This is a genomic window from Oscillibacter sp. GMB15532, assembly GCF_041020825.1.
GTDB lineage: Bacteria > Bacillota > Clostridia > Oscillospirales > Oscillospiraceae > Oscillibacter.
In genome coordinates this window covers 225,239-265,717 of sequence record NZ_JBEVTO010000005.1, presented here as the reverse complement: position 1 = coordinate 265,717, position 40,479 = coordinate 225,239, and the positions used below count along the sequence as shown (strand labels likewise).

31 protein-coding genes and 1 tRNA gene are annotated in these 40,479 nt (G+C 56.2%); 4 read left to right on the top strand and 28 right to left on the bottom strand.

All coding sequences use genetic code 11. From position 1 onward, the window contains the following. Positions 1-282: 282 nt before the first annotated feature. Positions 283-359: transfer RNA gene (locus ABVS15_RS08300), tRNA-Val, on the bottom strand. Between the two features lie 287 nt (positions 360-646). On the opposite strand from ABVS15_RS08300, the gene ABVS15_RS08295 reads away from it, so the two are divergent. From ABVS15_RS08295 to ABVS15_RS08285, 3 genes are all read left to right on the top strand, one after another. After that, positions 647-1,576 (top strand): GDSL-type esterase/lipase family protein, encoded by a 930-nt coding sequence (locus tag ABVS15_RS08295; RefSeq protein ID WP_369283262.1) that lies wholly within the window; start codon positions 647-649, stop codon positions 1,574-1,576. 268 nt (positions 1,577-1,844) lie between these two features. After that, complete coding sequence (locus tag ABVS15_RS08290; RefSeq protein ID WP_369283261.1) at positions 1,845-4,043, top strand: EAL domain-containing protein; 2,199 nt, start codon at positions 1,845-1,847, stop codon at positions 4,041-4,043. A gap of 47 nt (positions 4,044-4,090) precedes the next feature. Continuing rightward, entirely contained in the window at positions 4,091-7,684 is a 3,594-nt protein-coding gene (locus tag ABVS15_RS08285) for a response regulator (RefSeq protein WP_369283260.1), read from the top strand. A 100-nt stretch (positions 7,685-7,784) separates the two neighbouring features. On the opposite strand, the gene ABVS15_RS08280 is transcribed toward ABVS15_RS08285, so the two are convergent. The 21 genes from ABVS15_RS08280 to dgoD all read right to left on the bottom strand — a co-directional run bounded on the left by ABVS15_RS08280 (position 7,785) and on the right by dgoD (position 32,534). Next, positions 7,785-9,056 carry a TRAP transporter large permease gene (locus ABVS15_RS08280; RefSeq protein ID WP_369283259.1) on the bottom strand — a complete coding sequence of 424 codons (1,272 nt, stop codon included), beginning with the start codon at positions 9,054-9,056 and terminating at the stop codon, positions 7,785-7,787. Next, positions 9,053-9,556, bottom strand: coding sequence for a TRAP transporter small permease (locus ABVS15_RS08275; RefSeq protein WP_369283258.1), 504 nt, complete (start codon positions 9,554-9,556; stop codon positions 9,053-9,055). Before ABVS15_RS08275 ends, ABVS15_RS08280 begins: the two co-directional genes overlap by 4 nt. Before the next feature lie 88 nt (positions 9,557-9,644). Continuing rightward, positions 9,645-10,730, bottom strand: coding sequence for a TRAP transporter substrate-binding protein (locus tag ABVS15_RS08270; RefSeq protein WP_369283257.1), 1,086 nt, complete (start codon positions 10,728-10,730; stop codon positions 9,645-9,647). A 68-nt stretch (positions 10,731-10,798) separates the two neighbouring features. Next, positions 10,799-12,391 carry an amidohydrolase gene (locus ABVS15_RS08265; RefSeq protein ID WP_369283256.1) on the bottom strand — a complete coding sequence of 531 codons (1,593 nt, stop codon included), beginning with the start codon at positions 12,389-12,391 and terminating at the stop codon, positions 10,799-10,801. A gap of 184 nt (positions 12,392-12,575) precedes the next feature. After that, positions 12,576-13,697, bottom strand: a complete 1,122-nt coding sequence (locus ABVS15_RS08260; RefSeq protein ID WP_369283255.1) for an ATP-NAD kinase family protein — start codon at positions 13,695-13,697, stop codon at positions 12,576-12,578. Beyond that, complete coding sequence (gene gcvPB, locus ABVS15_RS08255; protein WP_369283254.1) at positions 13,684-15,237, bottom strand: aminomethyl-transferring glycine dehydrogenase subunit GcvPB; 1,554 nt, start codon at positions 15,235-15,237, stop codon at positions 13,684-13,686. Before gcvPB ends, ABVS15_RS08260 begins: the two co-directional genes overlap by 14 nt. 12 nt (positions 15,238-15,249) lie before the next feature. Next, positions 15,250-16,620 carry an aminomethyl-transferring glycine dehydrogenase subunit GcvPA gene (gcvPA, locus tag ABVS15_RS08250; RefSeq protein ID WP_369283253.1) on the bottom strand — a complete coding sequence of 457 codons (1,371 nt, stop codon included), beginning with the start codon at positions 16,618-16,620 and terminating at the stop codon, positions 15,250-15,252. 87 nt (positions 16,621-16,707) lie between these two features. Then, on the bottom strand, positions 16,708-17,502 hold the full coding sequence (locus ABVS15_RS08245; protein ID WP_369283252.1) for a glucose 1-dehydrogenase: 795 nt from the start codon (positions 17,500-17,502) through the stop codon (positions 16,708-16,710). A 248-nt stretch (positions 17,503-17,750) separates the two neighbouring features. After that, positions 17,751-19,229: a PLP-dependent aminotransferase family protein gene (locus tag ABVS15_RS08240; protein WP_369283251.1), complete on the bottom strand. Its 1,479-nt coding sequence runs from the start codon at positions 19,227-19,229 to the stop codon at positions 17,751-17,753. 271 nt (positions 19,230-19,500) lie between these two features. Continuing rightward, a complete protein-coding gene (locus ABVS15_RS08235; protein WP_369283250.1) occupies positions 19,501-20,520 on the bottom strand; it encodes a PfkB family carbohydrate kinase in 1,020 nt (339 codons plus the stop codon). 38 nt (positions 20,521-20,558) lie between these two features. Then, positions 20,559-21,215: a bifunctional 4-hydroxy-2-oxoglutarate aldolase/2-dehydro-3-deoxy-phosphogluconate aldolase gene (locus ABVS15_RS08230; protein WP_369283249.1), complete on the bottom strand. Its 657-nt coding sequence runs from the start codon at positions 21,213-21,215 to the stop codon at positions 20,559-20,561. A 249-nt stretch (positions 21,216-21,464) separates the two neighbouring features. Next, positions 21,465-23,159 carry a dihydroxy-acid dehydratase gene (gene ilvD, locus ABVS15_RS08225; protein WP_369283248.1) on the bottom strand — a complete coding sequence of 565 codons (1,695 nt, stop codon included), beginning with the start codon at positions 23,157-23,159 and terminating at the stop codon, positions 21,465-21,467. Positions 23,160-23,243: 84 nt separating this feature from the next. Then, positions 23,244-23,714, bottom strand: coding sequence for a PH domain-containing protein (locus tag ABVS15_RS08220; protein ID WP_369283247.1), 471 nt, complete (start codon positions 23,712-23,714; stop codon positions 23,244-23,246). Positions 23,715-23,813: 99 nt separating this feature from the next. Continuing rightward, on the bottom strand, positions 23,814-24,926 hold the full coding sequence (locus ABVS15_RS08215) for a DctP family TRAP transporter solute-binding subunit (protein WP_369283246.1): 1,113 nt from the start codon (positions 24,924-24,926) through the stop codon (positions 23,814-23,816). Positions 24,927-24,996: 70 nt separating this feature from the next. Further along, positions 24,997-26,286 carry a TRAP transporter large permease gene (locus ABVS15_RS08210; RefSeq protein WP_369283245.1) on the bottom strand — a complete coding sequence of 430 codons (1,290 nt, stop codon included), beginning with the start codon at positions 26,284-26,286 and terminating at the stop codon, positions 24,997-24,999. Positions 26,287-26,288: 2 nt separating this feature from the next. Next, positions 26,289-26,807, bottom strand: a complete 519-nt coding sequence (locus ABVS15_RS08205; protein ID WP_369283244.1) for a TRAP transporter small permease — start codon at positions 26,805-26,807, stop codon at positions 26,289-26,291. Between the two features lie 77 nt (positions 26,808-26,884). Then, positions 26,885-28,225, bottom strand: coding sequence for a DUF4340 domain-containing protein (locus ABVS15_RS08200; protein WP_369283243.1), 1,341 nt, complete (start codon positions 28,223-28,225; stop codon positions 26,885-26,887). Then, complete coding sequence (locus tag ABVS15_RS08195; RefSeq protein WP_369283242.1) at positions 28,222-29,685, bottom strand: Gldg family protein; 1,464 nt, start codon at positions 29,683-29,685, stop codon at positions 28,222-28,224. Before ABVS15_RS08195 ends, ABVS15_RS08200 begins: the two co-directional genes overlap by 4 nt. A gap of 5 nt (positions 29,686-29,690) precedes the next feature. Next, complete coding sequence (locus ABVS15_RS08190) at positions 29,691-30,392, bottom strand: ABC transporter permease (protein ID WP_369283241.1); 702 nt, start codon at positions 30,390-30,392, stop codon at positions 29,691-29,693. Continuing rightward, positions 30,389-31,336, bottom strand: coding sequence for an ABC transporter ATP-binding protein (locus ABVS15_RS08185; protein ID WP_369283240.1), 948 nt, complete (start codon positions 31,334-31,336; stop codon positions 30,389-30,391). The genes ABVS15_RS08190 and ABVS15_RS08185 overlap by 4 nt, the downstream gene beginning before the upstream one ends. Before the next feature lie 49 nt (positions 31,337-31,385). Then, entirely contained in the window at positions 31,386-32,534 is a 1,149-nt protein-coding gene (gene dgoD / locus ABVS15_RS08180) for a galactonate dehydratase (protein WP_369283239.1), read from the bottom strand. A 782-nt stretch (positions 32,535-33,316) separates the two neighbouring features. Between dgoD and ABVS15_RS08175 the strand changes: the two genes are divergently transcribed. Next, positions 33,317-34,045 carry a FadR/GntR family transcriptional regulator gene (locus tag ABVS15_RS08175; protein WP_369283238.1) on the top strand — a complete coding sequence of 243 codons (729 nt, stop codon included), beginning with the start codon at positions 33,317-33,319 and terminating at the stop codon, positions 34,043-34,045. A gap of 275 nt (positions 34,046-34,320) precedes the next feature. Here the strand turns inward: ABVS15_RS08175 and ABVS15_RS08170 are convergent, their stop codons facing one another. The 6 genes from ABVS15_RS08170 to ABVS15_RS08145 form a co-directional block, all read right to left on the bottom strand. After that, positions 34,321-35,421: a DUF3810 domain-containing protein gene (locus ABVS15_RS08170; RefSeq protein WP_369283237.1), complete on the bottom strand. Its 1,101-nt coding sequence runs from the start codon at positions 35,419-35,421 to the stop codon at positions 34,321-34,323. A gap of 5 nt (positions 35,422-35,426) precedes the next feature. Beyond that, on the bottom strand, positions 35,427-36,161 hold the full coding sequence (locus ABVS15_RS08165; RefSeq protein WP_369283236.1) for an ABC transporter ATP-binding protein: 735 nt from the start codon (positions 36,159-36,161) through the stop codon (positions 35,427-35,429). A gap of 65 nt (positions 36,162-36,226) precedes the next feature. Further along, the gene (locus ABVS15_RS08160) at positions 36,227-37,024 is read right to left on the bottom strand and encodes an ATP-binding cassette domain-containing protein (protein WP_369283235.1); all 798 of its coding nucleotides are present in this window, start codon (positions 37,022-37,024) and stop codon (positions 36,227-36,229) included. Further along, positions 37,017-37,850, bottom strand: coding sequence for an ABC transporter permease (locus ABVS15_RS08155; protein ID WP_369283234.1), 834 nt, complete (start codon positions 37,848-37,850; stop codon positions 37,017-37,019). Before ABVS15_RS08155 ends, ABVS15_RS08160 begins: the two co-directional genes overlap by 8 nt. Continuing rightward, positions 37,847-38,791: an ABC transporter permease gene (locus tag ABVS15_RS08150; protein WP_369283233.1), complete on the bottom strand. Its 945-nt coding sequence runs from the start codon at positions 38,789-38,791 to the stop codon at positions 37,847-37,849. Before ABVS15_RS08150 ends, ABVS15_RS08155 begins: the two co-directional genes overlap by 4 nt. Positions 38,792-38,837: 46 nt before the next feature. After that, complete coding sequence (locus tag ABVS15_RS08145; RefSeq protein WP_369283232.1) at positions 38,838-40,394, bottom strand: ABC transporter substrate-binding protein; 1,557 nt, start codon at positions 40,392-40,394, stop codon at positions 38,838-38,840. Positions 40,395-40,479: the final 85 nt, after the last annotated feature.

Below are 40,479 nucleotides of genomic sequence, written 5' to 3'. Positions count from 1 at the left end.
GAACTATTTAGTTTGAAATTATCACAAAATACTGGGTGATTTTGCAGAATTGAACTAAAAAACTAAAATGATCGTTTCTGTGCCGCAATTTCGATAAACAATTTAAACAAGCATTCAGGCGGCCCCTTGGGGCCGCCTGAATCGCAAGTGTTTGCGCCCATGCAATTGCCATACTCCGCAATGTCAAAGCATTTAAGGTCATTTGTATGGGGAAATGAAAGGGCAAACAGTTTGAAAATGAATACAAAAAAGCCCCAGAACCATTGCGGTTCTGGGGCTTTGTGGTGGACGATACAGGACTCGAACCTGTGACCCCCTGCACGTCAAGCAGGTGCTCTAGCCAGCTGAGCTAATCGTCCGAAGCGAACGAATGAATAATACACGAAAACGACAAGTTTGTCAACAGCTTTTAAAAAATTGACGCTGTAAAAATAAAAAAATACTGTTTCATGTTTAAAAAGGGCTGCTTCCTCGTCCGACAAAACAAAGCCCATGGAAAAGAGGAGCGTTTCCCACGGGTCGGCGCTGTAACTCTTTCGACGAAATTTGTCATTATTTTTAACCGGATTGTCTTCACTTTTTTCTTCTTTGGCGCGTCCTTTTTGTATACAATAGAATACATAAACCGGTTAAAGGAGAGAGCGGCGTGGCGGGAAGACGAAAAAAGCGGGAAAAGAAAAGAGTGCGGAAGGGTGTTTTGCTGGTGCTGTTTCTGACGGTGGGTCTTACGGTGACCACGCCCTTAACGCCCACGCTGGACGCTTCGCTGGCCTCCGTGGCTGCGGCGGCCTCTCCAGTTGTTCCTCAAACGGAGGCGCAGGCGCAGCCTAAGGCGTGGGCAGATTTTTTGGACGGCCCCCTCGGTCCTGCAGTTCCCAGCGGAGAAACAGAATCCGGGACAGGCTTTGAAGCGGATTTTGAAGAGGGATGGGAACCATCTGCCGAAGAGGGAGAAGAGACGGACTCTCTGCCCGAACCAGGAGCAGACGAGGAAAGCGTTTCCGTGGAGGACAGCTATTTTGCGGACGCGGCCTTCGTGGGGGACTCCCGGACCGAGGGCTTTCAGCTATACAGCGGTCTTGCCGAGGGTACATACTTTTGCGCCGTGGGCGCCACGGTCCAGACGGTGATGGACAAGGAGACGCAAGAGGGGTCCTCCGGGACCGAGACGATTTTAGACGCGCTCTCTCGGGAGAGCTTCGGGAAAATTTACATCATGTTGGGCATCAACGAGCTGGGCTGGTATCGCACGGAGGAGTTTACGGAGCAGTATGCAAAGGTGATCGCCCGCATTCGGGAGGACCACCCGGAAGCGGCGATTGCAATTCAGTCTCTGCCGCCTGTCAGCGCAAAGCAGGATGCCAAGCGAAGCTATGTAAAAAACGAGCGCATTGTCCTGTTTAACGGGCTTCTTAAAGAGCTGGCGGCAGAGGAGCGCTGCGTATTTTTGGACGTGGCCTCCGCCGTAACGGACGAGAATGGAACCCTCCCCACGGAGCTGACTACCGACGGAGTACATCTCAATACCGCCGGGTGCAAGAAATGGCTGGAATATCTGCGGGAACACCCCGTGTAATCCCGGAGACGGGCGAAAAAGCCGCCGCATTTTCGCAAAAGGCGGAAAATGCGGCGGTTTTTGCAATTTTTATTTTAAATTTATGAAAAAAACAGGCTGAAAATGAGATGAAGCGTTGTAATTTCCATATTATAATTATATAATAAAATAACCTATTATTATTTCATCCACTGTGCGCCAAAGCCTCGCCGCCTCTAGCGTCACTGTTTGCGGCGGGCTTGACGGGGGGCGGACACGCACGCTGGGAGAGAACGGGGGAAAAAGCGGGATGAATACGCGGCGCAAGATCCTGGTGGTGGACGACAGCATTACCAACCGCCTGATGCTCTGTAAAATTCTCTCCCGGGAATACGAGACGCTGGAGGCCGCCGACGGGCAGATGGCGCTGGAGATTCTGGGCCGGGAGTCGCTGGGAATTTCTCTGATCTTTCTGGACATCAGGATGCCCGTGATGGACGGCTACGCGTTCTTGAAAAGCGTGCAGACAGACAAGCTGCTCTCTGCCATCCCCGTGATTGTCGTCACCCAAAGCGACGGTGAGGAGGACGAGGTAGAGGCGCTGACCTGCGGGGCCATGGACTTTATCACAAAGCCGTACAAGCCCGGTGTGGTGCTGCATCGGGCTGCCAACATCATCTCCCTGCGGGAGACGGCGGCGCTGGTGAATCAAATGGAGCATGACCGGCTGACCGGGCTGCACAGTCAGGCGTTTTTCTATCAGCGGGTGCGCCAGACGCTGCGGCAGAATCCGGACGAGCCCTATGACCTGCTGTGCTCCAACGTGAAGAATTTCAAATTTATCAACGAGGTGTTCGGTCTTGCGGTGGGAGATCAGATTCTGCGCCTGATTGCCCGGGAGCTGCGGGACGGGCTTCCGGGCGAGCACTTTTGCGGCCGGCTGCAGGCGGACATTTTCGCGTGCATGATCCGGCGGGGCTCCATGGATTTGGAGGCCGCGCTGAACCGGGCCACGGAGCGCATCCGGGGAGAATCCGGCGTGAAGAGCTTTTCCATGAAGTGGGGGGTCTATTCCATCACGGACCTGCACATTCCCGTGGAGCAGATGTGCGACCGGGCGCTTCTGGCCTGCAACTCCATCCGGGGGGAATACGGCCGTCTGGTGGCCTTTTACAACGACGAGCTGCGCCAGACGCGGCTGTGGGAAAAAACGCTGGAGGACGGGATGGAGGCTGCTTTGGCCGCCCGTCAATTTGAAATTTTTTATCAGCCCAAATTCAGTCTGCGCAGCAACCGGGTCTGCGGCGCGGAGGCGCTTGTACGCTGGAACCACCCCACCCTGGGGTTTTTGCTGCCCGAAAGCTTCATGCCATTGTTTGAGCGCAACGGGTTTATTACCCGTCTGGACCAGTACATATGGGAGGAGGTCGCCTCCGCCCTGCGGGAGTGGGAGCTGCGGGGAATGCCGCTGGTGCCCGTCTCTGTCAACGTCTCAAGGGCCGACATTTATAACGCCAATCTGGAGTCCGTGCTGCTGGGGATTCGACAGCGGTACGGCATCAAGCCATCTCTCCTCCATCTGGAGATTACGGAGACGGCTTATACGGAGGACCACCGTCAGCTTTGCGACGAGGTGACAAAGCTTCGCAATGCCGGGTTTACCATTGAAATGGACGACTTTGGAAGCGGCTATTCCTCTTTAAACATGCTCAATGAGCTGCCTATTGATATTCTGAAGCTGGATATGAAGTTTTTAAAGGCAGATCAGGAGCGGAGCAAGCGACGCGGAATCCTCAGCTTTGTGGTGAGCCTTGCCCGCTGGCTGGACCTTCAGGTCACCGCCGAGGGCGTGGAATCCGCCGAGCAGGTGGAAAAGCTGCGGAGCATGGGCTGCAACTATGCCCAGGGCTATTATTACGCGCCCCCGCTTCCCCGGAAGGAATTTGAACAGTTTCTCGGGGATGTGGATGATTCTCAGGAGGAAAATTCTCTGAAAAACGCCGACATTTTAGAAAAGACCCATCTTCTGGAGATGGCCGCCTATCAGGACTATCTGACTGGCCTTTTAAACCGGCGGGGGCTGGACGACGCCATGGCGCGGATGGACCAGTCCCAGACCAGTGTGTCGGTCTTTGTGTTTGACATGGACAACCTGAAGGACTGCAACGACTCAAAGGGCCACGCGGGAGGCGATGAGATGCTCCGTCGGTTCAGCACCGTGCTCCGCTCTCATACCCGGGGTGGGGATATCCTCTCTCGCATTGGCGGGGACGAGTTTGTGGCGGTGATGCCCCGGATGCGCTCGGCGGAGGCTGCTATGAAAAAAGGGCAGGAGATTTGTCAGGCCTTTCGGGACAGCAGTCCCCATTTGCCGGACGGCTTTTGCCCCTCCTGCTCTGCGGGCATGGCCCTGATGGGAGAGGGTGAATCCTTTGCGTCGGCCTTTGCCCGGGCGGATCAGGCGCTTTACAGAGCAAAGCGCAATCAAAAGGGCGTGTGCTTCGCCTGAGACGCGGGCCGAGAGACAAAAACGGCTGTTAAAAAGAGGTGCTGCCAATGAAAGAGTGTGCCGAAGCCATGGGACAGGCGCAGGAATTTTTGCGGGTTTGGTTTTGCCGCCGGAACGCGGAAACCGCGTCGCGGTATCTGTCCGACGAAATCGGCTTTGTAGGCCCCGGCGGCGGAGAAGACGTTTTGGGCGCCGCCGCCATGAAAGACTATCTCACGCAGGACTGCCGGGAGGAGCCGGGCCAGTTTCACATCGTATTTCTCCACCCGTGGGAGCAGCAGGTCGCAGAGGGCTGCGCCTGCGTGAAGCTGGAGGTTCTCCTGCAAAATAAGGAGTATAGCTGGCGGCTGCGCTTTTCCTTCCTCCTTCGCACGGAGAAGGGACTTTGGCGCGTCTGCCATATCCATATTTCCGAGGCCACGGGCAATCAGCGCGGCGGGGAGCACTATCCCCACACGCTGGTGGTGGAAAGCCTGAACAGCCAGCGCAGTGACCTTTTGAACGAGGCCATTGCCGGAGGTATGATCGGCGGCTATCAGGAGCCGGGCTTTCCGTTTTATTTTGTGAATCAGCGGATGCTGGACTATCTGGGCTATGGCAGCGAGACGGAGTTTGTGGCCGATATTGCAGGGCTGATTTCAAACGGCATTCATCCGGAGGACCGGGCCGAGGTGGCACACCGGATCGCCGGGCAGATCGCCAAAAGCGGCGAATACACGGTGGAGTACCGGATGAGGAAGAAAACCGGTGAGTACATCTGGGTGCACGACATTGGCCGCGGCGTCACGGCGGAAAACGGAAAGCCCGCAATTATGTCCGTGTGCGTGGATATCACGGCCTTGCGCATCGCGCAGGAGGACCGGCGCCAGCTGCTTAACACCATTCCCGGCGCGGTGCTGCGCTGCCGCTATGCCGAGGGGCTGGAGGTGCTGGACACCAGCGACGTGCTGTACGGGATCACCGGCTACGGACCGGAGGAGCTGGCGCTGGCGGGGAACCGGCTGACTGCCCTGCTGGAGCCGGAGGATGCTGAAAAGGTCCTCCCGGCCTTTCATGCCCAGCTTGCGGCGGGGGCCGGAAGCGTGTATACCGAGTGCCGCATGAACCGGCGAAACGGCGAGTCCATCTGGATTGCCCTGCGGGGACATATCACGGTTGCAACCGACGGCGGAGAGCCTGTGCTCTTTTGTATGCTGACCGACGTGACCGAGCAGGTGGAGGAGCGGGCACGGGTCCGCAGGCGGTTTCAGCGGGAATCAGACCATGCCACGGAGCTGGCGGCTCCGAATCTGATTGCAAAGGCCCTGGCGGATTTGACGGAGGACGCGTTCGAGTCCTATTCCGGGCTGGGCGGCGCCGCCACGGCGGCCTATTTTATCGCGTCCACCGTGGACGAGGCCATGCGCTACATAGCCGACAGCGCCGCCTCCGGAGAGGATGCGGCCCGCTTTCTGGAGCGGTTTTCCCGCCACCGCCTGATGGAGGCCTATGCCGCAGGAGAGATGGATCACAGTGTGGAATACCGCCGCCGCCGCTCAGACGGAAAAATGATTTGGTGCCGCACGGTGGGCCGCACCTATCTCACCCCGGAAACCAGCCACCTGACGCTGTTTATTTACAGCTTCGACATTACGGAGGAGTGGCTTTCCCGCAGGCTTCTGGAGCAGGCGTCCATCATGGATTATGATTTTCTGATGGACGTGGACATTGAGAATAACCGATATCATGTCGCGGCCCGGGGCGAGGCGGGCGTGATGAATCTGCCCGACACGGGCGAATTTTATGTGGAGTTCCGCAGGGCCTCCGCCGCGGCGATTCCGGAGGCGTCCCGGGCGGAGTATTTCAGGCAGCTGGATTTCGACAACATCCGTGCCCGACTGGAGGCGAGTCCCTCCTATTCTTTCACGGTGCCAAGCCAGACGACCAGAGGTCTGCGGTATAAAAAATACAGCCTGTCATACATCGACAAAATTACCGGCCATGTCTGCCTCAACAGGGTGGACATCACCGACATCATCGAAAGCGAACAGCGCCAGCAGGAGGCGCTGCTTACCGCTCTTCAGGCGGCAAAGCAGGCCAATCTGGCCAAAAGCGACTTTCTTTCCCGCATGAGCCATGAAATTCGCACGCCGCTCAACGCGATCATCGGCATGGCGTCCATTGCTGCCTCCGCCGGAGATAACCGGCGGGAAGTTTCGGATTGCCTTGCCAAAATTGGCGTCTCCTCCCGGTTTTTGCTGTCGCTCATTAACGACATTCTGGACATGAGCCGCATCGAAAGCGGAAAGCTGCTGCTCAAAAGTCAATCCTTCTCCCTCAAGGACATGATCTGCAACACCGCCGATATCATTCGTGCCCAAGCGGGGCAGAAGGGCGTGGAGTTTGACTGCGTTCTGTATCCCGGGCTGGGCGAGGGCTACACCGGGGACGAGATGAAGCTCCAGCAGGTGCTGGTGAATATCCTGACCAACGCGGTGAAATTTACAGCCCGGGGCGGAAAGGTGACTTTCTCGGTGGAAGAGGTTAACCGGGGGAAGAGCGACGCCACGCTTCGCTTTGTCGTCCGGGACACCGGGATCGGTATTGATCCGGGCTTTTTACCCCGGGTGTTTGATGCGTTTGCCCAGGAGAGCGGCGGCTCCACCACCGCATACGGCGGTACGGGACTGGGTCTGGCTATTTCAAAAAACATTGTGGATATGATGAACGGACATATCACCGTCCGCTCCATTCCGGAGGTGGGGTCCGAATTCACTGTGGACGTGCGGCTGGGCGCAGGACCGGAGGAGGCCCCCCGAAGGGAGGCTTCCCTTCCGTACAAGGGAATGCGGTGCCTGGTGGTGGACGACGACGACGCTGTGTGCCAAAGCACGGTGCAGATGCTGCGGGAGATGGGCGCCGCCGCCGAGGGCGTGGACAGCGGCCCGCGGGCCATCGCCCGGACAAAAGCACTGCTGGAGTGCCGCGAATGCTTTTCTGCCATTTTTCTGGACTGGAAGATGCCAGAGATGGACGGGGTGGAGACAGCGCGGCGGCTGCGCGCTCTGACAGGGCGGGAAACCATGATTTTCTTGATGACTGCCTACGATTGGGGCAGCATTGAGGAGCAGGCCCGGGCGGCCGGTGTGGACGTGCTGCTGGAAAAGCCGATGTTTCGCTCCACGCTGGAGTCTGCCTTTGTGCGGGCTTCCTCGGGCAAGACGCAGCCCAAGCCCCTGCCCGCTGCCGAGGTCCACAATTTTGAGGGCCGCCGCATTCTGCTGGCGGAGGACCATCCTTTGAATGTTGAAATTGCCGTAAAGCTGCTGGAACGGGTGGGCTTTAAGGTGGATACCGCTGTGAACGGACTGAGAGCGCTGGAGTTGTTTAAAAAATCCCCGGTGGGATATTACGACGCGGTGCTGATGGATATTCGCATGCCGCTGATGGACGGGCTGACTGCCGCCGGTGCGATTCGCGGCATGAACCGGCCGGACGCTGCCCAAACGCCCATTCTGGCCATGACCGCCAACGCCTTTGAGGACGACGTGGAAAAGAGTCTGGCGGCGGGGATGAACGCCCATCTGGCCAAGCCGATCGAGCCGGAGGCGCTGTATCGTGCGCTGCATGGGTTTATCTTTTCGAAGAATGAGAATTTGTAAAGTAAGGTCCCGGCGTGCTGTAACACGCCGGGACCTTTTGCGCGGAACGAATAGAACGGCTTGCACCAGTGCGCCGAGGGGCCGATTGAAAAACGGCGGGTTATCCCAAGATGCCGATGCTCAGCGCGGGAATGAAGGTCAGCAGCATCAGAACGCCGATCATGACCAGTATCATCGGCAGAATTTTGGCTGCGATTTTCGTGACCGGCACATTGGAGATGGCGGAAGCGAAAAACAGATTGCAGCCGTAGGGCGGGGTGATGAAGCCGATGGCCAGGTTTACGGTCATCACAATGCCAAAGTGGATGGGGTCCATCCCGATGCCCGTGACAATGGGGAGCAAAATGGGCGTCAGAATGACACAGGAGGAGATATTGTCGATGAAACAGCCCACAATCAGCAGGAACACGTTGATTACAAGAAGAATCAAAACGGGGTTGCTGATGTTCAGAATGCTGCTGGCAATGCTGGTGGGGACCTGCGACATGGTCAAAAAACGGGCGAAGGCCATGGAGATACCCACCAGGAAGGTGGTCTGCCCGTTAATCAGAACCGTGTCCCGCAGGGCCTCGTAAATCGCCTTTTTATCCAGCTCCTTGTAGACAAACACGCCCACAAGCAGGGAATAGATAATTGCCACCACGGCGGATTCGGTGGGGGTGAAAATGCCGCCGTAAATTCCTCCCAGAATAATCACCGGCACCAGCAGTGCCCAGATGGAGGTGCGCAGGGTGATGAAAAGATTCTTTGCCTCAAACTTCTTTTTGGTGCCGTAATTGTGCTTTTTTGAGGTAAAGTAATTAACGCCCATCAGCACAATGCCGATCATAATGCCGGGAATGATGCCTGCCAAAAACAAATCGGAAATGGAGCACTGGGCAGCCACGCCGTAGATGACGAAGGGAATGCTGGGAGGAATGATTACGCCGATGGTCCCGGCCGCGGCGGCTAATGCGGTGGCATAGGCGGGGTCATAGCCTTCTTTCTTCATCTCGGGAATTGTAATGCCGCCGATGGCGGTCACGGTGGCGGGCGAGGACCCGGACAGGGCTGCGAAGAACATGGACGCAACCACTGTGACCATGCCGGTGCTGCCGGTAATGGAGCCTACCAACGCGTCCGCAAAATCCAGAATTCGTCGCGAGATGCCCCCTGATCGCATCAGGTTTCCGGCAAGAATGAAGAAGGGAATGGCCATCAGGGGGAAGGAGTCCAGCCCGCTGAAGCAGGCGGTGGCAATGGAGGTCAGCCCGATATTTGTAGTGGCGACCATTGTGGTGATGGTTGCGATGCCCAGAGAAACGGCAATCGGCGCGCCGATAATCATCAGGGCAAACATCACGCCAAACAGAATCAGAATCTTGAGAATCATGGATTTTCACCGCCTTCCAGATTCGCCTGCGTCCCGGCTCTGAAGTCGTGAACGCAGTTTTGAAGCAGGCGGAACAGCATGAGGGTCATGCCTGTGGGGATGGAAGCGTAGGGAATCCACATGGGGACGCCGCTGCCGATGGCAATCTGACCTCCGCTTGCCACGCTGAGGGTCAGCTTGAGGGAAAGATAGGCCATGATGCAGACAAACACAATCCAGATAAATGTGGAGAGGATTGTGCAGACTTTTTTTCCTGCCTGAGGAAGCAGCTGGTAGACAACGTCGATATTGACGTGCTTGCGCTCCTTTGTTGCAAAAGACGCGCCGACCCACGTCAGCCAGAGGAACATGTAGCGTGCGATTTCTTCGCTCCAGGGCAGAGGAATTTTCAAAACATACCGGGTAAAAACCTGTGCAAAGACCAGAATGGTTGCCGCGGCCATCAGGATTACCAGGAAAACTTCCTCCAGTTTTGTATTTAAGAATCTTAATACACTCATGAAAGCTTGGCGCTCCTCTCTCTGGGGGAATATCGGGACCAAAGGCCCCGATATCGCTCCCTCGCTGTTTGCTTTGGCAGTTGTGTTTTTACTTGTTGTGTGCTGCGGCCATCTCAATGAGCTCCTGACCGTAATCCGCTGCTGCGGTTTTGTAAACAGAGTCCTCCGCAACCTTCTTAAAGGCAGCCTTTTCCTCGTCGGTCAGAGTGGTGACCTGCACGCCCGCTGCGGCGATTTCGGAGGCAAGATCGGCATTTTCCTTTGTAATCAGCTCCCGCTGGTAGGAGATCGTGGCAGCCGCGGCTTCTTTAATAAGCTCCTGATAGTCGGCGGGCAGGCCGTTAAAGAAGTTGGCCGCGATGGTCAGCGGACAGCTGGTCCAGACGTGCTCGGAAATGGTCATGTACTTCTGCACTTCATAAATGGCGTTATTATAAACCAGCGCGGTGGGGTTTTCCTGCCCATCCACGGTCTTTTGCTGCAAGGCGGTGAACAGTTCGCTGAAGGACATGGGGGTGGGGATAGCGCCCAGCGCCGTGAAATACTCCACGTGCAGGGGGTTGGTCATGGTGCGAATTTTAAGACCCTTTAAATCGTTGGGCGTTTTAATCTCCTGCTTGCTGTTGGTGATGTTGCGGAAGCCCACGTCCGCATAGCCCAGATTGATAATGTTGCAGCCGTCCAGCAGCTTCTGATTCAGATATTCGCCGAAATCTCCGTCCAGCGCCTCGTGGGCCGCATCGATGGAGGTCCACAGATACGGCAGGCCCACCACGCTGAACTCGGGAACGGAGGCGGAAATGGTGCCGTCGTTCAGATAGGCCATCTCCAAATCGCCGATGCGCATGGATTCCATGTTCTCAGACAGGGAGCCCAGCTGGGAGTTGGGATACAGCTCCACGGTGATGTTGCCGCCCGAGCCCTGCTCCAGCATGGCCTTGAATTTTTCAACAGTGGCCGCATGAGAGGGGTGAGACTCCGCCACATCGTACGCAACGCGGATGGTAACCTTGTCGGTGGAGGTGACTTGCGTGTTTACCTCCACGGGAACGGCGGGGGGAGATGACGCACCGCCGCCCGCATCGGAGCCGCCGGAGCTGTTGGTGCCGCCGCAGCCGGAAAGGACGGCAGCGGACATCGCCAGGGAAAGAAGCAAACTAAATGCCTTTTTCATCATAATTCTCCTCACAAATTCCATTACTCATCATGATCGTCAGATACGCCAGCGTATCCGAGATACGGTTATTCACGGGAGTATACGAGCTTTCCGCCCAGATAAGTTTTCTCAACGCCGATATCCTTGATCTTCTCAGGCTCCGTGGCAAAAACGTCCCCATCCAGCAGTACAAAGTCCGCCAGCTTGCCGGGTTCGATGGTGCCTTTGCGGTCTTCCTCATAGGAGACAAAGGCAGCGTTGCGGGTGTACATGGAGACGGCCTCATAAACCGTGACCCGCTCTTCGGGGAACCAACCGTCCGCGGGCCAGCCGTCCATTCCCTTGCGGGTGGTAATTGCGTAAATTCCGTCCATGGGAGCAAAGGACTCACAAGGGGAGTCGGAGCCTGCGGTCAGAATTACGCCGCGGTCAAGCAGGGTTCTCCAGCAGTAGTGGTATTTGGCCCGCTCATGGCCCACCCGGGTTTCTGACCAGCGGACGTTGGTGGACACGAACATGGGCTGAATGTCCACCACCACCGGCAGCTTGGCAACGCGGTCCACCACATCCTGATTCAAAAGGGACATATGTATCATGCGGAAGCACCGGGGATCGTCGCTGGGCCGGTCTGCCCGGGCACGCTCAATCGCGGTGGTGAGCATTTCGGCGGCCTTGTCGCCAATGACATGGGCCCCCACCTGAATGTTCTGGTCGTAGGCCAGCTTTACCTGGCGGTCCAGCTCCTCCTGCGTGTAGTTTGGAACGCCGCAGGTGGAGGGATCATCTTCGTAGGGCTGGGTCAGCAGTGCCGTGCGCCCGCCCATGTTCCCGTCCACATAGAGTTTATAGAAGCCGAATTTCACCATGTCGTCTCCCAGCCCCGTGCGAATGGAGCAGCCCGGCAGCCGGTCAAAGCCCAGAAAGACGCGGGCGCTCAGGCGGCCTTCGTCCGCCAGGTCCTGATAGACACTGGTAAACTCCGGAAGATTGCAGTGGAGGCCCTGAATGGCGTGAACGCCGGTCAGGCCGTGGCGGTTCAGCTCCCGGCAGGCAGCCTCCACCGCGTCCTTGCGGCCATCTTGCGTGGAAAGAGCATCGGGAATCAGGGCGGCGAGATCCGCGCCCGCCGCATCCAGCAACGTGCCGGTAGGCTGGCCGTCGGGCCGGAACTCCACCGTGCCATCCACCTTGGGCTGGAAACCGGGGCCGATTCCGCCGGCCTTCAGCGCAAGAGAATTGGCTACGTTCACATGGAGACAGTAGCGTGTGATCAGCAGGGGATGGTCGGGACAGGCCCGGTCCAGCTCCTCCTTGGAGGGCAGGGCCTTGCGGTCGGTAAATTTCTCATGGTCAAAACCCACGCCGAGAATCCACTGTCCCGCAGGCGTTTCCTGTGCCCGCTGGTGAATCAGCTCCAAAAGCTGCTCAAAGGACTCCGCTTTCTTGAGATTCAGCTTCAGCCGATCCCGGGCATAGGCAAACAGGTGCTGGTGGGTGTCGATCATGCCGGGCAGCACGGTGGCTCCGGCCAAATCCACGACGTTTCCGCCGGATAGCCTCCGTGCCTCCGCCTCCGTGCCGCAGTATAAAAATTTGCCGTCATCCACCACAAAGGCATCGCAGCGGTCGCCCTCTGCCCGCATGGTGTAAATCGTTCCGTTGACATAGGCTGTGGCCATACTTCTCCTCCCTCTTCATCCGGGCGACACGAAAGCGGGTCGCCCGCGCCTGCGCAGTTGAGCGTGGTCACTTGTCTGGGAAATTCTGAAAATCCACGGTTGCAATTTAGCTGATTACATTATTACATTTTTTGGCGGATTGCACCACAACCAATTGGTAAGGTTTGACCCATCCAAATGTCGGTCAATCTTCACAAAGAAGCGAATGAAATCTGCCGTATCCACAGAGAACTTGATAATAGCCCCGCAGTTCCCGGCAAATTTCGGGCTTGTCGCAGTCTACGTGCAGTTGGTGGCGGGGCAGGGAGAGCAGCTTGGCTTCCCCGGAGACGACCAGCAGGTTTTCCTTACCCACAGCGCGGAGTACCCGGGCGCTGAACTGGTGGTTCCCACGCCCCAAAAGAAAACCCTGCCCGCCGATGGGCGAGACGATAATTTTCAGCCTGCCCGTCTGAGCGTAAGACCAAAGGCGCTCTTCCGTCAAGTCTTTTTCAACCAATGCTCCGTCTCGAATTATATCCACACCCAAAAGCTCATACTCCAATCCCAGCAGGCGGGAAATGCACTTGGCGGTGGAGCCGGAACCCACGGCATAAAAAGCGTCCGGGTCCATGTGGTCCCTGAGGTAAAGGGCCGCGCCCCGGAGCTGGTCCTCTTCGGAGGAAAAGCCCCCCTGCTTCATGGATTGCAGTGCGTCCGGCTGATCCGGCACCAGCATGGAGCCAAACAGAGCGGCCCGGACGCTGCCTGTGCGGTAGGCGTCCTCGTCCAGGTCCACCACCTCCCGGGAAAGCATGGACATGGGAAGGCCCTGTGCGATTTTGGCGGCAACGGCCCCGGCGAATTCCGGATGCAGCGCAAACACGGCGGATTGAATTTTCACGCCTGCGGGAATGCCAAGAACAGGGAAACTGTTTCCCACGGCCTCGCAGATGTTGCGGGCCGTTCCGTCGCCGCCTGCGAACAAAAGCAGGGCGGCGCCCTTTTCCCGAATTGCTGCCGCTGCGGCAATTGTGTCGGCCGGGGTGGTGGGCGCATCAGCCCGGTAAACCACCTCGTACCGAAGGCTCAGCTTTCGGCACAGGTCTTCGCCCATAGGGCCGGACGCCGTCCGAATCAACAACCTTTCGCGGTACGGGACCAAAAGCCGCATGGCCCGCTCTGCTTTTTCCGCAGACTCGGGCACCGCTCCTTTGGCCCGGGCGGCGGCGAGAACGCGCTCACCGTCGGTTCCTTTTAAGGCGACCTTGCCGCCCATGCCCGCAATGGGATTGACAATCAGACCCAGCGCCTTAGCGTCCGCCATGCTGCCTTTGGTATGCCCGCCACGTCACAGCCAACTGATCCACCGAGTCCACAGTGTCCTTCTCCAAAGGGGAAATAGGACCGTTGTGCGGGGCCGTGAGAACAATTTCAGGTGTGGTGTACGCCTCGTCGCTGATCTTTTTCAGCGCGGAAATATATTCGTCGATGTCATCCTTGGAATAGGATTCCGTGGGCTCCGGCGTGTAGGGCTCGGGCACTACAAGGGGATGATGGCTGGGGAAGAAGCGCTGGAAGCCAAAGTCCAGCATGTGGCGGTTCACATGCTCCGCGCCTACGCCGGTTTCCTCCAGCAGCTTTTCAAAGCTGTACCGCACCTGCTCCAGACGGTTGGGAGCCTCCTCCGCCCAAGGCATGGTGATGCCCCGCACCTCGCCCAACAGGCGCTTCATCATGTAGTTGTTGTTCAGGATCGCAGTCTCGCCCACGGCCTTCAGCCCATCGCGTCCCAGGCTCATTACCCAGGAATAGGCCCGGAGCACCGCAGCCAGAGAGCCTTGGAATTGGCGGACCTTCCCAATGGAGGAGGGGCCGTCATAATCCGTGTAATAGCGCTGTCCGTCAAAGCGGACGCGGGGACGGGGCAGGTATTTTTCAAGCTCTGCGCTCACGCACTGGGCGGCACAGCCGGGGCCCATGCAGCCGTGGGGAGAGGAAAAGGCCTTGTGGAGGTTGAAGTGGCACATATCCGCTCCCAGCTCCTTGGCCCGGACCAGACCGAACAGGCCGTTGTAGTCCGCCATGTCGCACACGCACAGTCCTCCTGCCTCGTGGACCACGTCCACAAACTGGCGAACAATGGGGTTAAATACGCCGGTGTCCTCGGGATTGGTGATAAAAATGCCCGCCGTCTTTTCAGAAACCACGGCCTTTAGGTTTTCAAGGCTGGGATAGCCGCTGTCGTCGGGATAAAGGCTGATGACCTCAAAGCCTTTGGTGGCAGGCGCGGCACCGTTCAGTGGGTGGGAAAGGATGGTGGTGATAATCTGGTTGCGCTGTGTCTCCTCGCCCCGGTCACGGAAATATTGCTTTAAAACCGCCGCGTTGGCAAAGATGCCCTGCCCACCGCCGCCGGCCTGAAAGGAGACAGCATCCAGCCCGGAAATTTCCTTCATGATCTGCTCAAACTCATAAATGATTTTTAAGATGCCCTGAACAGTATCGTCCTCCTGATAAGGGTGCAGTTCCGCAAACTTGGGTGAGCGGACGAACTGTTCATTGATTTTGGGACTGTATTTCATGGTACAGGTGCCAAGACCGATGTCGATGTTGATATCCTGACCAATCGTCTCCTGAGAAAGGCGCAGGTAGTGGCGAAGCACCTGGGGCTGCGCCATTTCCGGCAGGGCGGGCTTTTGCGTCCGCCGCAGTGTGGTGGGCAGCAGCCCTTTTCCGGAGGAAACCCCGGCCTCGCCGGATACGTCCGGCAGCAAAATGCCGCGGCTGCCGGGGACGCTCTGCTCGAAAATAATGGGCTCATCCCACTGTGCTTCGTGGAAATTCCGCAGTTTTGAATAAGACACGTCGGTTCCTCCTTACAGAATCTTTTTAAGCGCGTCCGCCAGCGCGTCGATGTCGGAAAGCTCGGTTTTCTCCGTGACGCACACCAGCATGGACTGCCCCAGCTCCGGCAGCTCCCGGCTCAGGTCATAGCCGCCGAAAATTCCCGCGCCCAGAAGCGCCCGGTTGATTTCGGATACGGTTTTTCCGCAGCCGTCGAAATTTACCACCAGCTCCATAAAGCTGCGGCTTTCGGCATAGGGGAACCGCACGCCCTTCAAAGAGGAAAGGGTTCTCTGGGCGTAATCGCTTTTACACAGAATGTTTTCCCCCAGCTCCCGCATCCCCTCCGGCCCCATCACGGCCAGATACACCGCGGCGGTTACAGCCCACAGGCCCACGCACGTGCCTAAGTACTCCACGGCCTTTTCCCGGACATAGTAGCTGGTGCGCTCGGGCAGGGCACGGGCATAGCCGAACTGGCCCTTGGAGTTTTGGAAGATGCTGTACAGGTGGTGGGGGTAGTTCATGACGTACTTTTCTTCCTGCCGTGTGGCCAGATAGCCGCCAAGTCCCCCGCCGTAGCTCATGTGGATGCCAAGGGGCTGAATGTCGCCGCAGGCGATGTCCGCGCCGTAATCCGCCGGGGGCAAGGCCACACCCAGCGTAGAGGGGTCGGCGTAGACAATGTACTCTGCGCCCACAGAGTGGGCCAGTTTGCCGATTTCCCCGCACTGTTCTTCAAAGAAGCCCAAGAAGGCCGGGTTCTGGATAAAAATGCAGGCCACGCCGTCGTGAAGCTTGCTCTTGAGGTCCTCCAAATCCAGCTGCCCGTCTGGGCGGGCGGCGACCTTCACCAGATTTATGCCCTCGCAGTAGCAGGAAAGCTGCGAATACAGGCCGGGGTTCATGGCCGCGGGAACCAGAACAGTGCTCCGGCCATTAATCCGGTGGGCCATCATGACGGCGGTGGAGGCTGCCTGCCCGCCGTCGTAGGTGGGAAAGCCCACCACGTCCATATTCAGCAGCTCGCCCATCATACTGGTAAACTCAAAAAAGGTCTGGAGCTTGCCGTGGTCGGCGTAGGTATCGCCGCTGTAAGCAGTGAGGAACTCCGATCGGCCGTTGATTTCGTCACACACGGCGGGAACGTGGTGGTTGTAGCAGCCCGCGCCCAAAAAGCTGATGTTTTCGTCGCAAGAGCTGCTTTTGTCGAGAATGCCGTTCACGTGCTTTTTTAGGGCCATCTCGGAGACGAAAGGCTCCGGCAGGTTCAAAGGCTGCTTCATCCGAACCTCGTCCGGAATAAAGGAATAGAGCGCTTCCACAGATTCTGCGCCGACGAAGTCCAGCATCTCCCTGCGCACAGCCTTGTTGCTGTTGGGGATGTATGGATACTGCATCATGTTGTCTGCCTCCTAATCGGTCTGCGGCCAATCGCCGCGTTTTAAGGGACGGAATTAAAACCGTGTACCTGAAATCCGCCGTCTGGCTCAGGCGTGAAGAATATCAAACGTCTCGGGCAGAGTGCTACCGCCGTCGATGACCATTTCCGTGCCGGTGATGTATTTGGCCTCGTCGGACGCGAGGAAAGCAACCAGATCGCCGATTTCCTCAATGTCGCACAGCCGCTTGAGCGGAATGAAGCCCGCCATATCCCGCAGCGCGCTCTCCGGGTCTTCGGGGCGGCTGTCGGCGGCCACCTGCTCCACCTTGGGCGTGCGGACCCAGCCGGGGAGCACGGCGTTGACGGTGATGCCATAGGGGCCGGCCTCATAGGCCAGCGCCTTGGTAAAGGACAGCACCGCGCCCTTCGTCATGGAGTAGGTGGTCTGGCCCTCGTCCACCACCTTCACGCCGGTGACGGAGGAGGTGTTGATAATGCGGCCGTACTTTGCCTTCAGCATATAGGGATATACCGCGCGGGCCATGTTCCACACGCCGATGATGTTCACGCCAAAAATAAAGTCGCGGGTCTTCGTGTCCAGTTCCTCGAACCGGACGCGGCGGTTCACACCCGCATTATTGAAAAGAATGTCAATCCTGCCGTATTCGGCGGCAACCTCGTCCACCGCCCGCTGCACGTCTTCTAGATTGCTGACGTCCACGCGTTTTGCCGCGGCCTGATACCCCATGCCGCGAATTTCCTCCGCGGCGGCTTCCACAGATTCTGCAAAATCCATGAGAATTACGGTAGCGCCGTGCTTGGCAAGCACCTTGGCGCTTCCGTTGCCAATTCCCTGCGCGGCGCCGGTGACAATGGCAATTCTGTTGTCCAGCTTTCCCATAGTTGTTCTCTCCTTAAAAAAGTCTGAGTTCCAAGCGCAATGTAATATTACGGTTTCGGAATTGCTCCCATTATATCGGGGCTTTCCCTGCTTGTATCCGACCAAGCGGCACAAACTAAAGCAACCAAACTTTTGAAAGAAACGAAAGCCCCGGGCCGTAAGCAAACGGCCCGGGACTTTTTTTTCGCAAAACCGCAGAAAAAGGTTCACAGGGAAATATTGTAGGCAGCCGCTCACGAGCCACGTTTTTACAAAAGGCCGCGCACAATCTGCGACAGGCGGCGTATGCCGTTTTCCATCTCGCTCATAGAGAGATATCCGTAGGTCAGCCGCAGATGGGAGGTATAGAGCGGGTCATAAATACTGCCGGGGGGTACCAACAACTTTTCCTTTAAAGCCAGATTGAAGACCCGTTCGGCGGAAAGCTGATGCTTCAGCTTTACCCACACAAAAAAACCACCGGTGGGCCGGTTCCACTCCGCCAGATCGCCGAAGAATTCTTCCAGCAGGCGCAGCATAAAGTCCCGTCGCTCCCGGAGCTGCGCTCTGGTGACGTTGATGCCCTCGTAATAAAGGCCACTGTTCAAAAGCTCCTCCGTCACCTGCTGCGTGAGAACGCTGACGCCGTAGTCCATCTGCATTTTGATGTCCGCAAGCCGGTCCACCACCGGCTCCGGCCCCACCAGCCAGCCCAGCCGCAGCCCGGGGGAGAAGCATTTGGACAGACTTCCGATATACACCACGCCGCCGCTTTTATCCAGCGCCTTTAGGGGCGGCGGAGGCGGGGCGTCCAGCCACAAATCGCAGAATACGTCGTCTTCAATAATGGGCATATGCTGCTCCGCGCAGTATTTCAGCACCTCCAGCCGCCGTTCCTCGGGCATGACGATTCCCGTGGGGTTTTGAAACGTGGGAATGGTATACAGGAGGGAGCACACCCCCTCCCGGGGCTGATTGTGTATCATCCACGGCAAAATCCCGTCTTTGTCCATGGGCACGCCCGTCAGCGTGGCCCCGGCTGACTGGAGAATATTCAGGGACTTGAGATAAGAGGGAGACTCCATATACACAGCGGAGCGGGGCTGAACAATCCCGCTGGCAATCAACTGAAGCGCCTGAAGCGCGCCGGAGACAATTAAAATACAGGAAATGGGGACGCTGATGCCGCTGCGCTTCAGGTGCTCCTGCACCGCAAGGCGCAGGCCCGGCATCCCCAGGGGGTCCGGATAATTCATAAAGAGCTTGCGCTCCGACAGGCTGGCCAGCGCCTTTTTTGCCAAATCCATCTGCACCAGTTCCGGGGAAAGCTCTCCCGTGCTCAGGCGGACGATACCTTCCTCAAATTCCAAATGGTTAATGGTCTGGACAGTGGGAATGTTGGAGCGAAAGCTCCCCGCCGTAATATATCGCTTCCAGTTGGGGGACTTGGCGTGCATCAGCGCGGCCCAACTGTCGCTGGCAATCCGGGTGCCGCCGCCATAGTGCCGCTCGATCAGGCCCATGGCGGCCAGCTCGTCCATGGCCTCCACAATGGTGCTGCGGTTTACGCCGAAACGCTCGGAAAGCCGCCGCTGAGAGGGAATGCTCTGACCACTTACCCACTCCCCGCGCGAAATTTTCCCGCTGAAATAGCTGACAATCTGGCTGTACAGCGGGACGCCGGAGGATCGGTCCGGCGTCCAGTTAATCAAAATGGGCTTGTCCTGATTTTCGTGTATGTCAGACATATGACACCGCTCCCTTTCTGCAAACGCGAGCCGGAACGCCCGGCGGCAGTTCTCCGGATCGGAGTTTTCCGCTTCGATATGTTTTGCTCATCTTAGCAGAGGAGTGCGGGAAAAGCAAGAAGTGCCTTTCTCCTTAAAGGAGAAAGGCACTTCTCGTCAATAATGACGTATTGTCGCACAGCCACGCTGTGACTGCGACAGTCATCTGCTGATTTCTCTCTATATCTATGTCAACAGAATTGCGTCAAAATTCTTACTGCAAGAAGCTGCTTTATCTCTGGACGCGACCGGAAACGTTCCCGCTGGCCAGATTTTCCACTTCGGAAATGGAAACAAGGTTGAAATCATGCTCGATGGTGTGCTTCAGGCAGGAAGCTGCAATGGCAAAGTCAATGGCCTTCTGGCTTTCATAGCCGTTCATCAGCGCATAGATCAGTCCGCCGCCAAAGCTGTCGCCGCCGCCCACGCGATCCACGATATCAATGCGATAGGTATGGGAAAAGACGGCTTTACCGTCGCTGTACAGCATGCCGGCCCAGTCGTTCACGGAAGCGGAGATGCTCCCCCGCAAAGTGATGGCGACCTTCTTGAAGCCAAACCGTTCGCTCAGTTGCTTGGCCACACTGATGTAGCCCTCGTGGCTGATCTTGCCGGTATTCAAATCGGTGTCCGCGGCGGCGATACCGAATATATCCTTGGCGTCCTCTTCGTTGGCAATGCAGACATCCACATAGGGCATCAGCCTGCCCATCGTCTCGCCGGCCTGCTCCCCGCTCCACAGTTTTTTACGGAAGTTCAGATCGCAGCTGACGGTGATGCCCAGCTTTTTCGCGGCCTTGCATGCTTCCATGCAGATTTCAGGCAGGTTGCCGCCCAGGGCCGGTGTAATCCCGGTAAAGTGGAACCAATCAACGCCCCGGAAAATACTGTTCCAATCAAAATCACAGGGCTGTGCCTGAGAAATAGCAGAGCTGGCGCGGTCATAGATGACCTTGGAGGGGCGCTGAGAAGCGCCCTTCTCCACGAAATAGATGCCCAGACGGTCGCCACCGCGCGTAATCATGCTGGTATCAACACCATAGCGGCGCAGTTCATTGATGGCGCACTGGCCGATCTCGTGGGCAGGGACCTTGGTTACGAATGCGGCATCAACGCCATAGTTGGCCAGAGACACAGCCACGTTGGCCTCACCGCCGGCATAGGTGGCCTCAAATTTTTCGGACTGGACAAAGCGCTGATACCCTTCCGGGTTCAGGCGCATCATAATCTCACCGAAGGTAACAATTTTCATAGCGATGCACTCCTTTTTCAAACAAGAAATTGGTGTCCTCAGGCGTTGTGTGCAATTTCCACCAGCTGCCGTGCCACCTCAGTAATCTTCTGATACTCACCCGCTTCAATCCAGGCCTTGTTGGCCAGATTCCCGCCGACACCGGCGCCGGATACGCCGACCTTTAGGAAATCAGCAAAATTCTTTTCACTGATACCGCCCACGGCCAGCAGCTTGATGTGGCTCAAAGGGGCGCGGATAGCCTTGATGTAATCCACGCCCAAATTTGAAGCGGGGAACAGTTTTACATACGCTGCGCCGCACTCGTGTGCATACTCGACCTCGGTGGGAGTCATGGCGCCGGGCATTGCCACCATTCCCAGCTCCACCGTGCGGCGGATGACATCGGCATTGGTGTTGGGGGCAATGGTATAGCTGCCGCCCGCCTGCGCGGTCAGCTCGACCTGCTTTACGGTTAAAACCGTGCCGGAGCCAACCAGCATTTTGCCTGCGTACTTTTTGGCGATGGCAGCAATGCAATTGGCGGTTTCCTCGTCGGAAGAGGGGTCCTTCGGATTGAAGGGGACTTCCATCAGACGGATGCCGCCCTCGTAGAGCGCATCTGCCACCTTCATGCACTGCTCTGCTTTGATGCCGCGGACAATGGCAATGACTTTTTCTTGATCGACCTGTTCTTTGATTTCTGCAATCGTCATAATAATCCTCCTGTATTGTTCGTCATAAAATATCCGTTGTTATAAAAAACGGAAGTAATATCTGTATGGGCCTTCTTCCGGAAAACTGAGAGTTAAGGCAAAAGGATGCGTGGAAGCGCTGCGGGAGCAGAAATTTGCGGCAAGAGAAAAGGCCGCTTTACAGCGGCCTTTCCCTCAGCAAAGGACTTAACGAGACACAGAATGTGCCTCCGCCGCAGCGCTTCTTAATGTAGGTGATTTAGAAAGAGATTACAGGTTCTCCAGCTTCTTCATATCCATGACAGCACCCTCTGCTCCGGAGCCTGCCAGCTTGCAGTACAGGCTCAGCCAGCCACGGGTGAACTTGGGCGCGGGGGCCTTCCACGCAGCCTTTCGAGCGGCCAGCTCCTCGTCGTTAACCAGAACGTTCAGAGAACGCTCCTCGACATCAATGGCAATGCGGTCGCCGTCACGGACCAGAGCAATGGTGCCGCCCTCAGAAGCCTCGGGAGAGATATGACCGACAAAGCAGCCGTTGTTGGTGCCGGAGAATCGACCGTCGGTGATTAGAGCAGTGGTTTTTGAAAGCCCTCGGCCATAGAGATACTTCATAGCCTTGTACATTTCGCGCATGCCGGGGCCGCCCTTGGGGCCCTCGTAACGAATCACCACGACATGTCCATCGCGAACCTTGCCGGCCAGAATCGCCTCCTCGGCGTCTTCCTCAGAATCGAAGCAAATGGCCTCGCCCTGGAAGTGATGCAGGCTCTTGTCAAAGGCGCCGGGCTTGGTAATGCCGGTGTTGGCAGCCAGGTTGCCTCGCAGAACTGCGACGCCGCCGGTGAAACCAAAGGGATTGTCAAGGGTGCGGATGGTGCGACCGGTATCGGGATAGAGATACTTGTGGGATGCGATATTTTCGCCAATTGTATGTGCGGTAACAGTCATCTGGTCGTAATCGAGATGCTCGCGGGTGAGATTTTGCATCATGCGCATCACGCCGCCGTCCTTGAAGAAATCAATGACATTGTAGTTGCAGGAGGGATTCATTTTCGCGATCTGCGGAGTGGTGCGGGAGAGGGCGTCGAACTCGGCCAGAACGTCGATATCCAGCTCGGCCTCATGAGCGACAGCGATCAGGTGCATAACGGCATTGGTAGAGCCGCTCATGGCCATGCAGGCCTTAATGGCGTTGCGGATGCTGCCGTTGGTAATGATCTTGCGGGAGGTAATCTCTTTTTCAACCAGCTCCATGATCCTGATGCCGGTTTCCTCTGCCAGAGCAAGGCGGCGGGCAGAGGTGGCGGGCGCTAAGCTGGCGTCAGGGAGGGTCATACCCAAAGCCTCAGACAGAGAGCACATGGTGTTGGCAGTGCCCAGATAGGAGCAGGAACCGCATCCGGGGCAGGCGGTGTCTTCCAGAGAGACGTATTCTTCCTCGGTGATCTTGCCGGCAGAAAGCATGCCGTAGGCCTCGGTGCTGGAGGTCTGATCGGATTCGCGGCCGTCAAACACCTTGCCGCCCTCCATGGGACCGCCGGGCAGCACGATGCAGGGGATATCCAGACGGGCGGCTGCCATCAGCATGCCGGGAACAATTTTATCGCAGGAGCCCAGCAGGACCAGTGCATCAAACTGATTGATCTGCGCCATGGACTCAATAGAGTTGGCAATGAGTTCGCGATGGGGAAGAATGTAATGCATACCGACATGGCCGTTTGCCATGCCGTCGCAGCCGCCGATTACGCCGAACTCCACAGGGGTGCCGCCGGCACGGTAAATGCCGTCACGGACGCGCTGAGCGACCTGGCGCAGGTTGAAATGGCCGGGGACGGACTCGCTCCACGAGTTTGCAATACCAATGACAGGACGGGCCAGATCGTCTGAGGTGAAGCCCATCGATTTGTAGGTGGCCCGGTAATATTGATTGCCAAGACCGGTTAAATATTTTTTGCTGCGTTCCATAAGAGTTCTCCTTATAAATGTGTCAATTTCAAAAGCGGGACGAAGCCCGGAATTTTCAAACTTAATTTAATCAAGATAAAAAAATCAATTTTCCATTGGGGGAAGCTGCTGCGCATACTGCTGAATGACGGGCAAAAGCTCGGTAAACCGTTTGCTGAGTGCGTCGACGCTTTCCTGCGACAGTCCGACACAGATTGCGTCGTTGGCCAGATGTATTTTGGCAATGCCGATAGAGGCGTTATTGTCAAAAGACAAATTCAAAACGGCGTTTAGGGGTACGCTTTCCATACGAGTGCGCGAGAATGAACGCATCTGGGCCATCATAATGCGTTTATTGGTAACTGCATAGGCGAAATTGCGCTGGTGAGCGGACATGCTGTGGAATCGATGCAGGCCAATGAAAGTCAGGAAGGCAAATTCATCTTCATCCATGGCCTGCTCCACCAGGCGAAAGCTGTTGGTGCCCCATGCCCGGTTCAGGCCCTTGCCGAAGCCATGGGTGCAACTGTATGCATACAGATCCTCCGCTTTTTTCAAATGAACCCCCTGTTCCATAGGAAATGCCTCCTTACCTTATCATTTTTTCATGACTGGCCCGGCATTTGCCGGGCCAGTCTGATTACGAAAGAACGGCTTCATACAAAGCCATGGGAATCAACCCTTAGCAGGGTTCAAAAGATCCATGATTTCGGAACCGGTATCCTGAGCAACCATATCCCGAATGTGGGCGGTCTTGGCAACAAACTCGGCCTTAGCCTCATCGGTCAGGTAAGTGACCTCGATGCCGTAATCGTCAATGCAGGACTGCAGGTTATCGGCAGCGGCCTGACGGTTGATGGACTTCTCCTCTTCGCCGAAGGCCTTTGCAGCCTCGGTCAGGATAGCCTGGGTGTCAGCATCGTAGGTGTCCCAGATCTTCTTGGACATGTCGAACAGGAAGGGGCTATAAATGTGGTTGGACATGGTAATGTACTTCTGGACTTCCTGGAACTGATAGCTGTAGAAGTTTGCAATGGGGTTCTCCTCGCCGTCAACAGTGCCCTGCTCCAAAGCGGTGTACAGCTCGGAAGAAGACATCGGAGTGGCAGCAGCGCCCAGGCTGTTCCACAGCTCCTGATGGAACTTGTTTTCCATGGTACGGATCTTCAGACCGGCAACGTCGGCAACAGAAGCAACAGCGTGCTTGCTGTTGGTCAGCTCACGGAAACCGTTTTCGTTCCATGCAAGATTGATGATGCCCTTGTCAGCCAGCTTGGCATTCAGGTAGTCACCAACTACGGAAGCCAGAATCTTGTCAGCCTCGGCTTCGTCATTGAACAGGAAGGGGATGTCGAAGATACCCAGCTCGGGAACATAGCCCACCAGGGGGGCGGTAGAGGTGTTGTTGATTTCCAACTGGCCTGCAACGACCATCTCCGTGGCGGTGGTATCGTCGCCCAGCTGCGCGCCGGAGTAAACCTCAACACCGATGTTGCCCTTGGAGTTGTTCTCAACCATGGGGGCGAACACAGACAACTGCGCCTTGACGCCGGGAGAGGTCTCGCCGGCACCGTTGGAAACCTTCACAACGATGGGGTTGCTTTTGCCCTGCGTCTCGGCGGAGGAGCCGTAGGGGCCAACCTCGGTGCTTTCACCAGTGGTGGGGGTGGTGCCGGAGGTGGAGGCGCCGGAGCTGCCGGCAGGGACCTTGGTTGCGGCCAGACCGCAACCGGCCAGAGATGCAGCCATGGACAGAGCCAGCAGCAGTGCAAGAACATTCTTTTTCATGGTATTTCCTCCTAAGTAAAATATTGATGAACGGGAGATTAGAAACCCCGCGCATTTCAAAAGGGAGAGATCAGCCTAGGTTATTGGGCACGAACAGGATCAGCTCGGGGAACATGGTAATGCCCAGCAGCACCAGATACATCACGCCGACGAAGGGCAGGCTGGCCTTAATCAGATCAGCCAGCTTGACCTTGGACAGGGACACGGCGCAGTACAGCACGTTGCCGACGGGGGGAGTGGCCAGACCAATGCACAGGTTGGCGACCATGACAACACCGAAGTAAACGGGGTCCAGGCCAAAGCCTTTGGCGATAGGCAGCAGAATTGGAGTCAGGATCATGATAGCGGGTCCGGAGTCCATGACGCAGCCGACCAGAATGAGCAGCAGGTTCACCAGCAGCATAAAGGTCACAGGACTGTTGGTCATGGAGAGAATGACTTTCGCCAGAAGTTGGGGAATCGCGCAGGTGGTGACCATGTAAGCGGCAACCTGAGCAGAACCGACAACAAACATCATGACGGCGGTGGACTTCATGGCGTTGATCATCAGGTTGGGCCATTCGTTAAACTTGAATTCACGATACACAAAGCCCGAGACGATCAGTGCGTACAGAACAGCCAGAGCGGCAGTTTCGGTAGCGGTAGCAATGCCGGTGGTAATGCACAGAATGATAAACGCGGGAAGGCAGATTGCAAAGAAAGCTTCTTTGGCTGCCTTGAAAATGCCGAACAGGCTGGTCTTGGGGCCAACAGGATAGTTGCGCTTACGGACATGGAAGAACCATGCGACCATGAGGCCGATGCCGATCAAGATGCCGGGGACGATGCCGCCTAGGAACAGAGCGGAAACGGAGACCTCGGCGCAGACACCGTAGAAGATCATCTGGGTGGACGGGGGAATGATGGGGCCAATGCAGCCGGCGGCGCAGATGATGCCGGCGGACTTGGGCTTATCATAGCCAGCGCCTTCCATGATCGGGAGCATCATGGAACCGACTGCGGTGGTATCAGCCACTGCGGAGCCGGACACGCCTGCGAAAATCATGGAAGCCAGAATGCCCACATAACCCAGACCACCTTTGAAGCGGCCCAGCACAGAGTAAGCGAAATCAACGATACGGCGGGAAATGCCGCCGCGGGTCATGATCTCACCGGCAATCATGAAGAAGGGAATGGCCAGCAGGGGGACGCTGTCAGTGCCGTTGACAAATTTTTGGGCCAGCGCGAAAAAGGACCATGAGGAGGGACGGCTCAGGGACTGGGTGAGCATCATGAAAAAGCCGGTGCCCACCAGAGAGAAAGCGATGGGAGCGCCAATGATAACCAGACCAAAAAGGGCGATCAAAAATACAGCTAACATTCTTATTCAGCCTCCGTATCTGCAGTTTCCAGCGCCTCGCCGCTGAGAGTGATGATTTTTGAAAGCTTTACCAGAGTCTGGATAAACATATAGCCAAAACCGATGGGGGCGCAGAGATAAACAGCACCCTTGGGAATGCGGAGCGCAGAAGTCAGCATGGGCCATGTCCCCTGCACCAGTTCAATGCCGCCCATAAACAGGATGGCAAGCATCGCCAGCACCAGCAGCAGGGCGATGATCTCCAGGATCTTACGAGGAATTCCGTGGAACATTTCAACAACGAAGTCCATTCGCATATGCTCGCCGTGGAGCGCGGTATCATTTGCCAGTATTGCGCCAAGGAAAGTGACCCAGATGAATAGGAAACGGCAGGCCTCCTCGGACCAGGAAAGACCGGAATTGAAGACATAACGCAGGATCACGTTCATGATTACCAAACCGGTCATCAAGGTACCGGCGCCAATCAAAACAACCTTGATAAATGCCATCAGCCCATTGTTGATTTTTTTTAAAACACTCATAATTTACTTGAAACCCTTTCTTTTTAGTTTATGACAGCCGCAAAAGCGGCGGATCACCGGGAAAAGTGCGGTTGCTTTTAGTCGGCGGCGTCGATTAGCTGCTGTACGGCTGACTGACTGCATAGAAATGCGGGCTGGCCATTTACCGCAACACCGCAGCGGTGTCCTTCCAGAGGGAAGAAAGCATAGGTCATTTTCAGAGACTCATCCATCTGCCCAGTTTGCATGACCATCTCAAGCAGCGGTTCGCCCTCCGTGGGACCGTTCCATTCACCCAGAAGGGAGATGCGATTCAGGGCGGCATAAACGCCGTTTTGAAATTCCTCAAGAGATTGCTTCGCATCATTCCGCGTTACATCCAGCGCGGGAGCGGTTCCGGAAATCCGATAAATATCATTTCCAATCTGCAAGGAGGAGAGATCTCCCATGGATACCTCCACCAGATTTTGTCCCACAACCTCCAGCGCGGTATCATAAAAGAAACAGAGGTTGGCGGTGGGCACCAGCAGCACAAGACCGCTGTCCTCACACAAAACGTAGGTCTCAGTGCCCACCTGCTTTCCCACCCGGATCACAGCGGAGGTGCCGTCCTGATAAGTCAGCGTGAAGCGGTTGCTACGATCTGACAGCGCATAGCTTGATAACTCGTCCGGTTGGGGAATGACATCCACGCCGGCCAATGCACCCAGCGGCATCAAAATCTCATTTCGTGCCTGATTCATTCCTAAAATCAGCGAATAAGGCGCCGTCATGGAGAGGATCACGGAGCTGCTGTCCTTGGAATCCGAGGATGCATGAACCTCATAGGCAAGAACTCCGTTCCGCTGTACAGAGAGACTGCGCAGGGCGCCGATGCGCTCTTCGTCCAGAGAGGGATACAAGCTCAGGTCAAAAAAGTGATCTACATTGTCCAGAAGCGCCTGCGCATATGTACGATCCATGACAAACACCCGCGCATCGCCGCTGAGACAGGCGTAATATCCTTCACCGTCCGGGGTGGCATTGCCCACACGGAAAAGAGCGCCGTCTTGCTCTGCATCCTGCAACAAAATTTCCGCCTGAGGCGCTGTCAGTCCATACTGGGGGTCAGAGGCATCTGCTCCGTCCAACAGGCGCTTCATCGGCAACTGGTACACGGTGTTGAAGAAGTCCAATATCGCTTCAGCATCGGCGTCCAGTTGAATGTCCCCTTGCGCATAGCAGGTTCCGTTGACAGAGGCGAGCACCACGCTGCCTGTGCTGTTTTCCAGATTGGCCAACACCACATTTTCCGGTGAAGCGTAGGAAGTAAAGTAGTACGTGGGGTCTTGGTCGGCTGCCGCCTCACCGCGACCTGCATAGGTCAGCAGAAGCGTGCCCGCAATACAGACCATCAGAGCCGAAATCAGCCCAAACAATGTTTTTTTGGTCGCTTTCATGAGTGCCTCCTTTTCAGGAACACCCAAAGACCTGTCAGCATCAAACTCAGGGGCAGCAGGACCACGAAGAATGCTCCAAACAGGATGATTGTGGTCCTTGAAAGGGATAAGCTGTCAGCTGTCAGGTTTTTTGTCGGGATATTCAGTGTTACCTTATTGTCCGTCATCTGGGAGAGGACTTGCAGCACAAGGTCCGCATTGCCGAGACTTTCGGTTTTGAGGTAGCTCTCCTGATAAAAGCCCGTGCAGGCTGCGGCGAATACATACTGCGTATCATTTTCGCCGTCACGATTGGTAAAGCTGCGCTCGCCGGTGGCAGCCACGGTAAAGGGACCCGATGCATCCTCCGCGCTTTGCGTCAGCGAACTCATGGATGAAAACTCCTTGGAATAGGAAGCGGAGGTGGAGCGCAGCACTGCGTTGGTAATGCTGGCGTTGGCGTTGCTCAGTTCCAATGCCCGGCACTCCGGCAGTACCAAATAGGTAGAATGCTCGGAGAAATAGACATTAATCATGCTGACCCCGAAATTTGGAATGATGTTCAGAGGGCTGTCCATTTGCTGCCGGGGCTCGAGCACGACTTGATCTGTGACAGCGATGCCCCAGTCAGCCAAATAGCCGTCCAGATTGGGCAGAGTGTTTATTTCCGGATCACGGAATACACACAGATTACCGCCCCGGTCCATGAACGCATCCAAAATTTCCAACTCTGCTTCAGAGAAATCACGCTTTGCGCCAGTAATGATGATTGCCTCAACAGTTTCGTCGAGTTCATCTACGCCCAACACCACCTGAGACACTTTGTAGTTGCTGTTTGCCACCAGGTTCCGCAGCGTCTCGCTGTCATCTTCGGAATGCCCTGCGGTAAAGGCGACGCCGGGGCAATCCTGCTGGCTGACAGCAACAATGGCGGAGGTCAGCATCGTTTCGGCTTTCAGACCGGTGATGGAGTAGCCTTGGCTCTCGTCCCCGGAGGAGGCGGTGCGAATTTCGTAAAGTTCGCTCCACGGAATAAAGCGGGATTGGATGCCGCAGGTCACCAGAATTCCGTCAGAACTAAGCTCGATGTCTTTTTGTCCATATTCCTCCACCATGGCGGGGGTGGCATCCAAATCCACGTAGCTCACATCGATCATGGGGGAAGCGGCGGCATAGCGGCTAAGCACTTCCTTCAGATTGGTGTCTGCGGCGGAGTGATCGTTACAATAGGTAAATGTCACGGTATCATTTAACCCGGAAAGAACGCTTTTGGTGGTATCGGTCAGACGAAATACCTGATCTTCCGTTAGATCCAATTTCCAGGAAAAGCGGTCTGTCGCCGCGCTGATCATGCTGTAAATACTCATGATTACGGCGATAGACAGAAGCAGGCAGGTAATCTGAAGCGTGTTTTCTTTCCGGGCCTTGCTCTGCACTTCTTCAGGAATCACGCCGCGGTTGGCTCTTCTTTCATGTTCCACAGCGCTCACCCCCTCCTTCCCCGCACGACTGCGGTGGTCAAAAGCAGGAAGATCGCCGTGATTGACAAATTCAGAGCAATGCCGGCAGGATTTAAAATCCCCAGAGCCAGTTCGTAATACATTTGCATCAGGGACAGCTTGTTGAAAAGCGCCAGCAGCAACGGGGTCTGGATAGCAGAACCAAGTCCGTAGGAATACCAGAGAACAAAAATCAGGACATAGGAAAAAATCGCGGATACAATCTGGTTTTCCGTCAATGCGGAGACGAAAATCCCGATGGCGATAAAGGTGCTCATCAGGAGGATGATGCCGATATAATTGCCGAGTGTGATCCAGACCTGCACGCTGCCGCACAGAGCCAGAATGATGGGAAACGCCAGCGTTGCCGCCAGACCCAGCAGCAGCATGCTTTCGGCGGCCAGAAATTTTGCCAGTACCACATGCCAGCAATCCACCGGCATGGTGTATAAGAGCAAGTCTGTTTTTTGCTTCTTTTCCTCTGAAAAGCTCCGCATCGTCAACATGGGCATCAGAAACATTTCCAACGTAATCGTGGCCTGAAAATAGTCTGTAATATCACCGCTGCGGGGCAAAAGATTTTGTAGCAAAAAATAGAAGGCGTTAATGAATAAGAAGATGGCGTGAAACACATATCCGATGACGGAATGAAAGTACTGACGCATCTCCTTGCGATATACAGCACTCATAATTCTGTCGTCTCCTGTTCGTTTTCGGTAATGCGGAGATATAGGCTCTCCAGTGAGATCTCTTCCGGCTTCATCATCAGCAGCTCGTACTCGGTGGTACGCAGTGAACGGTACAAAGCGCTGCGGATATCCGTGCTGACCCTATGGGATACCTGATAAATCCCCGACCCCTGCTCCTTTACCGTCAACACATCAGGGAGATTGCGAAGCAGTGAAACGACACCTTCGGCGTCACCTCGGATCTCCACTTCCAACACGCGGCAGTTGGATAGCTGCTCCTGCAATTGTTGGGGGTGTCCGTCTGCAATGAGCATTCCCTCATAAAAAACCAGAATACGGTCGCAAATGGAACTGATTTCCGAGAGAATATGAGAGGAGAGAATAATCGTGTGCTCCCGGCTCAGGTCGCTCAATAAATCCCGAAACTCTCGGATTTGGCGGGGATCAAGCCCCACGGTGGGCTCGTCCAAAATAAGAATTTCCGGATCGCCTACCAACAGCTGCGTGACAGCAACACGCTGCCGATAGCCCTTGGACAGGTTTCGGATCAGGCGATCCCGAGTGTCCGAAACCTGCGTGCGGGCACAGAGATTATCAATGTACGCACGCAGGAGAGACTTTTTTATCCGAAGCCCCCGTAGCTCACAGGCAAACTCCAACTGCTCTGCCACGGTCATGTCCATATACAGCGGCGGGACCTCCGGCAGATAGCCGATGTGCCGCTTGGCTTCCAGCGGGTTTTCTGCCATGTCTGCGCCGGCAATCCGAACCTGCCCCCATGAGGGGGTCAGATACCCGCAGAGCAAATTCATCGTGGTGGATTTCCCGGCTCCGTTAGGGCCGAGAAATCCCACAATTTCACCTTTTTCGATGGTAAAGTTCGCATCGAACAGTGCGTTGGCCGTACCATATCGTTTTGTCAGATGTGTGGCTTCGATCATCATGTGAATCCGCCTCTGTATGCTACGCAATGAGCAAATTATTGAAGAAAAGTTACCACTCAGCCACGGAGCCGTCCGCATGGCGCCAGACGGGATTCTTCCACTGATGGGGATGCTCGTTTTCTTCCAGAACCAATGCTTTGTTGACTTCAACACCCAGACCGGGTTTGGTGGGCATGTTCGTAAACCCGTTCTCAAACCGGAAGTCCTCACGATTGAGCGCATAATCCAGAACTTCCTTGCCGACGTTGTAATGAATGCCGATGGACTGCTCCTGAATGACAGCGTTGTAGCTTGTGGCATCGACCTGCAGGCATGCGCTCAGTGCAATGGGGCCCAAGGGGCAGTGGGGAGCCAGTGCAACGTCATAGGCCTCGGCCATGGAGGCGATCTTCTTGACCTCGGTAATGCCCCCGGCATGGCTCAGATCCGGCTGGATAATATCTACGCCGCCGGCTTGCAGGAGGCGCTTGAAATCATATTTGGTGAACAGGCGCTCGCCGGTTGCGATGGGGATGTTGCAGCAGGCGGCAATTTCCTTGAAGCACTCCATGTTTTCACAGAGGATAGGCTCCTCAAGGAACATGGGGTCAAACTCCTCAAGCTTTTTGGCAAGAACCTTTGCCATGGGCTTGTGCACGCGGCCGTGGAAATCGATCGCGATTCCAAAGTACTTGCCGCAAGCCTCCCGGATAGCGGCCACACGTGCCAAAACAGCATCGACCTTTTCATACGAGTCGATCATCTGCAATTCTTCGGTAGCGTTCATTTTGATGGCGCTGAAGCCGGCATCCATGCGCTCCTTGGCCATTGCGCCGGTATCAGCGGGACGGTCGCCGCCGATCCAAGAATACACGCGGATCTTGTCGCGGCATTTGCCGCCCATCAGTTCGTAAACAGGGGCGTTGAAAAACTTTCCCTTAATATCCCAGAGTGCCTGATCGATTCCGGACAGTGCACTCATCAGAACGCCGCCACCGCGATAGAAGCCGGCGCGATAGATGGTCGCATTCAGATCCTCGATGCGAGAGGGGTCCTGCCCCATCAAATAAGACTTGTACTCGTTCACGCAAGCCAAAACAGCGTCTGCGTGCCCTTCCAGAACAGCTTCACCCCAGCCGGTACAGCCTTCGTCAGTTTCGATTTCTACAAAGCCCCATCTGGGACGGACGTAGTAGGTGTTGACAGCAGTGATTTTCATAAAATGACCACACTTTCCTTATTTCTCTCCGCAATGGGGAAGTCTTTGCTTAACCGGGATATGTACAGCCTCACTGGAATGCGGCAAATTGTTTCTCGTATGTTTGCGCTCTAATTATAAATTTCAAAAAAAGCCGATACAAGTTGTCTAAAATCATTTCTACTTTTTACTTAAATTTTTTGTTTGCTTTGTGTGTTTTACCAAAAAATCGATTTTTTTGGCCGTTTTTGGCGTTGACCCGGCCTTGCTTGCGCTTTCTGGATCAAAAGACGTCCGATGACTTTCTGATATTAAAGCACTCTACGCGTTTTTTTTGGCTGAATGTCATTTGTCCTCGTTGCGTCCTTCTTTGGGAAATCTGCCATAACGGAGAGGAAAGATAAGCGCGGGACACCCAGAAAGGATGTCCCGCGCTTATTAGATCACTGGAAAAACCCCTAATCAGCCTTTCATCGGTGGAAGGCATGGCAAATCATGCCCTGCGAGGTTGTATGGATGAGTATCTCAACCGGAGCTTTTCAAAAATAAATCAAGTGATATAGCAATAGTGGTCTTGAGAGCCCGAGGGCGGCCATTGAGAAGACCAGCTCCCCGACTCTCCACATACCCGACGGAAACGTGGGGCTTGACACGCTCGGCTTTTTCAGCGATACTGTGTGCAAGCTGGACATTAAGTCGGATTGTGCAGCGCGTTGCCAGACTTCGGCTTTTCGAAATTTGCCGCACAATGTTGCGTCATTAAAAAGCTTGACGGTTTCAGTTTGGTTTTGAAGGAGGATAATATGGGAGAATTATCCAGCATTAAGACTCGGGCACTTACTGAGCGGATAGAAGAAAAACTTTTTCAGTATATTCTTGATGAAGGACTGCTGATCGGTGCGAAGCTTCCAAATGAATATCAGATGGCGAATCTGTTTGATGTTGGCCGCGGGACGATTCGCGAGGCGGTGAAACTATTGGTTTCACGCGGCGTTCTGCATGTTAAGCACGGGTCCGGTACATATGTTTCTTCCACAACGCCGCTTCGGGAGGATCCGCTGGGACTGAAAGCAGTTGAGGATAAAATCCAACTGGCATTGGACCTCACGGATGTGCGGATGATGCTGGAGCCAACGATTGCCGAGATGGCTGCGCTCAATCGTACAGATGAGGAAGCTGCGCTTTTAAAAGTGTACAGCGATGCTGTCCGCAAAAAAATTGAAGCAGGGCAGGATTATTTGAATGAAGACGTGATATTTCATTCCTACATTGCCAAATGTTCCCACAATATGGTGGTGGCGCCGCTGATGCCCATCATTGATGCGGCAGTCATTTTGATCGCAAATATCACGCGCAAAGAGCTGTTGGAGGCAACCATCGAAACCCACGATCAGGTGGTAAATTGTATCACCGACTGGGATTCCATGGGGGCGCGGGCTGCCATGTCCATGCACTTGGCTCTTAATCGGAATGTGATCAAGCAGGAATACAAAAAAGCGCACAAGCAGCAATTATCAAGTGAAAACCTTTGAGTTCTGTCTGGACGTTTTAAAGCCGTTTCAAAAGCGCATGCTTTTGAAACGGCTCTTTTTTTAGCTCCAATGCAGTGGGAATTTAAACCATGCACGTATCTGCGATAGGGCGGAATAAGCTGCGCAAATGAATGCCCACACCAATTTTGTGTGCGAGGTTTAATACAGAAAGTATTATTTTCTGGTTTTTATTACAGGTTCACGTAGGTGGTTCAAGGGGGCTGAAAACGGAACTCCGCCCTGTTCATTTTTCGATCTTCTTTCAGATGGCCGGATCAAACGGCGGGTTCTTTGTAATAGGCCGTCAGCAGGTCCACCACCATACCGTAGCTCTTCATGCCGTTCTCATCGCCGTAGCCCTTTAGAAGTCCGTCATAGACCTTGTTGGAGACTTTTTTCACGACAGTATCCCGGAATTGCGCCCAGTAGGCATTATTGTAAGCCAAATCCGCCCGCACGGTGTCGGGAAGCCCCTCGTAGACCTCCTGCCAGCGGTCTGGGTCCGCCTGATACAGGGCGTTCCCCAGATGTATATAGCCCAAAAGCCAGCCGGAATAGGCGTATTCCGGCAGACCGGAGACGGTGCAGGCCAGAACCGCGATGAAGTTACACTCCTGCTCTGAGGCAAAGCCCCGCTGATGGGCCAGCTCGTGGGCCACGGTGGAGGGAAGAAACACGGCGGGACTGTCCACATTTACGTTGCTTTCCCCAACGAGGGGACAGTAAAATCCTGTGAAGTCCAGCATGCTCATCACGCGGGAAAAATAAACCGCCTTGGGCGGTGCGTCGTCGAAGGCCAGAAAGGGAAACTCCTTTGAAACCGGGCCGTAAACGCCAACGCTCTCTTTCAGAATTTCCTCTGTGGACATAGAGAACAGGCTGTTTTCGTCACGGGGAACCTGCCCCGCCGTCTCTTCCAGCCGGTCTGCGAAATACTGGGTGACGGCGGCCAAATCCTCCAGGGACACATTCTCGGCGACAATGCCGGATTTGGCCTGAAAGCCGTCCGCCCGGTACTGCACGCCCCACAGCCAGCAAAACGCCAGCCAGACGGTCAGACCCGTGCACATGGCTCCAAGCACCGCGCCATATACCCGACGGCCCCGGCCCTCCCGCGTCCGAAAGACAGAGATGGTTCCGAGAATGAGATAGGCGGCAACAAACACCACCAGCAATCCGCACAGGACCTCCATCACGGAAAAATTCACGCGATAGCTGAAAAAGCCCAGCAGGCGGCGGAAGGGATTCGTCACCCGCTCCGTCAGGGCGGTCATCCACGCGCTGTTCCACCGGACGGCAAAAAAGACTGCCAGAAGCAGCAAATCCGCCCCAAGCCAAAGATGCAGTTTTTTATACCGCAGAAAAAATGGTTTCATATCCGTCACTCCGAGGCGAGCAGACGGCGGGTGTAGTCCTCTTTGGGATTGCCGAATAGCTCCTCCACCGTCCCCTGCTCCACTATTCGCCCATCCTTCATCACCAATACCCGGTGGCAGAGCTGATACACCACGTTTAAATCGTGAGAGATGAACAGATAGCTCAGCTCCAGCTCTTGGTTCAGCTTTTTTAAAAGACCCAGGATCTGGGCCTGAATGGTCACATCCAGCGCGGACACTGGCTCGTCCGCCACCAAAAATTTCGGCCGCTGAATCAGCGCCGCCGCGATGGACACCCGCTGGCGCTGCCCGCCGGAAAGTTCCGCGGGCTTCGCGTCCAGCACCTCCTCGGGCAGCTCCACCCGGGCAAGAATGTCCCGCACGCGCTGCGCCCGCTCCTCTGCGTTGTATTTACCGAAAATCCGCAGCGGCTCCTCCAAAATCCACGCCACGGAATAGGCGGGATTCAAAGAGCTGTACGGGTCCTGAAAAATCATCTGGGGCCGCTTGGTGTAGTGGACAATTTCGCCGGAGTCAGGCTTGATCATGCCCAGAATCGCCTTTGCCAAAGTGGACTTTCCCGTGCCGGATTCTCCCACCAGACCGAGAATCTCTCCCTCGCGCACGTCAAAGGTGACGTCGTGCAGCACCTCCCGGCGCTTTGCTTTTCCCAGAAGTCCGCCGCCGCTCTCATACCCGCAGGTAAGATGGCGGACGGACAGGGCAGGCTGATCGGTCATTGTGGAACCCTCCCTCCGTTAACACAGATATTTTTCATCACAAATTGAAATATAAAATCGAATTATTACATATTGGAATCGAAATCAGGCTTATTTCGGGAGGGAATGGCGGCCACCAGCTTTTTCGTATAGGGGTGCTGGGGATTGGAGTAGACCTCCTCGGTGGCCCCTGCCTCCACAATCACGCCGGTCTGCATCACCGCCACCCGGGAGGTAATCCTGCGGACCACGTTCAAATTGTGGGAGATGAACAGCATGGACATGCCGTATTCCCGGTTCAGCCGCTTTAAAAGCTCCAGAATCTGGGACTGAATGGTCACGTCCAGCGCGGTGGTCGGCTCATCCAGCAATAAAAGCTTGGGATGAATCACGGCTGCTGCGGCAATCATTGCCCGCTGAAGCATACCGCCGGAAAGCTGGTGGGGATATTTGTCATAAAGCGTCTCCGGCTCCGGCAGCTCTACCCGCGCCATGGCGGAAAGGGCCCGGGCGCGGCGCTCCGCCGGGTTCATATCCGTGTGTAGGTACAAACACTCCTCAATCTGCCGCCCGATTTTCATCAGCGGGTCCATGCTGGACTGCGGTTCCTGAAACACCACGCCGATGTCCCGGCCCTGAATTTTTCGTAGGGCCGCGCGGTCCGCGTGGAGCAGGTCCTGCCCGTCCAGCAGTACATCGCCGGAATAGCTGCACTGCTTGCGGGGCAACAGTCCCGCCACCGACATGGCGGTGACGGATTTGCCGGAGCCGGACTCTCCCACAAGGCCCAGAATTTCCCCGTCAGCAATGGAGAGGGACACGCCGGCCACCGCCTCCTTGCAGCGGGAGTGGAACTTTACATGAAGGTCCCGGATTTCAAGCATTCCGATCCCCCCTTCCGTCCTGAAGTCCCTCGCCGATGAGGCCCACACCGAAAATCAGCGCCACAATCATTCCGCCGGAGCAAAGCGCGTACCACGGGGCGGTGACGAACATCCCCTGCGCTTCGGAGAGCAGCGCACCGAGAGACGCCTCCGGCGGCTGGCCGCAAAGGCCCAGAAAGCTCATGGACGCCTCCGCCAGCACCGCGTTGTTAAACCCGATGGTCAGGGCGGGAAGCAGGATATGAAGTGTGTTTGGCAGCATATGGACAAAAAGAATGCGCGCGCTGCCCGCGCCCATCAACCGGGCGCTCTGGACAAAATTCGCGTCCCGCAGGGCGGCAAACGCCGTTCGGGATACCCGGGCAAAGCTGGGGATAAACACAATCCCCAGAACCAGCAGCACCTGATATTTTCCGGAGCCGAAGACGGCCACGCACACCAGCGCCAGTAAAATGCTGGGAAAGGCGGTAATCGTGTCGTTCAGGCGCATCAGCGCCTCGTCCACCGCACCGCCGAAATATCCGGTCAGCGCCCCGATCAGGGTGCCGAAGAGTCCGCCGATTGCCACTGTTCCCCCGGCAACCAAAGCCGTAAATCCCGCGCCCTTGAGGACGCGGCTGAATATGTCCCGCCCGAAGTTGTCCGTTCCGAACAAATGAGTAAAAGAAGGGGGCAGCAGGGTTTCACTGCCCCGCATGGCGGTGGGGTCGTAGGGCGTCCACACCGCGCCCAGCAGAATCAGGGCCAGCAGAACCCCTGTGATGATGCAGCCTGCAATAAAGCAGGCGTTTCGGTGGGCGCGAACGGCCTTTTGCAGCGTTTTCATGTCCGCGCACCTCCAAGCCTTGGGTCGATGAAGCGGTTGATCAGGTCCGCGGCGGTGTTTGCCAGCACCACCCACAGGGCCAGAATTACCACGATGGCCTGCACCGTGGGATAGTCCCGCCCCGAGATGGACGTAAGCAGCAGCCGCCCCAGCCCCGGCAGGTTAAACACCTGCTCCACCACAATGCTCCCCGCCACAATTTCCGCCATGGTCTGGGCCAGAAAGGTCACCACCGGTACCAGTGAGTTTTTCAGAACATGACGATATAACACCCCCGACCGGTCGTTTCCCCGGGCAATGGCGGTGCGCACATAGTCTTTATCCATCTCCGCCAGCACGGTGCTGCGGAGCATCCGCACGGTCTGGGCCACCCGGGGAATGGCGAGGGCGACGGCGGGAAACAGCAGATACCACAGGGACCCGCCCACATCCGCCCCGAAACCGGGAAAGGCCCCATGGCGAAACCAGTGCAGAAGGATGCTGAACAGCCATGTCAGCAAAATGCCGGTGAAAAACGGGGGCAGGGCCATCAAAAATTGATTTGCCACCGTGTTCACCGCGCCCTCAAGCCGCCCGCCCCGCCGCACGGAGCGAAGGCCTAAAGGCAAAGCCAGCGCCAGCGTCAGCGCAAAGGCCATCAGGCTAAGCGTCAGTGTCACCGGGAGCCGGGCGGAAAGCAGATCGGCAACGGGTCCCCCAGAATAGGACTGTCCGGGATCACCCGTGACAAAGCCCCCCAGCCAGCTTCCATACTGCACCAGAAAGGGGCGGTCCAGCCCCATTTCGTGCCGCAGCTCCGCCACCCGCTGGGGCGTGGCCTCCGTTCCCAGCCGGTCGGTGGCGGGGTCCCCCGCCACCACCTGAAATGCCGCGAAAGCCAGAAAGGAGACAGCCAGCATGGTCGCAAGCAGCGCCGCCAGTTTTTTTGCCGCGTATTTCAAGGCCGCCGCCTCCTTTCCGTCTCCGGGTGTGCGCAAGCTTGCACAATTATCCGGCCTTCACGCCGGAGAGGTCCATCACGTAGATGGGATAGAACCGATACCCGTCAAGCCCCGCGCGGACGGCGACCAGATCGCCCAAGTCCTGCAAGTAGACATTGGCGGCGTTGGCCGCCAGATTTTCCTGCAGCTGCTTGTACAGGTTCACCAGCTCCGCATCGTCGCCCGCGCCGGAAACCAGCTGGGCCTGCTTAAACAGCGCGTCGTATTCCGCGTTGGCGTAATTCACGAAGTTTTTGCCGTAGCCGGAGGTAAACCGCTCCAGCATGGCCCGGCCGGTCATGCTGCTGGCGTCCACGCCCACCACTGTGGACTGGTAGTTCCGGTCGGTATAGACCCGGCTGACCCAGGTGCTCCAGTCTACCAGCTCAATTTTGGCGTTCACGCCCACAGCCTTCAGCTGCTCCACCAGCACCTGCGCGGTGTCCACATGGGGCTGATAGTTGGAGGGAACGGTGATAGTGAGGTCAAAGCCGTTCGGATACCCGGCCTCTGCCAGCAGGGTCTTGGCCTTTTCGAGGTTTTGGGTATAATAGTCGGTGACGGAATCGTCAAAGTACTTGGCAAACGCCGGGTACATGCTGGAGCCGAGGGGTTTGCCTGTCCCGTCGCCTGCCAGATCAATCACCTGCTGCTTGTCCACGGCATAGCAAAGGGCCTGGCGAACCCGCAGGTCGTCCAGCGGCTTTACTGCATTATTCAAATAAAGCGCCTGAACAAGATTCATGGTGCCGTTCAAAACCTGAAAGCCGTCTCCCAGTTGGGCGGCCTGTGTGGGCGTGAGATGGGCGCACAGGTCCAGCGCCCCGCTTTGCAGGGCAAGCACCATCGCGTCGCCGCTCTCGAATATTTTAAAGGTCACGTTTTTCAGGGCGGGCTTTTCCCCCCAATAGCCGTCAAACCGCTCAAGGGCAATGGAGTCTCCGGCCACCCGGCTTATAAATTTGAAAGGTCCGGTGCCCACGGGAGCCGTGGCCTGCGCATCATAGTCCTTGGGGAGAATGGCGGTGGTAAGGGACGCCAAAAATTCGCTCTCCGCTGTATTCAGCGTGATGACAACGGTTTTTTCATCCGTCGCCTTGACCGACTGAATAGCAGAAAACGCCTCCACCAGCGGGGATTTTCCCTCGTCGGCGTCGGCGCAGCGTTCGATGGACCAGACCACGTCGTCCACGCTCACCGCCGCGCCGTTGTGGAACGTCACGCCCTCACGCAGCGTGAAGGTGTACACCGTTCCGTCGGCTGATACCTCATGGTGGCTGGCGACCGCGTCGATCAGATCCCCGTCGGGAGTGGGCTTTACCAGCCCCTCGAATACGTTGAACATGACTTCTCTGGTCCCTGCCGATACCGTTAGGTGTGGGTCAAGGCTTTCGTCTAAATCCTGGGAAATGCCCACGGTAATGGAATCCGCCGCGGGCACCGGGCTGTTTCCGCCCGTGCTTTGTCCTCCTGTCGAGCCGCTTGCGCTGCTGCCGCCCCCGCAACCCGAGAGTGCGGCGCAAAGAAGTGTCGCCAGGAATCCTGCCAAAATACGCTGTTTCATTGCTTTCTCCTTCCCCTGGCGGCCCAATGGGTCCGCCGGGTTTGAAAAGTTTTTGGCTCCTATTCAGTTTTATTCAAAAAGGGGC

What these genes read in the sequence shown, in the direction of transcription:
- ABVS15_RS08290 (WP_369283261.1), top strand. Translation starts at nt 1,845, where the DNA reads ATGAATACGCGGCGCAAGATCCTGGTGGTGGACGACAGCATTACCAAC.
- ABVS15_RS08285 (WP_369283260.1), top strand. Translation starts at nt 4,091, where the DNA reads ATGAAAGAGTGTGCCGAAGCCATGGGACAGGCGCAGGAATTTTTGCGG.
- ABVS15_RS08280 (WP_369283259.1), bottom strand. Translation starts at nt 9,056, where the DNA reads ATGATTCTCAAGATTCTGATTCTGTTTGGCGTGATGTTTGCCCTGATG.
- ABVS15_RS08275 (WP_369283258.1), bottom strand. Translation starts at nt 9,556, where the DNA reads ATGAGTGTATTAAGATTCTTAAATACAAAACTGGAGGAAGTTTTCCTG.
- ABVS15_RS08270 (WP_369283257.1), bottom strand. Translation starts at nt 10,730, where the DNA reads ATGAAAAAGGCATTTAGTTTGCTTCTTTCCCTGGCGATGTCCGCTGCC.
- ABVS15_RS08265 (WP_369283256.1), bottom strand. Translation starts at nt 12,391, where the DNA reads ATGGCCACAGCCTATGTCAACGGAACGATTTACACCATGCGGGCAGAG.
- ABVS15_RS08260 (WP_369283255.1), bottom strand. Translation starts at nt 13,697, where the DNA reads ATGGCGGACGCTAAGGCGCTGGGTCTGATTGTCAATCCCATTGCGGGC.
- gcvPA (WP_369283253.1), bottom strand. Translation starts at nt 16,620, where the DNA reads ATGATGCAGTATCCATACATCCCCAACAGCAACAAGGCTGTGCGCAGG.
- ABVS15_RS08245 (WP_369283252.1), bottom strand. Translation starts at nt 17,502, where the DNA reads ATGGGAAAGCTGGACAACAGAATTGCCATTGTCACCGGCGCCGCGCAG.
- ABVS15_RS08240 (WP_369283251.1), bottom strand. Translation starts at nt 19,229, where the DNA reads ATGTCTGACATACACGAAAATCAGGACAAGCCCATTTTGATTAACTGG.
- ABVS15_RS08235 (WP_369283250.1), bottom strand. Translation starts at nt 20,520, where the DNA reads ATGAAAATTGTTACCTTCGGTGAGATTATGATGCGCCTGAACCCGGAA.
- ABVS15_RS08230 (WP_369283249.1), bottom strand. Translation starts at nt 21,215, where the DNA reads ATGACGATTGCAGAAATCAAAGAACAGGTCGATCAAGAAAAAGTCATT.
- ilvD (WP_369283248.1), bottom strand. Translation starts at nt 23,159, where the DNA reads ATGGAACGCAGCAAAAAATATTTAACCGGTCTTGGCAATCAATATTAC.
- ABVS15_RS08220 (WP_369283247.1), bottom strand. Translation starts at nt 23,714, where the DNA reads ATGGAACAGGGGGTTCATTTGAAAAAAGCGGAGGATCTGTATGCATAC.
- ABVS15_RS08215 (WP_369283246.1), bottom strand. Translation starts at nt 24,926, where the DNA reads ATGAAAAAGAATGTTCTTGCACTGCTGCTGGCTCTGTCCATGGCTGCA.
- ABVS15_RS08210 (WP_369283245.1), bottom strand. Translation starts at nt 26,286, where the DNA reads ATGTTAGCTGTATTTTTGATCGCCCTTTTTGGTCTGGTTATCATTGGC.
- ABVS15_RS08205 (WP_369283244.1), bottom strand. Translation starts at nt 26,807, where the DNA reads ATGAGTGTTTTAAAAAAAATCAACAATGGGCTGATGGCATTTATCAAG.
- ABVS15_RS08200 (WP_369283243.1), bottom strand. Translation starts at nt 28,225, where the DNA reads ATGAAAGCGACCAAAAAAACATTGTTTGGGCTGATTTCGGCTCTGATG.
- ABVS15_RS08190 (WP_369283241.1), bottom strand. Translation starts at nt 30,392, where the DNA reads ATGAGTGCTGTATATCGCAAGGAGATGCGTCAGTACTTTCATTCCGTC.
- ABVS15_RS08185 (WP_369283240.1), bottom strand. Translation starts at nt 31,336, where the DNA reads ATGATGATCGAAGCCACACATCTGACAAAACGATATGGTACGGCCAAC.
- dgoD (WP_369283239.1), bottom strand. Translation starts at nt 32,534, where the DNA reads ATGAAAATCACTGCTGTCAACACCTACTACGTCCGTCCCAGATGGGGC.
- ABVS15_RS08175 (WP_369283238.1), top strand. Translation starts at nt 33,317, where the DNA reads ATGGGAGAATTATCCAGCATTAAGACTCGGGCACTTACTGAGCGGATA.
- ABVS15_RS08170 (WP_369283237.1), bottom strand. Translation starts at nt 35,421, where the DNA reads ATGAAACCATTTTTTCTGCGGTATAAAAAACTGCATCTTTGGCTTGGG.
- ABVS15_RS08165 (WP_369283236.1), bottom strand. Translation starts at nt 36,161, where the DNA reads ATGACCGATCAGCCTGCCCTGTCCGTCCGCCATCTTACCTGCGGGTAT.
- ABVS15_RS08160 (WP_369283235.1), bottom strand. Translation starts at nt 37,024, where the DNA reads ATGCTTGAAATCCGGGACCTTCATGTAAAGTTCCACTCCCGCTGCAAG.
- ABVS15_RS08155 (WP_369283234.1), bottom strand. Translation starts at nt 37,850, where the DNA reads ATGAAAACGCTGCAAAAGGCCGTTCGCGCCCACCGAAACGCCTGCTTT.
- ABVS15_RS08145 (WP_369283232.1), bottom strand. Translation starts at nt 40,394, where the DNA reads ATGAAACAGCGTATTTTGGCAGGATTCCTGGCGACACTTCTTTGCGCC.